We start from the raw sequence: 57,671 nt of genomic DNA, 5'->3' as shown, positions 1-57,671 counted from the left end.
GCAGGACGGACTCGCCGCGGAACAGGTCGGCGACCTCCTCCACCACGTCGCGCAGCCGGGCGATGACGTCGTGTCCCGTCTCCCCGAAGATGGTGCCGTCGAGGTCACCCTCGAGCCAGGCCGCGTAGACGTCGCCCGGCTCGTCCTTGTCGCACAGCGGGGGCGTCCAGCGCTCGTCGTTGATGAGCTCGCGCAGGCGGTCGTCGGACACGACCGGCAGGCCCAGGCGTTCGCTGACGACCGAGGCCGTCTGCTGGGCCCGCTCCATGGTGCTCGCCCACAGTGCGGCCACGCGCATCTCGAAGACCCGCTCCGCGAGCTGCTCGGACTGGTTGACGCCCGTCGGCGTGAGCAACCTCGGGCCACCGCCGTCCGGGGTGGCGGCGTCGCCGTGGCGGGCCAGGATGATCCGGGCAGGGCACTGCAGATCGGCCATGTCTCTCCTAACGCGTGACTCGCAGTATGCCGTGGGCGCCTCGCTCCGCGTCCACCATGATGTGCGAGACGAACGGGTAGTGGCCCGCCTCGGTGGCCTCGAGCTCGACGAACCCGCCCTGTGCGGGTTGCAGCGCGAGCGCCTGCGCACCCCCGATGCTGCCCCGTTGGCCACGCCTCAGGGCGTAGGCGCCCTCGCTGAACACGGTGTCGAACTGGCCTCCCACGACGTGGAAGGAGCTCGGGCGGTTCGGCCCGGCGTCGAACACCCACAAGCGCACCCGCTCGCCGACCCGCGCCGTGAGCTCGTCGTGGTCGTACTGGTTGGCAAAGCCGTTGAACACCACCGCATCCGGTCTCTCGGCAGCGACCTTGGCCGGGTCGGCGGTCTCGCCCTGGTCACCGAGGTACAGCTCGGACTGCACGATCAGGTACTCGCGCTCGACCTGCGGCAGGGCGGGTGGGTCGATCACCACGGCGCCGAACATCCCGTTGGCGATGTGCAGCGACATGGGCATCGAGCTGCAGTGGTACATCCAGATGCCGGCTCGCTCGGCCGTGAAGGCGAACGTGAGCGAGGTCCCGGGGAGGATGGTGCGCATCGGCTGGTCCGGGGCCAGTGCACCGGCGTGGAAGTCGATCGAGTGCCCGGTGCCCGCGTCGTTGCGCAGGGTCACCTCGAAGCGGTCGCCCACACGGCCACGCAGCACCGGCCCCGGTGCCGTGCCGTTGAACGTCCACAGCCGCTGCCGGACACCGACAGCCACGTCGCGCTCCACCTGCTGGGCGGAGAGTGTGACACGGTGAACCCGCTCCGCCGGCGGCGGGGCCAGGCGTGCGTCACGAGCGGTGAACCCTTCTCCCGGCTCGGCCATGAAGTCGGGGACCGCGGCCACCCCACCGGTCCTCGTCGGGCTCGGCGCCGCCCCGTGCTCGGCTGGCTCGGTGCCGCCCCCGTGCTGGGCGAGGTGCCCATCGGTCGCGCCGACCACGTTGACGGAGAACACCATTCCCATCTGCCGATGACCCGCGATGGTGCACCAGCCATCCAGGCCGCGCCCGACCACGGCGACCTCCACGCGTCCCGACTGGCCGGGGGAGAGCCGGCCACTGCGCTCCCCGGACTCGAGCGCGAGGTCGTGCACGTCGCTGCCGCGGTTGACCACCTCGATGACGAGCCGGTTGCCCGCGGGCACGACGACCGAGGCTGGGTGGAACCGCATCGACCTCGCCTCGACGCGCACGGTGGTCGTCTCGCCCGTGGCTGCGGCGGCCGCCGCTGCCGAGGCGCCCGTCCCCAGGGCTGCCGGGTCGGCCGCCACCCCCACCGCGACCGCGAGCAGGACGGCCGAGAGCCCCACCGCGGCAAGGCCGGTGTGACGCGCGCGCACCTGCTCCGGCGGCTCCGGCACGTGTCGAGCCGGTGTCGTCGGGGCCGCGTCGTCCGACCTGCCGGCACGAAGCGCCATGGGCAGCAGGACCAGGAACGAGGCGTGCGCTGCCAGGACGAGCACGGAGACGCACACCCGCACCAGGCTCGGGGCGGGCAGGAGCAGCAGCACCAGCCCGAGGTTGGCGACGACCACCCGCAGCGCGGCCCCGCGGTCGAGTGCCGCGCCCGTGGCGCGGACGACCGACGGTCCACCGCCGCGCACCACGGGGAGCAGGTGGCTCAGCGCCCCGAGCAGCACCTGCACCGCGAACCCGGCGGCCAGGGGCACGGCGACCTGGCTGACCGCCTCGTCGACAGCCGACCAGTCCCGGGCCCGCAGGAGCGAGACGGCGAGCCACGCCAGCGCCACGGTGAGCCAGGCCACCGCCGCGAGCACCGACCACGCGGCATACGAGCGGGGTGGCCGCGCTCGGGCGGCCTCGAACACGGGCCGCAGCGACCACAGGGCGGCGGCGAGGTAGGCGGCCACGGCGACGGCCGTCAGGGTCAGCGCGCCGGCCAGGGCACTGCACACGACCAGGACCAGTGCCGCGACGAGCAGCGGCAGGGCCTGACGCGAGCACCGCTCAGCACCAGGTGAGATCCTCGTGCGCAGGATCGTGGGCCACAGCGTCAGCAGCGTGCCGAGCACCGTGAGCCCGACCCAGCCGAGCACGTTGGCCGCGACGTGGGCCAGCACGAGCCGGCCGTGCAGCGCCTCCGCCGGGTGACCGGAGAGCACCGTGCCGAGGGCTGCGCCGACGGGCAGGCAGGCGGAGGCGGCGACGTAGTAGCGGACCGACGCCCCGAACCGGGAAGGCAGGGCAGCGCGGGCCTGCAGGGCGATCGCGACGCCGTGGGCAGCCACGGCGACGCCCACGGCCACCGCGCCCACGAGGGTCATCGCCCTGGTGGCGGTGAGGATCCCGGCCACCACGGAGGCGACGCCCGCGTTGAGCGCCGCCAGCCTGACCACCTCACCGCGGCGCGAGCCGGACGCGGTCCTGAGCAGCGCCCGGGCGAAGTGCGCGCTCCACACGAGGATCGCGTTGGTGACCGCTCCGAGGAGCAGCAGGTGGACGAGGAGCCATCGGGCAGCAGGCACGAGCTGGTGGGCGAAGGCGACCACCACCAGGGCGAGGAGCCACACGATCACGGGGGCGTTGGCGGCAAGGTGCCACCGCAGCCGGCCCGGGCCGGGCGTCGCGGCGGTCACCGGACCACCCCGACGGAGACCGCCTGCGGCGCCGTCGACGACGAGGCAGGACCTGCGGTCCACCGCCGCCGGGGAGCGGGTCGCACCGCGGACCAGACGAGGGTGCCGAGGAAGAGCAGCACCGCCACGGCGTTGAGGAGCCCACCGACCTCGGTGGCGGTCCGGAGCCCTCGGGCGTCGCCGACCAGGGTCCGCACCACGAGCGAGGTGTGCAGGAGCAGGACCGGCGCGTACATCGCCGGCCGGTAGGGCAGGCGGACCCGCAGCACGGCCGGGAGGATGACCGGCGCGTGGGCCATGATCATCGAGAGCGTGAACCCCAGAAAGACGGCGTGCACCACGGCGTCGTAGGCCGGGCCGTCGAGCACTGCCCCCGCAGCCAGCCACAGGGCGCCGGCGACGGCCAGCCACCCGTAGCCGGCCAGCAGGCACACGGCGATGAACCGGGGGAGCCCGTTCGCCCTCACGGTGCGACGCGCGACGTCGTGGGCAGCGAGCCATGCCACCAGGGCGAGCAGCGAGAGCCCGAGCAAGGTGAAGCCCGCCGCCGGCCAGAGCAGCGACCCGACGACCGACGCGGCCACCGCGGTGCTGGCGCCGAGCAGCGCTGCGGCGCCGCCCGATCCGAGCATCTCGAGGCGGGCGAGCTCCAGGCGCTCGCCCGCGATGGTGAGCACCACGAAGCCGGCGAGCCACGGCAGCAGGCGCGGCACCGGGACCCCACCGAGCCAGAGCACGGCGGCTCCGATGGCCAGCACCGCGCCGACCGCCTGCACGAGCACCGCGTCATCGCGCTGGCGGCGCCACAGGGCGACGTAGACGGCGACCAGGGCGGCGGTGCCGGCTGTCAGCACCGCCTGGCCGACCCGTGGCGACACGGGGGCCACCAGGAGCAGGGCGCCGCCCCCCAGCAGCAGCGGCGCTGCGAATCCGGGACGGCGGCGCAGCGCCACCGCCCGCTCGAGGGACACCAGGGTCCCCACGAAGCCCAGCACCAGCAGTGGCCCGTGGACCTCCGGCAGCCGCTCCGGGACTGGGGCGACCGGCACACCGAGGAGGGCCAGGCCGGCGTCGACCCCGAGCAGCAGGGCCAGCCCGGCCGGGACCAGGAACGGCAGGCGCCGCCAGGTCATCGCCCGGACCCGCCAGCCGGCTGCTCCGGGGTGCGGGTCGTGGCGCCGGTCAGGTGGAGCAGGCAGGCCCCGGGCTCCGCGAACGGCACCAGGCTCGTCCGGTCGCTGCGCGTGTGCCAGGTGTCCAGCGCCCCGCGCACGATGCCGAGGTGCACCGAGCAGACCACCGCTGGCTCCTGGCGCGCTGCCGCGATGAGCGGGCACTGGCGCAGCCGCACCGTCTGCGTGTTGCGGTCGGCCTGGGGGTCGAAGCCGAGCCCGGCGAGCAGGTCGACCACCTCCCGGCGTGCGCCGGAGGGGGAGGTGGGGGTCTTCCGCTGCGCTGCGAGCTGCTCTCCCCAGACCCGTCCCGCTTCGACCGCGTCCTCGCGGGGCTGAGAGCTCGTTCGGGCGAGCTGCATCGCGAGCGCCGTTGCCAGGCCGGCGTACTCGCGCACGACGGGCTGCTCGGCCGACGTGCCTGCGTAGAGCCAGGCCGGCCGCCCGCGACCGGTGGCGCTGGCACGCTGGCGGCTCGCGAGACCGGCCTCGACCAGCGCGTCGAGGTGCTCGCGGACGGTGTTGGGGTGCTGGCCGGACCTGCGCGCCAGCTCGGCAGCCGTGACGGGTGCCCCGTGGCCGACGAGCAGGTCGTGCACGGCGGCCGCGGCACGGCTCGGGGCGCCCTCCGCCGTCACCGCGGCGGAGGCGGCGCGGGGGCCCAGTCCGGGGGTGGCCAGCCGTTGCTCGACGCTGGTTGGAATATTCACGGAAAGAAGTGTATTAAATAGGTAGTCGCTCCGCCAGCCGGCGGGCACCACGCAGGAGGGTCACCGTGGACACCGTCGTCATCGCGTCAACCGAGCAGGACGCTGCGGCCGTCGAGGCCGTCAAGGGTCACCACGCAGAGATGGCGGGCACCCTGTCCCTGCTCGCCGGCCGGGTTGCCTCTGCGCCCGACACCGGGTCGTCGCTCGCCGCCCGGGACGAGCTCGTTCGCTGGGCGGAGGGCGACCTCGTGCCCCACGCGCTCGCCGAGGAGAAGGCGATGTACCCGCTGGCCCACGAGGACAGCCGCGCCCGGCTGCTCATCGACGCCATGCTGGCCGAGCACGCGCTCATCATGGACCTCGTCGCCCGGCTCGGGGGCGCGACGACCCAGGTCGAGGCGGCAGCCTGGGCCAAGGCGCTGTCCGTCACCTTCGAGAGCCACCTCGCGAAGGAGGACGACCAGGTCCTGCCCCTGCTGGCGCAGTCACCGGGGGTCTCCCTCGCCGGCGCCCTGACGGGCATGCACGAGCTGCTCGGCGGCCATGGGGAGGGCCACGACCACAGCGGTGACCACGCCGCCGCCGAGCCGGAGGTCGGTGGATGTGGCGGGGGCTGTGCCTGCGGTGAGAGCGACGGCCCTGACCTGCCCGAACTCGACGCGCGCGCCGTGCCCCACGCCATCCGACACGCGACGATCTTCGGCGCCCTGGATGCGCTGGGCCCGGGCGCCGGCATGGTGCTGCTCGCCCCGCACGACCCGCTGCCCCTGCTGAGGCAGGTCGAGGAGCGTGAGCCCGGGGCCTTCGCGATCGACTACCTCGAGCGCGGCCCCGAGACCTGGCGGCTCCGCTTCCTGCGCGCCTGACCAGGTGCCGGGCGGCGCCGGCACACCCCCGCCCGCGCCGCCCGGCACCGCCCACGCCGCCCGGCACCGCCCACGCCCCCTGGGCTGTGGACAACGCCAGGGGCTCACTCGCGCCCCTCCTAGCCTGACGGCATGCCTGAGATCGCGGTGAGCGCCGAGGACCTCGTCCGGCTGGCCGAGGAGCTCGACGAGGTCAGGGCCTTCCTCGCGGCGCTCGACCGCGTGAGCACCATCGAGCCGTGGGCGTTCGGCCCCGGAGAGACGCCGGGCGCCCTGCTCGCGGTGCTCGGCAACTGGCAGCGCTACCGGCTGCTGCTCGGGCGGCAGCTGGACGCCCTCGCGTTGGCGGCGCGGGCGGCGGGGGCCGGCTACGCCGAGGTCGAGGCCACGGTGACCAAGGGGTTCGAGGGCCTGCGAAGGTGAGCGGCTACCTCCCCATCCCCGGAAGCCCCGACGTGGTCGAGGCAGTCGCAGCCGCGCTGCGCGACGAGGCCCAGCGCATCGCCTCCACCCACGAGCGGCTGCTGGCCCTGCGCACCCACACCTCCTGGGACAGCCCCGCCGGCCGCGCCTTCGCCGCCGAGCTGGCGCTCCTGCCGCGGGTGCTCGACCTGGTGGCCCAGAGGTATGCCGGCGCGGCGGCCGCCCTGCGCGCGTTCGCCTCCGAGTTCCGCGAAGCCCAGCTCGAGTGCAACCTCGCGATCAGCCTGCGGGAACGGGGTGCCTGGCGTCGTAACCGCCACGCCGAGGCGCTGGCCCGGGCGGAGACCAGCGCCTCGCCGGCCGACCTCGCCCAGGTGCCCGGGCTGCACCGGCTGATGGTGGAGGGTGCCGCCGAGGTGCTCGACGCGGAAGGTCGTTACGGCGTGGCCTGCGAACGCTTCGACCAGGCCGACCGTCGCTGCCGGCGGGCCCTGGCGGCCCTCGACCACGACTCGCTCACCGACTCGCTCCAGTACGACACGATCAAGGGCGCCGGGGCGCTGGCCGACGACGTGACCCGGTCCGCCGGCTACGTCGCGCTGGTCCCGGTCTGGGCGCCGGCGGCGAAAGCGGTGGGTGCGACGTCCGCGGCTGCGGGCCTGCTGCTCGACGGCATGGTCAAGGTGGCCTTCGACGAGGGCGACTGGGGTCCGATGGTGGAGGAGTTCGGCCTCGGCGTGCTCGGGTTCGGTGCGGCCTCGCTGCGCACCGCGGGCCTGGCCAGGGGCCTGCCGAGTGCCGCCCACCGCGGACCGAGCGGGTTCGCCAGCTCCTCCCAGCGGCTGCGCGCGGGCGTCAAGGAGCAGGCGACGGCCAACGACCCATGGCGCGTCGGGCCGGCCCGGGTGAGGCCGCCGCAGCGGTCCCTCCCCGCGGCGGGGGCGCTGCCCCTGGGCGGCCGGGTGAAACGGGAGGTGCGCGGACGGGTCGACCGCACGGTCAAGGGCCTGCGGGGCGACTGGGGAGTGGCGACCCGCAACGGTGCCGACGCCCGCGCGATGCTGTTGACCGCGTGGGGCCTGAAGGCGGGCAGCACCACCTACACCGGGGCGAAAAAGGTCAACGCCGCCTACGAGCGGGTGATGATGGCCCGTGAGCGCTGGCTGGTGCGGGAGCGCCGTCCCGCGCAGGCTCCCTGAGCTGAGCCGGACCTCGACGGGCACGCGACGGGGGCCTCACGACGAGGGCCTCACGACGAGCGCAGGAGCGAGAGCGTGGCCCGGGCCCGACCGTTCTCGGTGCCGTCGTGCTCCACGCCGAGCTCCTGCAGCAGGCCGGTGACGTGGCTGTCGGCGGTCTTCGCCGACAGCAGCAGCGCCGAGGCGATCCCGGAGTTGGAGTGGCCCTGGGCCACGAGCGAGAGCACCTCGTGGTCGCGCGCGCTCAGCCGTGACAAGGGGGCCGCCTGCCCCCGCTCGAGGATCAGGGGCTTCACCACCTCGGGGGACAGGGCGAGCCCGCCGCCCGCGACCCGGCGCAGGGCGTCGAGCAGGCCGAGCACGTCCTGGACCGTGTCGCTGAGGAGGTAGCCCAGGCCGCTCTCAGCCCCGTCCACGAGGCGCTGCATGTCCTGCGGCTCGGGGTGGTTGGCGACGACGATCACCCCGACATCCGGGCGCTCGCCCTTGAGGGCGAGCGCCGCCTCCACGCCGGAGTCGAGCGCCCCGGGCGAGAGCCGGGCATCCACGATCGCGAGGTCCGGTGCCAGGCTGCGCACCGCGTCCCCGAGCGCTGACGGCTCCTGCACCGAGGCCACCACGTCGACCCCTCCCGCCTCGAGGAGCACCTGCAGCCCTTGGCGGAAGGCGGCGGAGCCACCGGCCAGCACCACCCGGAGGGCGGCGACGGGTTGGGCCCGGGAGCGGCGCCGGGTCATGACCGAGCGGGCCGCTCCGGGCCTCGGGACATGCCGGCGAGCGCGGTGGCCGCCCGGGCGACGACCGCGGCGGTCGGGCGGCTGGCGCGCATGGTGCCTCCGATCAGGGACCGGTGGTGGGTCACAGGCCTGCCCCCGACGCTAACGACGGCCACCGGGGGCGGGGTACAGCATCGCCACTAGCCCGCGGCAGCGCCCCAGTCGCCCAATTGGGTGACCGGGGAGGGTCCGTCGTGCGCCCGTATGCTGGGGCGCATGTCCACCCCGCGTCCCGGCGACTCCCCGTCCGGCCGCGGCAGCGAGGGAGCCCGCAGGGGTGTTGGTCGTGGGGGGAACAGCCCCGACTCGGTCGTGCGCTCGGCGCGCACGGGAGGCAGGTCCGCGCGGACCCGGGGCGATCGCCGCCGCGTCCCCCAGCGTCCGCCCCGCCAGGCCATCCCGGTGCCTGACCTCCACTACCCCGAGCACCTTCCCGTGGTGGAGCGCAAGGACGACATCGCCGACGCCATCCGCCACCACCAGGTCGTCATCGTGGCCGGAGAGACGGGCTCGGGGAAGACGACCCAGCTCCCGAAGATCTGCCTCGAGCTCGGGCGCGGGCGTGAGGGGCTGGTCGGCCACACCCAGCCACGCAGGATCGCCGCGAGGTCGGTGGCCGAGCGCATCGCCGAGGAGCTCGAGGTCGAGCTCGGCACGGCGATCGGCTACCAGGTGCGCTTCACCGACCTCAGCAGCGACAACACCCTCGTCAAGGTCATGACCGACGGCATCCTCCTGAACGAGATGCAGCACGACCGACTGCTCAGCAAGTACGACACGATCATCATCGACGAGGCCCACGAGCGGTCGCTCAACATCGACTTCATCCTCGGCTACCTCAAGCAGCTGCTGCCGCGTCGCCCCGACCTCAAGGTCGTCATCACGTCGGCGACGATCGACCCCGAGAAGTTCGCGAAGCACTTCGCCGGACCGGACGGCACACCGGCGCCCATCATCGAGGTGTCCGGTCGCACCTACCCCGTCGAGGTCCGCTACCGGCCCCTCGTCGACCCGGACCGCGAGGACGCCGAGGAGCGCGACCAGGTCACCGGCGTCTGCGACGCGGTCGAGGAGCTGTGGACCGAGCACCGCGAGGGCGACATCCTCGTGTTCCTCTCCGGCGAGCGCGAGATCCGTGACACCGCAGACGCGCTCGCGTCGATGGACCTGCCGCAGACCGAGGTCCTGCCGCTGTTCGCCCGCCTCTCCGCGGCCGAGCAGCACCGGGTCTTCGGCCGGCACAGCGGTCGCCGGGTGGTGCTCGCCACCAACGTCGCCGAGACCTCCCTGACGGTGCCCGGCATCCGCTACGTCGTCGACGCCGGCACCGCCCGCATCTCCCGCTACAGCCAGCGCACCAAGGTGCAGCGCCTGCCCATCGAGCCGGTCTCGCAGGCCAGCGCCAACCAGCGCGCCGGCCGGTGCGGCCGGGTCGCCGACGGCATCTGCATCCGGCTCTACTCCCAGGACGACTTCGACGGACGGCCGGAGTTCACCGAGCCCGAGATCCAGCGCACCAGCCTGGCCTCGGTCATCCTCCAGATGACCTCCCTCGGCCTCGGCGACATCGCCGCCTTCCCCTTCGTCGACGCCCCCGACTCACGCCAGGTCGCCGACGGCATCCGGCTCCTCGAGGAGCTCCAGGCCTTCGACAGCGGGTATGCCGCGGAGCCGGCCCCCACGGGCACCGCACCGCAGCGGGGCCGCGGCCGCGGGCGCCGGCTCACGGCATACGGCAGGACCTTGGCGCGGCTGCCGCTGGACCCGCGGCTCGGGCGCATGCTCATCGAGGCGGACCGGCTCGGGTGCACCCGCGAGGTGCTCGTCATCGTCGCGGCCCTGTCGATGCAGGACCCGCGTGAGCGCCCGGCCGACCAGCAGACCCAGGCCGACCAGTCCCACGCGCGGTTCCGCGACGAGCACTCCGACTTCATCTCACTGCTCAACCTGTGGCGTTACCTCAAGGACCAGCAGAAAGCGTTGAGCGGCAGCGCGTTTCGGCGCATGTGCAAGGCCGAGTTCCTGCACTACCTGAGGGTGCGGGAGTGGCAGGACCTGCACACCCAGCTCCGGCAGGCGTGCCGCCAGCAGGACATCGACCCCGACCGGGCGACCGCTGCGAAGGACGAGGACCCCAAGGCCGACGTCATCCACCAGGCCCTGCTGGCCGGCCTGCTGTCGCACATCGGCCTGCGCGACGAGGCCAAGCGCGACTACCTCGGCGCCCGCGGCGCGCGGTTCGCGATCTCGCCCGGCTCGACCCTGTTCCGCCGCCAGCCCACCTGGGTGATGTCGGCCGAGCTGGTCGAGACGAGCCGCCTGTGGGCCCGCACCAACGCCCGCATCGACCCGGTCTGGGCGGAGCGGCTGGCCGCCCACCTCGTCAAATGCACCTACAGCGAGCCGCGCTGGTCGAGGAAGCAGGGAGCCGCGCTGGCCACCGAGCGGGTCACCCTCTACGGCGTCCCGCTGGTGGCGGCTCGCACGGTGCAGTACGGGCGGATCAACCCCGAGGAGTCGCGCGACCTCTTCATCCGGCACGCGCTCGTCGAGGGCGACTGGGAGACCCACCACGAGTTCTTCCGTGCGAACCAGGCACTGCTGGGGCGGCTCGCGGAGCTCGAGGAGCGGGCCAGGCGGCGTGACCTCATCGTCGACGACGAGGCCCTTGTCGAGTTCTACGACCAGCGCATCCCGGCCGGCGTGGTCTCCGCACGCCACTTCGACAGCTGGTGGAAGGGGGCCCGCCGGGAGACGCCGGACCTGTTGACCTTCACCGAGGAGCTCCTCACCCGTGAGACGGCCGAGGAGGTCTCGGCCGGCGACTACCCCCGCACCTGGCGGCAGGGTGGTCTCGAGCTGCCCCTGACCTACCAGTTCGAGCCGGGCGCGGCGGCTGACGGCGTGACGATGCACATCCCGGTGCAGGTGCTCAACCAGGTGGAGGACGAGGGCTTCGACTGGCAGGTGCCCGGCCTCAGGGCCGACCTCGCCACGGCCCTGCTGAAGTCGCTGCCGAAGGCGACCCGTCGGCACTTCGTGCCCACGCCCGACCACGCGGCCGCGGCCCTGGCCGACGCCCAGCCGGGCGGCGGACGCCGGCTCGTCGACGAGATGGCACGGGTCCTGCAGGCCCGCACCGGTGTGCGGGTGCCGGCGCAGGAGTGGGACGTGGCCCGGGTGCCCGACCACCTGCGCATCACGTTCAGCGTCGACGACGACCGCGGTCGGTCGCTGGCCAGCGGCAAGGACCTCGAGCAGCTCAAGGCCCAGCTGGCCGGCCAGGTGCAGCGCCGGATGTCGCGGGCCGGGGCAGCGATCGAGCGGAAGGGCCTGCGGCAGTGGGACTTCGGCGCCCTGCCGGTGACCTTCGAGACGCGGTCCGGCGGGCAGGCCGTGCAGGGCTTCCCGGCGCTGGTCGACCGCGGCGACTCCGTCGACCTCGTGGTGCTGCCGGGGGAGCGGGAGGCCGAGGCGGCCACCCGGCTGGGGGTGCGTCGCCTGCTGCTGCTCAACACCTCCGCGCCCTGGAAGCGAGTGCTCGCCCGGCTCACCAACGCGCAGAAGCTGGCGCTGGGCAGCAACCCGCACGGCAGCGTGCCCGCCCTGCTCGACGACTGCCTCGCCTGCGCGGTCGACGCGATCGTGGCCGAGCGGCAGCCGGGGCCCGTGCGCGACCCGGAGGCCTTCGAGGAGGTCCTGGCGGCGGTGCGCACCCACGTCGTCACCCGGGTGCTCAACGTCGTCGACGAGGTCGAGCCGGTGCTCGGCCTGGCCCGCGAGGTGGAGCAGCGGCTCGCCTCCCTGCGCGCCCCTGCGGTCGCCTCGCTCGCGGCCGACCTGCAGGCGCAGCTGCGCAGCCTCGTCTACCCAGGCTTCGTCGCCGACACCGGCCTCGCCCGCCTGCCCCACCTGCGGCGCTACCTGCGGGGGATGCTCCTGCGCATCGAGAAGGCCCCCGGCGCCCTCGTACGCGACGCCCAGGGGCAGGAGGTCGTCGACCGGGTGGAGGAGGCCTACGCCGACCTGCTCGAGTCCCTCGCCCCGGTGGACCGCCGCTCCCAGCCCGTGCTCGACGTCGGGTGGATGATCGAGGAGCTGCGGGTGAGCCTCTTCGCCAACAGCCTGGGCACGGCCCAGCCCGTCTCGGAGAAGCGCATCCACAAGGCGATGGCGGCGCTCACCGCCTGAGGCCCCGTCACCGGATCGTGATGCCCCGCCCTGAGCGGCGGAGGAATCGGTTGGCACACTGATCTGTTGATCCTCGAGTAGGACCACGAGAGAGGAACACCGTGCAGAACCCGTCCGAGCTGTACCGCTTCGAGACCGACGCCGAGCCGCACGAGCTGCGCGCCTCGGTGATGATCGTCACGCTCGGGGGATTCGTCGACGCCGGCCAGACGCAGCGCCTGCTCACCGACCACCTGCTCGCGTCCTCGGACGGCTCGGTGGTCGCCTCCTTCGACGTCGACCAGCTCCTCGACTACCGCGGCCGGCGCCCCGGGATGGTCTTCGACACCAACCGCTGGGTGAGCTACGACGACCCCGCCCTCGCGCTGCACCGGCTGGTCGACCGTGACGGCACGCCGTTCCTGCTCCTGGCCGGGCCCGAGCCCGACTACCAGTGGGAGCGCGTGGTCGAGGCGATCCGCGAGCTCGTCGTCCTGCTGGGCGTCGACCTCGTGGTCACCGCGCACGGCATCCCCATGGCGGTGCCGCACACCCGGCCCATCGGCATGACCGCGCACGCCACCGATCCCCGCCTGGTCCCCGAGCAGCTCAACCCGTTCGGCCGGGTGCAGGTGCCGGGCAGCCTCTCCTCGCTGCTCGAGCTGCGGCTGGGGGAGTCGGGCCACGACGCCATGGGCTTCGCCATCCACGTGCCCCACTACCTGGCGCAGTCGGAGTTCGCCGACGGCGCCGTCACCGCGCTCAACGCGATCACCGGTGCGACGGCCCTCGACCTGCCGATCGACGACCTGGTCGCGGCGGCGGGCCTCAACCGTGCCGAGATCGCCGAGGAGCTTGCCGGCTCCGAGGAGGTGGCCCAGGTGGTCGCCGCCCTCGAGCGCCAGTACGACACCTTCGTCGAGGGGCTGCAGAAGCCGAGCCTGCTCGCCACCGACGTGAGCGAGCTGCCCTCGGCCGACGAGATCGGCGCCGAGTTCGAGCAGTTCCTGCGCGAGGTCGCCGAGGACGAGCGCGACGACTCCTGACGCCCGGGACGCGCGCCACCTGCCGGCGCGCCGGGCTCAGACTCGGGCGTGCCGCGCGCGGCTGAAGCTGTAGAGGCCGTAGGCGCCGATGCCGAGCGCGACGGCGGTCAGCAACCCCGGGCCGAAGGGCTGGTCCTTCAGGGTGCGCAGGGCGCCGTCGAGCCCCTTGGACTCCTCGGGGTTGGCGTGCATGGCCGCGAGGATGAACAGCACGCCCACCACGGCCAGGGCCACGCCCTTGGCGATGTAGCCCACGACGCCGGCGCGGACCGCCCAGGTGCCCGGGTCCTTCTCGAGGTCGCGCAGGAAGCCCTCGGTGGCGCCCTTCCAGACGTGGTAGGCGCCGACGCCGATCACGACGAGGCCGACCAGGGCCACCAGCCACTGCCCGCCCGGCTTGCTCATGAGCGAGGAGGTGAGGTCGACCGTCTGGCTCTCGCTGTCCGAGCTCTTGCCACGCGCGAAGTTGAACGTCGTCCAGCCCAGCGCGAGGTAGACCACGGCCTTGCTGAACGCCTTGATGCGCCCACCCCAGGCCTCCTTGTCGGAGCCGGGGTGTCCGAAGGCCGAGTCAGCCAGCTGCCACAGCCCGAGACCGAGGAAACCCAGCACGCCCACCCACAGGGCGAGCTTTCCGGCGCTGTTGCCCGCGAGCGACTGCAGTGCCCCGCTCTGGTCGGCGTCCTTGCCCGAGCCGCCCAGGCCCCACGCGACCTGCAGCGCGATCCACCCGATGAGCAGGTGGAGCAGGCCACTGACCGCGTAGCCCACCCGGGCCGCGGTCTCGAGGGCAGGGTGGTCGCTGGCCTGCCGCGCAGTGCTGATGACGTCGCTCATGGGCACAGCGTGGCACGTCGGGGGCCACACCTCACTCCTTGGCGTCCGACCAGCGCGTCACGATGCTCGCGTCCGCCACGAAACGGACCTCGGTCGAGCCCGTCCAGCGCCGCGCGCTGTCGTCCAGGGCGTGCACGACGCGGTGCAGGCACTCCTCGGCCCGGTCGCCCGGAACGTGCACGAGGAGCTCGTCGTGCAGGCACAGCACGATCTGCGCGCCGAGGTCGCGCGTCGTGGCCCGGACCGTCGCGGCCCAGGCCTTGAACAGCTCGGCGGCCGCCCCCTGGATGACGGCGTTGCGGGCGAACCGGCCGCGGGCCGCGTCCCGCGCCGGGTCCGTGCCGGGGGCGATGCCGTCGACGGAGGGCCCCATCGGGACGGTGCGCCCCCCGAAGGTGCGCACCGGCCGTCCCCGAGCGCCCGCGGCATACGCCTGGTCGAGGAACGCCATGGCCGTGGGGTAGGCGCGCTCGAGGCCCTTGAGGGCCTCGCCAGCCGCGCCGCTGCGCTGGCCGTACATGGCGGCGAGCACCGCGACCTTCGCCACGGGCCGCTCCACCCCGAGGGTCGCGGCCACGGGCGCGTAGAGGTCGTCGGCCCGGGTCGCCGCGGCGAAGGCACGGTCACCCGAGACCGCCGCCAGCACCCGGGGTTCGATCTGCCCGAGGTCCGCTCGCACGAACACGTGCCCCGGGTGGGCGGCCACCGCCGGACGCAGGGAGGCCGGCAGGTTGTGCAGCCCGTTCTGGGCCGTCATCCGCCCGGCGGCGCCGTCGCACGCGGTCCAGGCGCCCCGCAGGCGGTCGTCGGCGCCGACGTGGTCCTCGAGCCAGGCGTAGCCGTAGGTCGTCGCGATCCGCTCGGCCTTGCGCCACTCCAGCAGGGCCGCCACGAGGGGGTGGGTGTCCCGGAACGGCTCGAGCACCCACTTGCGCGTGTTGGGCACGTCGACGCCGACGCTGGCGAGCAGCTCGCGCACCTGCACCGGGTTGCGCAGGTCGGTCGACTCGCGGCCCGGCGCGAGCCGCAGCACGGCCATGTCCCGCTGGGCCCGCACCGCGCGGGCCTGGCGCTCGTCCTCCGGCCGGGGTCCCGCAGCCTCGGCGATCAGCTGCTCAGCGGTCGCGCGGTCCAGCGGCAGCCCGTCGCGCTCGAGCTCCACGCAGAGCAGCGAAGCCGCGGACTCGGAGTGCGCCGTGCCCACCCCGCGCGGACCTGCCTGGCTGAGCGCCTTCTCCTGTGCCGCAGCGCAATCCAGCGCAGCCCTGGCCCACGACACCAGGCGGCTGGGCGTCACCGCCCATCCCGCCGAACCGTCTGGCCCAGCCTCCGGCCGGAGGTACCCATCGGTGCGCACCGCGCTGTCGGGGTCGCCGGTGTCGGCCTCGGCGGCGCCGAAGTCGAAGAGGTCGCCGACGGCCGCTGCAGGCATGGTCGACGGGTCGAGGCCTTGCGAGTGGGCCCACGCCAGCTGCGGAGACGCCTCCCACCCACCGGCGAGCACGCGGTGCGCCTCGGCCACGTCCCAGCAGCGGGCGAGCGGGACCCGAGCGGCGACGATGGGGGCGGCGTCGTGGGCAGCCGACCACCAGGTCCAACGCGGGGAGCGCTCGCGCTCGAGGCGCTCCACGAGGCCCACCACCTGCTCGTCGGTGCCGCACTCCTCGACCCCCTCGCCGACCACGGCGACCAGCCGAGGCTGACCAGCGGTGCGAGGTGCGGCCACGAGGGCGACGCGGGTGCCGCGAGGGGAGCCGGCGGGAGGTCCCGTCACCACTGCCTGCCGCCGCCCACGACGAGCAGCCTAGGACACGGTGCTCACCGGGGGAGCAGGCGTCGGGCGGCCGCCGCCAGGTCCTCCGGGGTGGCCACGCAGGCTGCGAGATGGGCGTCAGGCCGCACCAGCCACATCTCGCGGCTGCCCTCCATGCGGAGGGCAGTGCGGAGTATGCCGTCGGCGTCGATCTCGTCGAGCGACACGACCCGGCGGGGCAGCTCCGGGGGAAGGACGTCGTCGAGGGCCGTGGCCGCCGCCTCTCGCCGGCCGGCGTCCCCGAGCAGAACCAGCAGCCCGGAGCGGCACAGCTGCCGAATGTGGGTGACGCCGGGGTTCTCGGCGTCCCGGACCGGGGCATCGGGGATGATCACGCCGGGGACCGGTGCCGGCGCCTGTCCGCGGGGCGGGCGCCCGGGCCAGGGGCGTGCGCTGTGGGGGGTCGTGAGCTCCGAGTCGACGTACCAGAACGGCTCGGCCAGTCGCCCCGAGTCGACGCGATCGTGCACGGTGGGGTCGGTGACGGCAGCCTCGAGGAGCTCGCGCCGACGCGCGGCTCCCTCCGGGGAGTGGGGGACCAGGAAGTCCATCGTGGCCGAGGTGACCTCGAGGTTCTCCACCGCCGCAGCCCGACGCTCCCTCTCGTACGAGTCCAGCAGGGCCTCGCCCGCCCACCCCCGCAGGACGAACGCGATCTTCCAGGCCGCGTTGTCCGCGTCTCCCACGCCGGAGTTGAGGCCGCGGGCGCCGAAGGGGGCGACGAGGTGGGCGAGGTCGCCGGCGAGCAGCACCCGCCCGACACGGAACCGGTCGGCGACGCGGGCGTGGAAGGTGTACAGCGACGTCCAGTCGATCTCGTAGGGCCGGTCGCCGACCACCTGCCGGATCCGCACGTCGAGGGAGCCGTCGGCGCGGGCGCGCTCGAGGTCGAACGAGGGGTCGACCTGCCAGTCGATGCGGTAGAGCCCGCCCGGGCACGGGTGGATCAGCACCTGCCGGCCGGGGTTCCAGGTGGGGTCGAAGTAGAACCGTCGCTCGTTCTCCCAGCCGGGCAGCTCGGCCCGGATGTCGCAGATCAGGAACGAGTCGGCAAAGCTGCGCCCCTCGAAGCCCACGCCCAGCAGGTCACGCAGCTGCCGCCCGCGCGCCCCGCCGCACGCCACGGCATACGCGGCCTCGACCTCGACCGGGCCGGCGCTGGTCTCGCAGCGCACGACCACGCGGTCGTCGTGCTCCTGTTCGAGCCCGACGACCTCGTGGCCCCACCGCTCCTCGATGAGCGGCTGGGCGGCGATGGCCTCGTCGAGGATCTCCTCCGTGCGCGCCTGCGAGATGTTCACGAAGGGCGGGAACGGCGAGCGGCCAGAGTCCTGCAGCTCGACGCAGAAGAGCTCGTGCTCACGGTAGAAGGTGCGCGCGCGGGACCACGTCAGGCCCTCCTGGGCGATGCGCTCGCCGCCGCAGGATGCCCACACGTCGAGCACGTCGCGCTGCTGGCAGATGGCCTTGCTGCCCACCGGGTCGCGGGCCGGCCGTCGGTCCAGGAGCACCACGGGCACACCCCACCCGGCCAGCAGCAGCGCCGTCGTCTGGCCGACCGGGCCGTTGCCGATGACCGCGACGCGACCGGCGGAGCGGGGGCCGGCGGGTCCCGCCCCGCTGCTCATGACTGGAGCTGGTCCCAGACCTCGCGGTCCCGCTCCGCCGTCCAGATGACCGGCCGCTCGATCCCGGACAGCTCGTCCCAGCAGCGCGAGACGTCGAAGGGCAGCGTGTGCTCGAAGATCGGCCACGAGCCGTACTGGTCGACCAGCGCCGCGTGACAGGCGTCGAACGCCTCCTTGAGGGTGCCGTCCCGGCCCTGGGCCTCGCGCACCTTCTCGATGATGACGGCGAGGAAGTGCCGGCTCTGCTCGATGGCGGCGTTGACCTCGTCCCCGCCGCGCACGACGCCGCCCCGACCGCCGACGAGCTGGTCTGCGCCGAACGACGCCACCGTGTCGAGCGTGGACGTGGACCACTCCTGGTGGAACGCGTCGCCGGTGTAGAGCGCTGCCCTGGCCTCGACCAGGTCACCGGCGAAGAGGATCCGGTCCTTGGGCAGCCAGGCGACGATGTCGCCCTCGGTGTGCCCACGGCCGCAGTACCTCAGCACGAGGTCCCCGCGGTCGCCACCGAGCGGGATCGTCAGCTCGTCGGTGAAGGTGCGGGTCGGGTGCGTGAGGCCGGGGATCGACTCCGGCTCCTTGAAAAGCCTTGGCATCCGGCCGAACTCGCTCTCCCAGTCCTGCTGACCGCGCTCCTCGATGAGGAACTTCGTGCGCTCGTGGGCGATGATCTCGTCGGCCTCGAACGCGGACGCGCCGAGGACCCGCACCGCGTGGTAGTGCGAGAGCACGAGGTGGCGGACCGGCTTGTCGGTGTGCTCGCGAAGCCGGTCGAGCCACTCGCGTGCCGCCACCGGGGTGGCGCGGGCCTCGAAGGCCACGAGGAAGTCCTCGCCCTCGATGGCGCCGACGTTCGGGTCGCCCTCGGCGGTCAGGGCGTAGACGCCGTCGGCCAGGACCTCGAGGGTCTCGGTCTTCTCGGTCAGGTCGGCCGACGAGGCGAAGGGCTTGCTCACTGGTCCTCCTGGGGAGTGGGGAGAGCGGGGGGAGCGGGGGAGCCGGGTGCGGGGGAGGCGGGCGACGGCGCCGAGGTGCTGCGGGCCGCCACCGACCCGGACGACGTGGAGCCGCCACCAAGGTAGGCCTTGCGCACCCGGTCGTCGCTGGACAGGTCGGCCGGGGTGCCCTGTGCCACAACGGTTCCGCGTTCCATCACGACCACCCGGTCGGCGACCGTGAACGCGGCCCGGATGTTCTGCTCGATGAGCAGGACCGCGAGCCGCTTGCTGTCGCGCAGGGCCCCGAGCGCGGCGATGATCTCGCCCACCACCTTGGGGGCCAGGCCCAGGCTGGGCTCGTCGAGCACGACCACCGACGGCTCAGCCATGAGGGCCCGGGCCATCGCCAGCATCTGCTGCTCGCCCCCGGAGAGCGCGCCGGCCGGCAGGGTGATCCGGTCGGCGAGCCGCGGGAACAGCTCCAGCGCCTCGGCCCGCCGCTGTGCGTGCCTGCCGTCGCCACGCCGGGTCCATCCTCCGAGCTCGAGGTTGTCGTCGACGGTGAGGGAGGGGAACACCAACCGGTTCTCGGGCACGTGGGCCATGCCGCGGGCGGCGATCTGCTCCGCGCCCATGGTGGTGACCTCCTCGCCGCCGAGGAGGACCGTCCCCCCGGTGGGGCGGATCAGGCCGGACACCGCCCGCAGGAGGGTGGTCTTGCCGGCGCCGTTGGAGCCGATGACGGCGACCAGCTCGGCGGGTGCCACGGAGACGTCGACACCGTGGAGGACCTCGAGCTTGTCGTAGGCCGCGGTGAGACCCGTGACCTCCAGCCCACCCCCGGGATGCGTGCCCTGCTGCCTGCTCATGCCTCGACCTCCGCCGCGGCTCCGCGGATCAGCGCCTCGTCGTCCTCACCGGTGCCGAGGTAGGCGGCGATGACTGCGGGGTTGCCTCGCACCTCGTCGGGGGAGCCGAGCGCGATGAGGCGCCCGTCGTCCAGGACGGCGACGCGGTCGGCGAGGGCCATGACGGCGTCGACGTCGTGCTCGACGAGCAGCACGGAGATGCCGGCCTCGCGCACGCGGCGCAGCAGCCACGCGAGCGAGTCGCGCTCCGGGCCGCTGAGCCCCGCCATGGGCTCGTCGAGCAGCAGCAGGGCGGGGGCGAGGGCGAGCGCCCTGGCGACCTCGACCTTGCGCTGCTGTCCGAACGACAGGTCGGTGATGGGACGGTCCGCGTCCGCCGTGAGGCCGAGCGCCTCGACCGCGGTGCGGGCGGACTCGTCGATCTCGCGCTCCTCGCGTCCCGACAGCCCGAGCATCCCGCGCACGATCCCGGAGCGGCTGCGCAGGTGGCGGGCCACCTTGACGTTGCCCAGCACCGTGGAGCTGCCGAAGACCTGCAGGTTCTGGAAGGTGCGGGTGGCGCCGAGCTTCGCGATGGCGTGTGGTCGACGACCCTGCACCTGCTGGCCCCGGAGCGTGACGGTGCCGGAGGTGGGCTCGAGGACGCCGGTGATGACGTTGAACGCCGTGGTCTTGCCGGCGCCGTTGGGGCCGATCAGGGCGAGGATCTCGCCGGCCCGGACCTCGAGGCCGAGGTCGTGGAGTGCCTTGACGCCGCCGTACCTCTTGGTCAGGCCGCTGACGGCCAGCAGCGTGGTCCCCGCCTCAGGGGTGTCCGCCTGGGCAAGCAGCTGCTCGAGGGCCTTGCGGCCGGTGTATGCCGCGGGCCCACCGCCCGCGTGCCCTCCGCCTTCGTGGTCGCGCGCCTCGTGCACAGCCGCGGGGGAGGCGGTCGAGATCTGCACGTCGGGCTCGACGTCGGAGCCGGCCAGGGCGCCGGCTGTGGCGGGGGAGCCGGTGCGCTTGGTCAGCTTGTTCCACAGCTGGGCCAGGCCGCCGGGGAGCAGGATGATCAGCAGGACGAGCACCACGCCGAAGCCGATGAGCTGCACCTCGCCGGAGGCGCCGGGGATCAGCTGGGGGATGATCGTGCGCGAGCCCTCGTCGATGGCCTCGACGGCGACGGCGCCGGTGATGGCACCCCACACGGTGCCGAGGCCGCCGAGCACGACCATGAGGAGCATCTGCACGCTGAGCTCGAAGCCGGCGGCCTCGGGGCTCACCACCGCGAGCCAGTGGGCGTAGAACACGCCGGCCAGGCCGGCATACGCCGCAGCGAGGACGAACACGCGCAGCCGCAGCGCAAAGGTGTCGACGCCGAGGCACTCCGCGGCGACCTCAGAGTCGTTGACGGCGCTGAGGGCCCGGCCCGAGCGGCTGTGCACGAGGGTGTGGGCCAGCAGGAGGCCGATGACCACGAAGGGGACCAGCAGCCAGAAGTACTCCTGGGGGCTGTCGTAGACCCGGCCGTTGAAGTCCGGCTTGGGGATCCCGAAGATCCCGGAGGTGCCGCCGGTGACCTCGAGCTCGCGGACGACCACGGAGACGATGATGCCGAGACCGAGGGTGGCCAGGGCCAGGAAGTGGCCGCGCAGCCGCAGGAGGGGAAGGCCGACGAGCAGGGCCAGCAGCATCGCCGCGGCCACCGCGACCACCGCGGCGAGGAGCCCGGGGACCTCCGTCCTCGTGACCAGGATCGCCTGCGTGTAGGCCCCCACCGCGAAGAAGGCGGCGTGCCCCAGGCTGACCTGGCCGGCGAGGCCCATCAGCAGGGACAGGCCGATGGCCGCGAGGGCGTAGATGAGGGCATAGACGCCGACGTTGACCAGGCTGGTCGAGAACAGGAGCGGGAAGAGGAGGAGAAAGACCGCGAAGACGACGAAGGGCAGGAGCCGCCGGGCGCGTGCCATCAGACCCGCACCCCCGACGCCTTCAGGGCCAGGCCCTGCGGGCGGACGAGCAGCACCAGCAGGAGCACGATGAAGGCGACCGCGTCGCGGTAGCCCGCCGCGCCGTAGCCGGCAACCAGGCTCTCGAGCACCCCGAGGAAGAGCCCGCCGAGCATGGCCACCCGGAACGACACGAGCCCGCCGAGGGTGGCGGCGACGAAGCCCTTGAGGCCCAGGGTCAGGCCGTGGTTCCAGGAGCTGAGGTAGATGGGGCTGCTGACCACGCCGGCCACGGCGCCCACGAGCCCCGCGATGGCGAAGGCGACCATCGTGGCGGTCCGGGGGGAGATGCCGACCAGCCGCGCGGCGATCGGCTGCTCGGCGCACGCCCGCAACGCCTTGCCCGCCGTGGTGTGCTCGTAGAACCACACCACGGCATACCCCACGACCGCCGCGGTGCCCAGGATCCACACCTCCTGCGAGCGGATGCTGACCCCGCCGACGACGAAGTCCCGGCCCGGGAAGTCGGGAAGGCGGTGGGCCTCCGGGCCCCACACCAGGAGCATGACGGCCTTGAGCACCGTCGAGATGCCCAGGGTGAGGATGATCGAGGTCAGCGGGGTCATCCGGCGCACCGGCCGGATCGCGACCCGCTCGATGACCACCGACACCAGCACCACGAGGGGCACGACGAGCACGACGGCCGGGAGGAGGGGGACGCCTGCGGTGACGGCGCTGATGGCGCTCAGGCCGGCGAGGGCGGCGTACTCGCCCTGCGCGATGTTGACGATCTCCCTGACGGAGAAGATCGCCACGAACCCGAGCGCTATCAGCCCGTAGACCGCTCCCAGCGCCAGCCCGGAGAAGACCAGCTGGAAGAGGTCGCTCATCAGCTTCCCTCGATGACCTTCCACTGGCCGGCGTCGACGGTGACCATCATGAGGGCCTCCTTGGTGAGACCGGAGTGGTCCTCGGGCGTCATGGTGAACACGCCGCTGATGCCCGGCCAGTCGGACGTCTGCTCGATCGCGTCACGGAGCTTGTTCGGGTCGGTGCCCGCCTTCTTCAGCGACTCGATGGCGATCATGAAGCCGTCGTAGGCGTGGCCGGCGAAGGTCGACGGGTTCTGGTTGTACTTGGCCTTGTAGTCGCTGATGAACTTCGTGACGACCTCCTTCTGCGGGTCGTCCGCCGGGAGCTGGTCGGCGACGAGCATGCGCCCGAGCGCCGCGCGGAGGCCGTCGGCCGAGCCCTTGGCGGTGTCGAGGAAGACCTGGTTGCCGATGCCGTGCGACTGGTAGACCGGCACCTTCGGGCCGATGCGCTCGTACGAGACCTGGGCCAGCGAGGCGGCCGGGGGGATGCCCCAGATGAGGGTGGCGTCGGGGTCGGCCTTGCGGATGTTCACCATCTGCGCGGTGAAGTCCGTGGCGTCGGGCGCGAACTTCTCGACGGCGACCACCTCGATGCCGGCCGGCTTGCCGATCTCGGCGAGCATCTCCGGGATGCCCTCGCCGAAGCCGGACGCGTCGCGGGCCACGGCGATCTTCTTCAGGCCCTGGCTCTTCATGTCGTCGACGAGGCGCTCGAGGACGACCCGGTCGTTCTGCGCGGTCTTGAACACCCAGGTCGACCCGTCGACGATCTTCTGGTTGGCGGCCAGGGAGATCATCGGCTTCTTGGCCTGCTCCGCGAGGGGGCGCATCGCCAGGCTGGGGCCGGTGCGCGAGGCGCCGAGCAGGATGTCGACCTTCTCGGTGCTGAGCAGCTTGCTGGCGGCCTTCGCGGCGCCGTCCTCGGTGGACTGGTTGTCCTCGATGAGCAGCTCGACCTTGCGGCCGTTGACGCCTCCGGCGGCGTTGACCTGCTCGGCCAGCATCATGAGCGTCTGCCGCTCGGGAACCCCGAGGCTCGCGCCCGCGCCGGTGATGTCGAGCACCGCGCCGATCTTGATCGGGCCGCTGGTGGTGGTCCCCCCTCCCGAGCTGCCGGTGTCCTCGGACTCTGCGCAGGCCGTCGAGACGAGCGCGAGGGCGCTGATCGCCACGGCGGAGGTGATGGAGCGGACGATGCGTGTCATGCCTGGTCTCCTGACGGCCGGTATGGCCCTACACGACGCTGTGTTCTATATTCGAACGACCGGTTCGAATATTGAACGAGATTAGAGGGCGGTTTCCCGGGGTGGCAAGAGATGGCGCGCAGGTTCCGGTGGCGGCGCCGGCCTCACAGACGCTCGACCGAGGCCTGACGATCCTGCGCGTGGTCGCCGACAGCGACGAGCCGCTGTCCATCGCCGAGATCACCTCGGCCGTGGGCCTGCACCGGTCGATCACCTACCGCATGCTGCGCACCCTCGAGGAACACGGTCTGGTGGCCCGCGACTCCGAGAACCGCTACCGGCCGGGCGTCGGGCTCGCCGGCCTCGCGCGTCGGGTGGCGCCCCACCTGCGCACCGCCGCCCTGCCCCACCTCTCGAGCCTGGCCGACGCAAGCCGCAAGACGGCCTTCCTCGTGGTTCCCGACGGCCCTGACGCGGTGACCATCGCCGTCGAGGAGCCCCGGTTCTCCGTGCTCCACGTGACCTACCGGCCGGGGGCGCGCCACGAGCTCACCCGCGGCGCCCCTGGGATCGCCATCCTCGCGGGTCGGCCGGAGCGGGAGTCGGACAGCGCGAGGGTCCGCGAGGCGAGGGCCCGGGGCTGGGCATGGTCGACCAGCGAGGTCATCGCCGGCTTCAGCGCGTGCGCGGCACCGGTTCACGACTCCACCGGCGAGTGCGTGGGCGCCCTCAGCGTGGTCTACGGCGGTGAGGCAGACCTCGACGTGCTGAGCGCGCAGGTCGTCTCGGCGGCCCAGGCCCTCGGCGCCGACCTGTGAGGAGCCGGCGTCCTCAGGCCCGGGTCTTCAGGGCGAGCTGGCGCTTGATGCGGCCCAGCATGCCCACCATGCCGCGCAGCCGCAGTGGCGAGACGGCCTCGGCCAGCGAGAAGCGGTAGGGCGCGTCCTCGGGCACCGCGAGGATCTCGTCGACCGTGAGCTGGTCGAGGCCCTGGTGCAGGATGCCGGCGAACCCGCGGGTGGTGGGTGCCTCGGCAGGTGCCGAGAAGAACAGCGAGACGACCCGCTTGCCGGGCTCGGGTGACGACTCCTCGTCGACCTCGACCGTCAGGAACAGCGGCGACTGGCACTCGTGCACCTGTTCCATCTTCTCGGGCGCACCGGCATACCGCTCGGGCAGCTCGGGCAGCTCCTCACTGAACTCGAGGAGCAGCTGGAGTCGTTCTGCCACAGGCAGATCGGCGAAGTCCTCCGCGATCTCCGCGAGGGCGGCCGGGAGGCCGGTGGTGTCAATAGCGGCGGTCACGGGCTCCTCACCTCTCCACCGGCACGCGCACGGCGTTGCCCCACTCGGTCCACGAGCCGTCGTAGTTGCGGACGTTGTCGAACCCGAGCAGGTGGGTCAGCACGAACCAGGTGTGCGAGGAGCGCTCACCGATGCGGCAGTAGGCGACGGTCGGCTCCTCGGGCTTGAGGCCCTGCTCCTGCAGGTAGATGGCCTCGAGCTCGGAGCGCGACTTGAAGGTGCCGTCCTCGTTGGCGGCACGCGCCCACGGCACCGACTTCGCGCCGGGGATGTGCCCGCCGCGCATGGCGCCCTCCTGCGGGTAGTCGGGCATGTGCAGCAGCTCGCCGGAGTACTCGCCGGGGGAGCGGACGTCGACCAGGGGCCCGCCGAGGTGGGCCAGCACGTCGTCCTTGAAGGCGCGGATGGGGGCGTCGTCGCGCTCGACCACAGGGTAGTCGGCGGGGGCTGGGGAGGGCACGTCCTTGGTCAGCTCGCGACCCTCGGCGATCCACTTCGCGCGGCCGCCGTCGAGCAGGCGCACGTCCTCGTGGCCGAAGAGGGTCATGACCCACAGGGCGTAGGCGGCCCACCAGTTGTTCTTGTCGCCGTAGATGACGACGGTCGTGTCGCGACCGATCCCGCGCGCCGACATCACCTTCGCGAACTGCTCGCCGTCGACGTAGTCACGGGTGAGCTGGTCGTTGAGGTCCTGGTGCCAGTCGAGCTTCAGCGCGCCGGGGATGTGCCCGGTGTCGTAGAGCAGCACGTCCTCGTCGGACTCCAGCACGACGACGCCGTCGGGGTTTCCGACCTCCATCCGGCTCGCCAGCCACTCGGTCGAGACGAGGCGCTCGGGGTGGGCGTACTCGGCGAAACGGGGCTCCGGGGTCTGCGTGTCGGCCATGCAGCCAACGATAGACCGGCGCTCGTGCGGTGCCCGTGGCAGGATGGGCGGACCGTCATCAGAGAGGGCGATCATGGGCATTCTGGGCATGGATAAGGACGACACCAAGACCGCCGCCAAGCGGGCCTCGGCGCTCGAGCAGGCCAGCGCGGGGCCCGAGGACCACGGCGCGTTCGGCAACAGCGTGGTGCGCCTCATCGAGTCCGTCCTCGACACGGGCATCGACGGCAAGGGCCCGTTCCACTCGGCCCAGCAGGTGGCCGACGTCGCGCTGTCCAACCACCCCGACAGCGAGCAGGCCATCGACGCGATCGTCTCCTCGCACCTCAAGCTCGCGGCCGCCGGTGGCTTCGCGACGGGACTCGGCGGGTTCGTCACGCTGCCGGTCGCGCTGCCGGCGAACGTCGTCGAGTTCTACCTCGTCGCCACCCGCATGGTGGCCGCGGTCGCCTCCGCGCGCGGCTACGACATCCGCCAGCCCGAGATCCGCGCCGCGGTGCTGCTCACCCTGGTCGGCGCCGACTCCGACGACCTGCTCAAGAAGGCAGGGGTCACTGCCACGGGCCGGCTGTCCAACCTGGCCGCCCAGCGGCTGCCCGGCCCGGCGCTGATGGTCGTCAACAAGGCGGTCGCCTTCCGCCTGCTCAGCCAGGTCGGCAAGAAGGCGCTGGTGCGGATGGGCAAGGCGCTGCCGGTGGTCGGCGGGGCTGTCGGCGCCGGGCTGGACGCCTACCTGCTCAAGCGGATCTCCGAGCAGGCCCGTCACGAGTTCCCGCGCCGCAGCCGGGGCCACTGACCGCCCGCGGGTCCGAGCTGGCCCGGTATGCCGTCGGCGCGCCGGGAATGCCCAGGGGTCCCCGCACGTTGGCACCGTGTCCGGCCGAATGTGCCCGGATGTAGGGAGAGATCGTCGATGGCCATGTCCCGCTGGGGAGTGCTTCGCACCCTCGCCACTGCCCTTCGCTCAGCCGTCCGGCCCGGTGGGCCGGGCCTCGGTGAGCGGCTGTCCGCCCTCCCTCGCCTCCTGCGCGCCACGCTGCGCGGCGAGTACCGGGGGACGACGACCGGCAAGCTGTTCCTCGTCGCCGCCGCCGCGGCCTACGTGCTCTCGCCGGTCGACCTCGTGCCGGAGGCCTTCCTGACCCTGTTCGGGCTCGCCGACGACGCCATGGTGGCCACCTGGATCGCCGCGACCGTGGTCAACGAGACGGACGCGTTCCTCGCGTGGGAACGCGCAGGCGCGTCCAGCGGGGACCACGGCCCTGCTGCCGGGGGCCGTCCCACGGGAGCCGGCTGGTCCGAGACGGTGCCCGGCGAGGTCATCCGCTGAGGCGCTGACCGGGCCGGTTGTGCACAGGGGGTGCCCGGCCCGCCACGTCGTGCACAGGCGCGCGGCGGGCTCTCCCTGAGGTGGCGGCGGGCCCGCCAGCGTTGGGTCCATGAACCCGATCCGGCTCCGCGGCCCCGCCGACATCCTCGCCGCCCTTCCCTTCCAGCTCGGCTACCACCCCGAGGAGGCGGTGGTCGTGGTCGCCCTCACGGGCCGGGCCATCGGACTCGTCCAGCGCATCGACCTGCCGCCGGAGCAGCACGTCGAGGCCGCCGTCACCTCCCTGCTCACGGCGCTCGCCCGCGAGGAACCCGACTCGGTGCTGCTCGTGGGCTACGAGTCCGCTGCCGGGGCAGCCATGCAGCTGCTCGACGGACTCGACGCGGCGTGTGGCGGGCTCGGCATCGCGGTGCTCGACCGGCTCGTCGTCCGGGACGGCCGGTGGTTCGCGCCGGACTGTGACACGGGGTGCTGCCCCGGCGAGGGGACGCCCCTGCCCGCGCCGGGTGAGATTCCTGCCGTCGCCGACTTCGTGGGCCTCGAGATGGCGCCTGTGCGCGACCGCGCTGCGCTGCGCAGCCAGCTCGCCCCAGACCCAGCCCGTTGCGCCGAGGTCGCCGAGGTGCTTCGCGGGATGGTCACGGCGGAGCAGGAACCGGGTCGCCACCTGCGGGTGCTGGGGACCCGCGAGGAGGCGGTCCGCCGGCTGCGTCAGCTCTCGCGCTGGGCGGTCGTGTGCGACGTGTCACCGGCCCGACCTCCACTGGAGGGACTCGCCGCCGAGGAGGTGGCCGACTGTGCCGTGGCCCTGCGCGACCTCGCACTGCGCGACGGGCTGATCGGGTGGCTGTGCCCGGGCACCCTGCCCCTCGACGCGCTCGACGACGACCTCGTCGACCAGCTGCGCAGCTGCCTCCAGCCGCCTACGTGGGCAGCTGCGTCGCCCAGCCCCGAGAGCGCAGTCGCGGGCCGGCGCCTGCAGGCACGCCTCGTGCAGCTGTGCCGGATGCTGCCGGACGAGCACGCAGCCCCCGCGCTGACCGTGCTGGCCAACCTCACCTGGTGGCTGGGTGACGGCGCGCTGACCCGCGTCGCCCTCGAGCGAGCCCTGGAGGTCGAGCCCGGCTACCGGCTGGCCCGACTTCTCGAGCGCATGGTGGACCTCGCCATCCGACCACGCGAGAGTGCCTGAGCCAGCCGTCCAGAGATCGGACAGGGGAGGGGGGCTGGGGGAGGGCGTCCTATGCTGTCGCCCAGGTCACGAGTTCCAGTGCCAAGCCCCGGCTCGCTGGACGGCAACCCTCCTCGCGGTGGGGTGCCCCGGGTGAGGACCGGGCCGTGGCTCGACGTCGCGGCAAGCGCGACTGCCACAGGAGTTCTTCGCAGATGACCACGACGTCCAGCCCCCGGCTCTCGATGGGCGCCTGGCGTGAGGGCGACCCGGTGGGGGACCGGTCCTTCGTCTCGGTCGGTGCCGTCGAGCTCGAGGCGGGCGGGTGGCTCCCCGAGGTCACCGTCGCCTACGAGACGTGGGGCACCCTCAACGAGTCCCGCGACAACGCGATCCTCGTCGAGCACGCCCTCACCGGCGACAGCCACGTGTCGGGTCGGCCCGGGCCCGGGCACGCCACGCCCGGCTGGTGGGACGGGCTCATCGGACCGGGGTGCCCGTTCGACACCGACACCCACTTCATCGTCGCCGCCAACGTCCTCGGGGGCTGCCAGGGCACCACCGGCCCGTCGTCGACGGCTCCCGACGGGCTGGCGTGGGGCAGCAGGTTCCCCTTCGTGACGATCCGCGACCAGGTGGCGGTGGAGGCGCGGCTCTCCGACCACCTCGGCGTGGAGCGCTGGAGCGCCGTCCTCGGCGGGTCGATGGGCGGGATGCGGGCCCTGGAGTGGGCGGTCACCCACCCCGACCGGGTCGCCACCGCCATCGTGCTGGCCTCCACGGCCTACGCCACCGCCGAGCAGATCGCCTGGTGCCAGCCGCAGCTGCTCGCCATCCGCAGCGACCCGGACTTCCACGGTGGCGACTACTACGGACAGGCGAAGGGCCCCGAGCACGGCCTGGGCATCGCCCGCCGGATCGCGCACGTGACGTACCGCAGCGAGCTCGAGCTGCACGAGCGGTTCGGCAGGCTTCCCCAAGGTGGCGAGCAGCCGCTCGGCGGCGGCGGTCGGTATGCCGTGGAGAGCTACCTCGACCACCACGCGGGCAAGATCGTGGGGCGCTTCGACGCCAACTCCTACCTGGTGCTGACCGAGGCGATGAACTCCCACGACGTCGGCCGCGACCGAGGCGGTGTCGTCGCCGCCCTGAGACGCATCACCGGCCGGCTCGTCGTGGCCAGCGTCGACTCGGACCGGCTCTACCCGCCACGGCTGTCCGATGAGCTCGCCGCCGCTGTGCCCGACGCGGAGCACTTCACCATCGCCTCCCCCCACGGCCACGACGGCTTCCTCATCGAGACCGAGCAGGTGGGCGCCATCCTGCGCAAGGCCGTCGGGCGACCGGCCGGGACCGGGGAAATCCGGTAGCGTCTGCGCACCGGGCGTTCCCCAAGCGCGCCGGACGTCGACCAAGGAGGTTTCAGTGGCCATCGTTGTGGGTTATGTGCCTACGAAGGAAGGTCGCGCAGCTCTTCGTCGCGCTGCCGACGAGTCCCTGCTCCGCAAGACGAAGCTGATCGTCATCAACTCCAACCGCGGAGGCAAGGACTACGACGGCAAGGAGGCAGAGCGCTTCGAGAAGGAGCTCCAGAACGTCCAGCGGGAGCTCGACGAGGTCAGTATCGAGCACGAGGTGCGCCAGCTGGTCCGCGGAAACGAGCCCGCGGAGGACCTCATCGCCGTCGCGGACGAGGTCTCGGCCGACTTCATCGTGATCGGCCTGCGTCGCCGCACCCCCGTCGGCAAGCTCATCCTCGGCTCGAACGCCCAGCGCATCCTGCTCGACGCGTCGTGCCCTGTCCTGGCCGTCAAGGCCGAGGCCTGAGCCGCACGCTCAACGCCGCCTGTGAAAGGCCCCCGGGGCCCCGCGAGGGGCTGATCCCAGGGGCCTTTTCGGGCTCCGGTGCCAGAGCAGGGCCTCCGATGGTTTTACAATGTCACCTACGCATACCGGCGAACAGGTCACCGCAGGGCACCACGAGCCGGTTGTCGTGAATACTTCCGCCCCCACTGTTGTTGTCAAGGTCGTGCGCTTCGGCCCTGATGGCGTGCGCTGCTCTGTCCGCGACGAAAGGTAGTCCGTGTCGCCTGTGTCCAAGAACGCCTCCGAGAGCCCGGCCCGTCCGCTCCCCAAGGAGTTCGCGCACCCCGCGCTGCAGAACCTCGTCCTCCTGGGCAGCACGAACGGGTCGGTGGACAGCGAGCAGCTGCGCACCGCCCTGGTCGACGCCGAGGTCGAGCCCAAGCGGATGAAGGCTGTTCTGCGCTCCCTCGAGGAGCAGGGGATCTCGATCACCCTGGACACCGCCACCGCGACGCGCGCCGTCGCGGCGACCTCGTCCGCACGGCGCACCGCCTCCGCCTCGACGAAGAAGGCCGCCGTGAAGAAGACGGCCGCCAAGAAGACCGCCTCCGCTGACGAGGCGAAGACCGCCACGAAGAAGGCCGCAGCCAAGACGGTCTCCAAGACCGCGACGGCCAAGACGGCCAGCGCCACCGCCGAGGCGCCTGCCGCCAAGAAGGCCGCGGCCAAGAAGGCCAGCACCACCGCCGAGGCCTCCGCCGCCGCGGCGGCTCCGGCCAAGAAGGCCGCGACGAAGAAGGCGGCCAGCAAGAAGGCCGCAGCCTCGAAGGCCGCGCCCGGCACCGAGAGCGCCGAGGCCGCCGAGCCCGGCGACGTCGAGGAGGACCTCGAGGCCGAGCCCACGGACGTCGTCGAGTCCGAGCTCGAGGAGGTCGTCATCGAGGACGACACCGAGGACGCGGAGGGTGGCGCCGCCACCGCCAAGACCGCGGAGGCCGAGGAGGAGGGCGGCTTCGTCCTGCGCGACGACGACGAGGACGACGCCCCGGTCCAGCAGGTCGTCACCGCCGGTGCCACCGCAGACCCGGTCAAGGACTACCTCAAGCAGATCGGCAAGGTCGCGCTCCTCAACGCCGAGCAGGAGGTCGAGCTCGCCAAGCGCATCGAGGCCGGCCTGTTCGCCGAGGAGAAGCTGAACTCGGGCGAGAAGATCGACATGAAGCTCAAGCGTGAGCTCTGGTGGATCGCCCAGGACGGCAAGAAGGCCAAGAACCACCTGCTCGAGGCCAACCTGCGCCTCGTGGTCTCCCTCGCCAAGCGCTACACCGGTCGCGGCATGCTCTTCCTCGACCTGATCCAGGAGGGCAACCTCGGCCTGATCCGCGCGGTCGAGAAGTTCGACTACACCAAGGGCTACAAGTTCTCGACCTACGCGACGTGGTGGATCCGCCAGGCCATCACCCGCGCGATGGCCGACCAGGCGCGCACCATCCGCATCCCGGTGCACATGGTCGAGGTCATCAACAAGCTCGCCCGCGTGCAGCGCCAGATGCTGCAGGACCTCGGTCGCGAGCCCACCCCGGAGGAGCTCGCCAAAGAGCTCGACATGACTCCCGAGAAGGTCGTCGAGGTCCAGAAGTACGGCCGCGAGCCGATCTCGCTGCACACGCCGCTCGGTGAGGACGGCGACTCCGAGTTCGGTGACCTCATCGAGGACTCCGAGGCGGTCGTGCCGGCCGACGCCGTGAGCTTCACGCTCCTGCAGGAGCAGCTGCACTCGGTGCTCGACACCCTGTCCGAGCGCGAGGCGGGTGTCGTCTCCATGCGCTTCGGCCTCACCGACGGCCAGCCCAAGACGCTCGACGAGATCGGCAAGGTCTACGGCGTCACGCGTGAGCGGATCCGCCAGATCGAGTCCAAGACCATGAGCAAGCTGCGCCACCCCAGCCGTTCACAGGTGCTGCGCGACTACCTGGACTGAGAAGTCCACCGGAGTCCGGTCCTCACACACAGGTCAGGTGCCCCAGCGGGCACCTGACCTGTGTGTGGCCTGCGAAGCGCGACAAGCCGGCGCGTGATTACTCCGGCTGTGGCCGGTCCGCCGCGGTGGCGAGGTCGGTCACGAAGTCCTCTGCGAACCGCCTGACGCCGTCCCACTCGGTGTAGACGTAGTCGCGCGAGGTGTCCGTCCCCAGCTGGCCGGGCTTGTCCTGGGCGATCTTCTTCATGAGGTGGCGCTTGACGAACCCGTAGTGGGTGTAGAGGAGCGCGCCACCGAAGAGAGCCACCCTGTCGGGGCGCCAGCCCGTCTCCTGCTCGAACTGCTCGACGTACCCCTCGGCCTCCGCGGTGTCCCCGTGGGCCGCCAGGCTCACCGAGAAGAACGCAGACGGCAGCCTGTCGAGGTCGTCGCGGTTCCTCTGCACGAACTCCACGACGTGCTTGTCGTGCTTGCCCATGTGGATGGAGGCGCCGATGACCACGCCGTCGCAGCCGTCGGGGATCACGCCTCGTGACGCCTTGACGTCCACCGCGTCCACCTCGATGCCGTGCGCGCGGATCACGTCGGCCACGACCTCGGCGATCGTGGCGGTCTGCCCTTCGGTGGTCCCGTAGGGGATGAAGATCCTGGTCATGGTCGTGGCCCTTCCCTGGGTGTGGTCGACAGGGCTGCGCGGATCGGCACGCAGGCCCCCACGGGCACTGTGCAGTGGCGCGAAGGGGCGGCGAAGGGGCGAAGGTCACCCAGAGCAGGTGCGGCTCTGCCGGGGGCGGCTCCCTGCGTGCCGTCCTGCATCTGACGCCAATTCGGACGTCGTGGGCTCTATGGTGGCCGGGAGATGAACTGAGCGTGAACTCCTCGTCCCACACGGAGGGTCAAGATCGTGACGCTGACGCCGACGTCGCAGAGCAGCTCCACCAAGGAGCGCACCGGCTACTGGGATGCCTACTACGGGCAGCAGCACAGCCACGCGCGCCCGCTTCCCTCGCAGTTCGCCACGTTCGTGGCGGGCGAGCTCGAGGGCCGTCAGCGGGTGGTCGAGTTCGGGTGTGGCAGCGGGAGGGACTCCATCTTCTTCGCCTCCTACGGCCACGACGTGACCGGTGTCGACGGGTCCGCCGCCGCGGTCGAGAACTGCCGCGCGCTGAGCGAGGCACTGGGGGTTCCGGCCACCTTCGTCAACGCGATGGTCGACGACGAGTCCCTCGCCAGTCGGCTGGGCTCCGGCAGCGGACCGCTCGCGATCTACGCCCGGTTCTTCGTGCACGCGATCACCGACGACGAGGAGGAGACCTTCCTCGACCTCGCCGCCGAGGTGACGTCACCGGGCGACATGCTGGCGGTCGAGTACCGCACCGTCCGCGACCAGAGCGGTGTGAAGGTGACGGGTGCCCACTTCCGCCGCTTCGTCACACCGGCGACCTTCCAGGCTCGGGCCCTGGGCCGTGGCTTCGAGGTGGCCTACGCGGTCGAGGGCTTCGGGTTCGCCAAGTACCGCCAGGACGACGCGTATGTTGCCCGCGAGATCTTCACGCGACGCTGAGGGGACGCGGCCCGCTGTGCAGCCGGAGGTGTTGCGCGGCCTCCTCGCCGCGGCTCGTCTGCACTTTCCCGACCTCGAGCTGACGGCGCCGTCGGGCGTTCTCAGCGTCGCAGCACCACCTGGGCCGATCGACCAGATCCGCATCGAGGCTGGCCCGGCCGGGGTGCTGCGGCTGCAGTCCGTCGGACTGGTGGCCGCGGATCGCTCGGACGTGTCCCGACGGGCGTCGGTCGAGGTCAGCGGTGCCGAGGTCGCCGGGGGACGCCGCGGCGATGCTCGTCAGCTGCTGGACTTCGACGACCCGACGGGTCCGGGCGTGCAGACCCCGCCGGACGAACAGGGCTGGTGCCAGGTCACGCTGCGACGACCGGCGGAGCTGACCCGGATCCTCGTGCGAAACGTCGCTGCGAGGACCGCAGCCCAGAACTGGGGTCTGCGCGTCCTCGCCCGCTCGGGTGGGGAGTGGACCGTGGTCTACGACCACGCCGCGAGGACGGCGGAGCTGGACCGCTTCGTGCGGCAGCTGCCACGGCACCGGGACCTCGACCCCGAGACCACGGCCGTCCTCCCGGTCCTGCCGCTGGTCGTCGCCGGCTCCTACGCACCGGCCCGTCAGGCCTTCGATGCCGCCGCGCTCTCGCCGGAGAGCCGCAGGATCTTCCGGTCCGTCGTGACGGAGGACCTCCTGGCGTCACGGAGCCTGGAGTGGACCGTGCACGGGCCCCAACGCTGTTTCCGCTTCTGGGCCGAGCAGGAGAAGCGTGACTACGTCCGGTTCGCCGCCGACGTCGCGCAGGCGCTCTCGGGCCTGACGCCCCACGTGTGCTTCGGCTTCGGCGCCGCACTGTGCGTGGTCCGTGACGGGGACCTCATCCCGCACGACGACGACCTCGACATCATCATCGGCTTCGACCCCGACGAGGCCGCCAACCTCCCGGCCGGCCTCAAGCGGGTGGAGGACCACCTGAGGCCGCTCGGCTACACGGTCTCCGGGAACTTCTCGGCGCACCGCCACGTGCGGCTCGGCTCCGGCAAGCACGTCGACGTCTTCGTGGGGCTGTTCGAGGGCGACACGATCTCGTGGTACCCCGGGACGCGGGGCGCGCTGGACCGGCAGACCATGTTCCCCGTGTCGGAGGGCTCGCTGCTCGGCGTGCCCTGTCGCCTGCCCCGGAGCCCGCTGCGCTACCTCGAGGTCCTCTACGGCCCGGGTTGGCGCATGCCGGACCCGGGCTTCCAGCACACCTGGGACCGCTCCGCCTACGCCGACCTGGTGAGCCGGGGCACCGTCCCGAAGGCGGTCAGCAGCACCTAGGCGTGCCCCGCCCGGAACCGCCCGGAACCGCCCGGCACCACCCGGCATCCCTGAGAACCCGGGACCGGCCCCATGTCGGAGCGGGCGGTCAGTCCCTGCCGACCCGGGCCTTGGCGGTGTCCCATGCGCGCTGCACCGGGCGGGCGGCAGCGACGCGGCGCTCCCGCCACTCGACGAGACCGTCCTGGGGCCAGAGGAGGGCCCGCACCCGGTCGCGTCGCCGGCGGACACCCGAGACCGCGTGGACGACGCGGTCGGTGTCAGCGCGGATGTCGGTCAGGGTTGCGCCGGGGCGGGCGTAGCGCGAGCGCTCCACCGTGTCGACCACCCGTCTCAGGGACTCGACCTCGGGTCCTTCGAGATAGGCCTCGCGCTGGTAGAAGCGGCCTGCCTGCCGTGGGGTGCTGCCCCGTGGAGCCACCACTCCTAGGTCGCCGATCCGCTCGACCATGCTCTGCCACTCGACCTCCACCCGGTGGGCGTCGTCGTCCGCCTCCCGCAGCCTGCGCCGGTGGCGGAGGCGGGCGGCCACCGGGACGGCCAGCGTCCCGGCGACCCCGACGACGAGCCCCAGCAGCAGCCAGCCCAGGAGGGTCAGGCGGCCGGAGGACCACCAGATCGAGAGCACGCCGGTGTCGGAGGCGTTCGCGGGGTCGAGCGGGTCCTGGGCGCCGGGGTCGTTGGCGCCGCTGTCGCGCCGGGGCGCGGAGGTGGCCGAGGTCGTGGGCGTGTCGGTCGGGTTCGCCTCGGGATCCTCGGTGGTCGCCTGCTCCAGCGAGTACCCCGGCGCCAAGCCGCTGCGCGCAGGGGGAGTGGGCTCGAAGCGCAGCCACCCCGCGCCCTCGAAGTACAGCTCCGGCCACGCGTGGGCGTCGGCAGCCCGCACCGTGAAGACGCCCTTGTCCAGCGTGCCGGGGAGGAACCCGATCGCCATCCGCGCAGGGATGCCGCTGGCCCTGGCGAGCATCACCATGCCGGTGGCGAACTGCACGCAGTAGCCGGTGCGGGTCGTGAGGAAGTGGGTGACCGGGTCCAGTGCCACCTCCCGGCCCGCGTCGTCGCGCACCGGGCCCGCGAGCTTGAGCGAGTAGGTGTAGGCGCTGCTGCGCAGGTGCTCCTGGATGGCCATGGCGGCCTCGATGCGGCTGGCGCCCCCCGGCACGACCTGCTGGGCGAGGGCTTGCACGGCGGGCGCGGACTCGCGGTCCAGCCGCAGCTCCTCCGAGTGGGACAGGTCGGTGAGCCGGTCGGTGGGCGGCTGCTCGAGCAGCGAGCGCGGGGGCTCGAGCTCGACGTACTCCATCGTGTAGGACTCGGCAGACCGGTTGGTCGTCGCCACCTGGGTCCGCCGGTCCAGGCCCCAGGCGACACCGTCGAGGTCGCCGGCCACCAGCGGGTAGGGCGTGGCGACCTGCGGGGCCTGCAGCCGCGAGCCGTCGACATTGAGCCGGAACCGCTTGCGGGGCACGTCGTCGCCGATCTCCGGGGGGAGGGTGACCTCGGGCCGCCGGCTGAGCTCGGCCTCGGGCCGTTCGGGCCGCCACTCGCCGTCGCGGTAGCTGGTCAGCACGCCGACGCGCAGGGGGGTCGGGCTCGGGGCCGTGGTCGTGTAGGACAGGACCGGCGACATTGACCGGTCCTCGAGGCTGCGGGTGAGGTCGAGGGTGCTGGTGATGCCGATCTGACCGTCGCTGAAGCCGGTGGCGTCCGTGGCGCGCCCGAGGCCGTCGACGAGGTAGCGCGTGGGCAGGTGGGGCGTGACGACGGGCAGGACGACGGCCGCCGCCAGCGCGGCCACGCCGAGGGTGCGGCCCAGCGCCGCGAAGCTCATGGACCCGTCCCGGTCGAGGGAACCGCGTCCCCGGCTCTGCAGCGGGGCCGTCGTGCCCCACCGCCGCAAGGACGCGACGCCCTGTCGGCCGACCATCACCAGCCACACGGTGGCGGCGATGAGGAAGTACACCGGGTGGAGCGAGCTGCCGGAGTTGGAGGCGGAGATGAGGAACGCGGTCAGCAGGGGCAGGCCGGCCAGTGCCGGGGAGCGGCGCATGACGGCGAGGTGGTCGACGAGGATCGCCACCAGGGCCATGGCCAGCCCGATGCCCAGAATGATGCCGCGGTTGGTGGGGGCCGGGGCGGCGTGGTTCTGGATGGTCTCGCGGGCCAGGACCAGCAGGTTGTTGAACGCCAGCACCATGTCCACGGTGGGCAGGCCGTGCCACAGGTGGCCACGCCCGTAGATCCAGCCGGACCCGACCACGACGGCAGCCAGCTGCAGCAGCACGACACCCGTCTTCGAGGTCGTGAGCCGACGGCCGAGCAGTCCGGCGCCGGCGACGAAGGCGACCATGAGGATGGTCGGGCGGACCCACGTGCTGGGCGTGAACAGGGTGGTCAGCGGCCAGCTGACCACGATCGTGGCCAGGGCCGCCAGGGCCGTCTCGGGAAGGCGCGTCCGGTTCATGCCGGCACCGGGCTCGAGGCCCCAGCCAGAGCCGTCCACACGGTGGCGAGCGCGTCGTCGGCGCGCACGACCGCCACGGTCCAGCCGGCGGTGCGCAGCACCGACACGCACGGCGGCGCGGGGGACGCTGCCTCCGGGCGACGCTGCGCGGCAAAGCTCGGCGCGTCCAGGACCATGGCGAGCCCGGTGCCTCCGGGCTGACGAAGCGCGGCGACCTGTCGGGCCAGGTCCTCGTCGAGCTCGGTGACGATCGCGATGACCAGGCCCCCGGACGAGGTGAGGGGGTGCGCGCTGTGGATCACCTCGGCGAACTGCTCGAGCTGTCCGGCGTGCGCCTCGGCCAGGACCTCCAGCGCGTGGTCGAGGTCGATCGCCGCCCCGGCTCGGCCGCTGTCGGCGGTCTCGTCGGTGACCAGGTGGACGGCATACGTCTGCTCGCACAGGTGGGCCGTGATCGAGGCAGCGGCGGTGACCGCCCACTCCAGCGAGCTCGAGCTCCCGCTGCCGCGGTGACCCGAGGCGCGCGAGTCGAGCACGACCACCGCGCGACGCCGGGCGGGGCGGTCCTCCTGGCGCACCATGAGGTCGCCGGTCTTCGCGGTCGCCGGCCAGTGGATGCGACGCAGGTCGTCACCGTCCCGGTAGGCGCGGATCGAGACGTCGTCCTCGCCGTGCAGCGCCACCATGTGCGGGATGGCCCCCTCGGCGCCGATGCCGCTGCCGGGCGGGCGGCTGGATCCCAGCTCGAGGACGCGGGGCAGCACGAGAATGTCGCCCGCGCCGCTGATGGCGGCGACCCGGGTGCTGAGGCCGAACGGGTCGCGCAGCCGCACCCCGAGCGGACCGAGCCGGTGACGGCCGCGCACGTGCGAGCGCACTGTGTAGTGCACGTCCTGCCGGTCGCCGCGGCGCAGCCGGGAGATCACGAAGCGGGGGCGGTCGCCGAGCGCGTAGTCGAGCTGCTCCTCGGCCATGATCAGGGGGCTGGTGCTGGGCCCGGCGTTCTCGATCGTGAGGGTGACCGTCGACGGCTCGTCGACCTGGACCCGCCCGGGACGAGCCGTGCGGTCGAGGGCGAAGCGCAGGTCGTGCCGCCGCATGAGCAGGGCGCTGAGAAGGGGCAGCGCGATGAGCAGCACCCCGATCCGGGTCAGGTCGGAGAACCCGAGGCCGACCCCGCACAGGCCCAGGGTGATGCCCGCCGAGACGAAGGCGCGACCGCGTGTGGTCAGCAGGTCACGGAGCCGGCGCACGACGTCCCACCCGCCTCTCAGCGGTTGGCCGAGGGGACCGGCACCCTGCGCATCAGGTCGTGCAGGACGTCGGCCGTGGTCTTGCGCGCGAGCTGCGTCTCGCCGGTGGGGATGATCCGGTGCGCGAGGACGGGCACCGCGATCGACTGAACGTCGTCGGGCAGCACGTGGTCGCGACCCTCGAGAGCCGCGTGGGCGCGAGAGGCCCGCAGCAGCTGGAGGGTGGCCCGCGGGGAGGCGCCGAGCCGCAGGGCGCTGCTCGAGCGGGTGGAGGCGGTGAGGTCGACGACGTACTGCTTGATCGACGGGCTGGTGTAGACCTCGCGCACCGCCCTGACCATCGACGACACCGTCTCCGCGTCGGTCACCGGGGTCAGGTCCTCGAGCGGGCTGGACTGGCCGTGGGTGTCGAGCATGGCGAGCTCGGCCCGGGTCGAGGGGTACCCGAGGGAGATCCGGGCCATGAAGCGGTCGCGCTGCGCCTCGGGCAGCGGGTAGGTGCCCTCCATCTCGATGGGGTTCTGCGTGGCCATGACGATGAACGGGCGGGGGAGGCCGTAGGTCTGGCCGTCGACCGTCACCTGGCCCTCCTCCATGCACTCCAGCAGCGCCGACTGCGTCTTGGGCGAGGCGCGGTTGATCTCGTCGCCGACGACCACGTTGGCGAAGATCGCGCCCGGCCGGAACTCGAAGTCGCGGACGTCCTGGTTGAACACGCTGACACCGGTGATGTCGCTGGGCAGCAGGTCCGGGGTGAACTGCACCCGGCGCACCGAGCAGTCGATGGACCGTGCGAGGGTCTTGGCGAGCATCGTCTTCCCGACGCCGGGCACGTCCTCGAGCAGCAGGTGACCCTCCGCCAGCAGCACGGTGATGGCGGTGCGCACCACGTCGGGCTTGCCCTCGATCACGGAGTTCATGGCCTGCGCGAGCTGTCCGGCCACCTTGGTCACCAGGTCGAGCGAGGCCACCTCGTGCCCGTGGCCGTGGGGGTGCCCGTCGTCGGCTGCGGCCATCTGGTCGTGCACGAGTCGTCCCTCCGTCGGCTCCGTGATCGCCACGTCCGCCGTCCCTTCGTTCGATGTCGATCGATCTTCCCCCACAACGCTCCACCGCGACAGAGGTATGCCGCGGAAGTGACGTCCGGGGAACGCGCTGCGGGGCGTCATCGTGCCCGTTTCGGCGGGTTTGCGGGTCGGGTTCGCGCCGATCCGCTCCAGATCGTCACCGGTCGGTTACCGGAACGGCGTCGTGGGCCCCCGTCGGGCCCTGTTTGTCGATCAGTCCCTCCACTTTGCACCACCGCTGCTGACCTGCGAAAACGTGAGACTCATATCGAAGAATCTGCCAGTTTGGGCAGCAAAGTGGATAACGGTGGAGTAAAGTGGGGTGCACAAGAGGTCGGTGGTGCGGCACAGACGCCAAGAGGGGAGGTGCGCGGCGTGTTTCTCGGGACCCACAACCCCAAGCTCGACGAGAAGGGCCGCCTGTTCCTCCCGGCCAAGTTCCGCGACCGCCTCGCCGAGGGCCTGGTCGTCACGCGGGGGCAGGAGCGCTGCCTCTACGTCTTCCCCATGGACGAGTTCGTGCGCCTCGCCAACCAGATGCAGCAGGCCCCCACGACCAGCAAGGCGGCCCGCGACTACATGCGCGTCTTCCTCTCGGGTGCCTCCGACGAGGTCCCCGACAAGCAGGGCCGCGTCACCATCCCCGCCGCACTGCGCGAGTACGCCGGCCTGGCCAAGGACTGCACGGTCATCGGCACCGGCGCCCGCGTCGAGGTCTGGGACACCGCCGCGTGGAACTCCTACCTCGAGAGCACCGAGCAGGCCTTCGCCGACCAGAGCGAGGAGGTGATCCCCGGACTCCTCTAGCCGGCGCGGTCCCTGGAGCCAGGTCTCCAGCCGCTTCGCCACCCGAGGCGACTTCCCCCGTCTCGGGCGACAAAGCGGATGGAGACCTGACCGCAGGGCCCACCACCCGCCGCACCCAGCCAGCCTGCAGACGCACCACCCCCGCACCGCCCCGCACCACGCGACAACCACGCACCACACCAGGAAGAGACGCGCATGAGCACCAGAGGACGAGCCGAGGACCGGCACATCCCTGTGCTGCGCGACCGCATCCTCGACCTGCTCGCCCCTGCCCTCACCGAGCCCGGTTCGGTCTACGTCGACGGCACGCTCGGCATGGGCGGGCACGCGCAGGCGGTGCTCGAGCGCTGCCCGAACGCCCGGCTCGTGGGCATCGACCGCGACCCGGAGGCGCTGGCGCTGGCGGGGGAGCGGCTCGCTCCCTGGGGCGATCGCGTGACGCTGGTGCACGCCGTCTACGACGAGGTCGCCGCGGTCGTGGCCGACCTCGGCGTCGACGCGGTGCAGGCAGCGCTCTTCGACCTCGGCGTCTCCTCCCTCCAACTCGACGAGGCCGACCGCGGGTTCGCCTACAGCCAGGACGCGCCGCTGGACATGCGCATGGACCAGAGCCGCGGGCTCACCGCGGCGGACGTCCTGAACACCTACGAGGCCGCCGAGCTCGAGCGGATCCTGCGCGAGTACGGCGAGGAGCGGTTCGCCCGCAAGATCGCCGCCGCCATCGTCCGCGAACGTCGGTCCGAGCCGTTCGTCACCTCGGGCCGCCTCGTGGAACTGCTCAAGAAGGTGGTGCCCGCGGCATCCCAGAAGAGCGGCGGCCACCCGGGCAAGCGCACCTTCCAGGCGTTGCGCATCGAGGTCAACGCCGAGCTCTCGGCCTGGGCGGCCGCGCTGCCCGCCGTCATCGACACCCTGGCCGTCGGAGGCCGGGTGGCGGTGCTCAGCTACCACTCGCTCGAGGACCGCATCACCAAGCGGGTCTTCGCCGCCGGCGCGCGCAGCAGCGCCCCGGAGGGCCTGCCGGTCGAGCTGCCGGAGCACCGCCCCTACCTGCGCCTGCTGACGCGCGGGGCCGAGGAGCCCAGCGCTGCCGAGAAGGCCGCCAACCCCAGATCTGCGTCGGCCCGGCTCCGGGTCGCCGAGAAGACCCGCACCACGAAGGGACAGCACCGATGAGCCAGATGACTGCGACGGCGAGGGTCGCATCACGGGCACCCCAGCGCCGCGCCGCGGCACCCCAGCCGCTCCGGGTGGTCCCGGGCAGGGCCGGCCACCCCGGCAGCGCGATGTTCGCCGCGCTCTGCATGCTCCTGCTCATCGGCGGCCTCATGGGCCTGCTCATGCTCAACACCTCGATGGCCGAGGGCTCCTTCACCCTGCACCGGCTCCAGGCGACCTCCGGGGAGCTCACCGACACCGAGCAGGCGCTGACGGCCGCCATCGACGCCCAGAAGGCACCGGCCAACCTCGCAGCGCGCGCGGCGGAGCTCGGCATGGTCCCGGCGGACTCCGCGGCGTTCCTCCGCCTCAGCGACGGCGCGGTGCTCGGCGTGGCGACGCCGGCCAAGAAGCGCCCCGGCTTTACCGTGGTGACGGCCCCGCAGGCCAAGCCGACGCGGGCGCAGGCCGGGGGGTCCCAGGGTCTGCCGGCCGAGCCGAGGACCACGATGACACGCAAGGGGGACGTGACGACGACGACCGTGGTGGTGACCAAGCCCGACGGATCCGTCGTGACCACCACCACGAGCGTCAACGCCCGCACGAAGTCGACGACGAGCACCACGGCCACGGCCCGCCCCAGCCAGGCACAGGCCGCCGAGCGGGGCCAGGGGGCCGCCGCGACCGGCCAGCAGAACCGCGGGGCCGCCCCGGCCCAGGCGCCGACCCCCTCCCGGTAGGACGCCCTTCCGCCCCGGACCAGCCGGTCCCGACACCACCCGACAGCAGCGACCAGAGGTATCGACGTGACGCAGCCCCGAGGCACTCGCCCGGGCCAGCCCGGCTCGGCGGGGAAGGCCGGCTCGGCCGGCGGCTCCCGGACGCGCGCGCCACGGCCCGCTGCGCCGACGTCGAGCGCGGCGCGCCGCGGCGCGCCGCGCGGTGACGGCACCTTGCACCCGAAGGCATCCTCGAAGGCGGGGCAGCCCCGTTCCACGGGTGGTCCGGGCCAGCGACGGGCCCCGGGGGCGCCGGCCCGTTCCCCGCGCGGCACGGCCACGGGCGCAGCCGGGGTGCCGCGGGCACCGCGGCCCCCGCAGCGAGCCACGCCGCCGCGACGTCCGGCCGGGCGCCCGCCGAAGGGCGTTCGCGTCGGCACCGCCAGCCCGCGGCGCAGGATGCGGGTGATGACCGTGGCGGTGCTGTTCGTGTTCAGCATCTTCGCCGCCCAGCTGCTGCGCCTGCAGGGGTTCGACGCCTCGGCCACCTCGCAGGACGCGCTCGACTCCCGCATGGCCACGGTGCCCATCCCGGCCATGAGGGGACGCATCCTGGACTCCCAGGGCACCGTCCTGGCGTCGAGCATCGAGCGCCGCACCGTGACCGTCGACCAGACGGCGGTGGTCGAGTACAAGAAGACCGTCGACGGCGTCTACACCGAGGTCGGCGTCGCCGGCGCGGCTGCCGACCTCTCGACGCTGCTCGGCGTGCCGGCCAAGGAGCTCGAGCCCGTGCTCACCGGCAAGGCCCGCTACCGCGTGGTGGCCAAGAACATCACGCCGCTGAACTGGCGCAAGATCGCCGCCCTCGGCATCCCGGGCATCTACAGCGAGCCCACGTCCGAGCGGAACTACCCCACCTCGACCGCCGCGGCGTCACTGGTCGGGTTCCTGCGGGACGACGGCAGCGCCGGCGCCGGTGTCGAGGTGCTCATGGACAAGGCCCTCTCCGGCCAGGCGGGGAAGACGGTCTACGAGCAGGCGCTGGACGGCCGGGTCATCCCCACCGGGCACCAGCAGACGACGCCGGCGATCCCCGGCCGCGACATCCGGCTGACCATCAACTCCGACATCCAGTGGTTCGCCCAGAACGCCCTGGCGCAGAAGGTGATCGAGACCAGAGCCCTGTCGGGCACCGTCGTCGTGCAGCACGCCCGCACCGGTGAGCTCCTGGCCGTCGCGTCCTACCCGACGTTCGACCCCAACACCCCGGGGCAGAGCCAGGGCAACTGGACCAACAAGGCCTTCAACGAGGTCTACGAGCCGGGCTCGACCGCGAAGGTCATCACGTCGGCGGCGGCCCTCGAGGAGGGGGTCGTCACGCCCCACACGGTCGTCGAGGTGCCCAACCGGATCTACCGCGCCGACGGCCGGGCGTTCATGGACAGCCACGACCACCCCACCGAGTACCTCACCTTCGCCGGCGTGCTGGCCCAGTCCAGCAACATCGGCACGGTGCTGGCCGGGGAGAAGATCCCGTCCTCGAAGATGCACGACTACTTCTACCGGTTCGGCCTGGGCCAGACCTCGGGGATGGGCTTCCCCGGCGAGGGCAAGGGCATCCTCGAGCCCGCCAAGGACTGGGACGGCTCGCAGAAGGTCACGGTCCTGTACGGCCAGGGCCTGTCGGTCAACGCCCTCCAGGCGACCGGGGTGTTCCAGACCATCGCCAACGACGGCGTGCGGGTCCCGCCGCGCCTCATCGCCTCGGTCGGCGACGGCAGGGGCGGCTTCTCCCCGGCCACGCCGGCCAAGCCGGTGCGGGTGGTCTCGCCCGAGATCGCCAAGCAGGTCCGCGACATGATGGAGGGTGTCGTCGGCAAGGAGGGCACCGCTCCCGAGGCGAAGATCGAGGGCTACCGCGTGGCCGGCAAGACCGGCACCGCCGACCGCTACGACGCCAAGGCGCGCGGCTACTCGGGCAAGACGGCGAGCTTCATCGGCTTCGCCCCCGCCGACGACCCCCAGCTGGTCGTGTCGGTCACCCTCCAGCGACCCATCAAGGGGTACTTCGGCGGTGTCGTCGCCGGGCCGGTGTTCCGTGACGTCATGACCTACGCCCTGCAGGAGCTCGAGATCCCGCCGACCGCCACGACGCCGCCCAAGGTCCGGGTCAAGGCGGAGGAGACACCCGCCAAGGGGGACCCCACCGTGCTCCGCGACACCAAGTCCGACGACGTCCGCCGCAGGTGAGGCCGGTAGTCTCCTCCTTCGTGTCCACCCCCCGCCCCGCGACCGTGCGAGCCACCCTGCTCGCGGACGTGGCAGCCCTGCTGGGGGTGCGGGCGCCCGACGCCGAGGCGGCGGTCACCGGCGTCACGCTCGACTCGCGGGCCGTGGTCCCGGGGGACCTGTATGCCGCCCTGCCGGGCGCGAACGCGCACGGCGCCGCCTTCGCGTCCGGGGCGGTGGAGCGCGGGGCGGTCGCGGTGCTGACCGACCCGGCCGGAGGGGCGCTGCTCGAGGACGGCGGCGTCGACGTCCCCCGCGTGGTCGTGGACGAACCCCGTGCGGTGCTGGGCTCGGTGTCCTCCCTCGTCTACGGCACGCAGCGTCTGCCGCTGCGCCTGTACGGCATCACCGGCACCAACGGGAAGACGACCACCGCCTACCTGGTGAGCTCCGCCCTCGGAGCCCTGGGGCAGACCACGGGGCTCATCGGCACCGTGGAGACGCGGATCGGCGACGAGCGCGTCAAGAGCGTGCGCACGACACCGGAGACCACCGACCTGCACGCCCTGCTGGCCGTCATGGCCGAGCGCGGCCTCGACGCCTGCGTCATGGAGGTCTCGAGCCACGCCCTCGACCTGCACCGCGTCGACGGCGTCGTCTACGACGTGGCCCTGTTCACCAACCTCTCGCAGGACCACCTCGACTTCCACGGCGGGATGCGCGAGTACTTCCTGGCCAAGGCGGCCCTGTTCACCCCGGAGCGCTCACGGCAGGGCGTCGTGTGCGTCGACGACGAGTGGGGCAGGGAGCTGGCGGGCCTGGCCACGGTGCCGGTCACCACGCTCTCCTCGCGACCCGACGTGGCCGCCGACTGGCAGCTGGTCGCCGACCACGCCGACCCCATGGCGTTCACCCTGGCCGACGGCACCACGACGCTGCGGCTGCGCTCGGCGCTGCCCGGCGACTTCAACCGGGTCAACACGGCCCTCGCGGCCCTGGCGCTGCTCGTGTCCGGCCACGGCCCGGCCGAGGTCGAGCGCGCCTGCGCCGCCGACCCCCACGTGCCGGGTCGCATGGAGCAGGTCACGGTCGAAGGCGGGGAGCACCTGCCGCGGGTCGTGGTCGACTACGCCCACACCCCCGAGGCGGTCGCCGCTGCCCTGCGGGCCCTGCGCCCCACGACGCCGGGCCGCCTCGTCGTCGTGCTCGGTGCGGGAGGAGACCGCGACCGGGGCAAGCGCTCGGCCATGGGCCGTGCCGCCGCCGAGCACGCCGACCTCGTCTTCGTCACCAACGACAACCCCCGCTCGGAGGACCCGGCCGCGATCCGCGCCGCCGTCCTCGCCGGGGCGCGGGAGGCCGGCACGGCTGCGGAGCTCCACGACGTGGAGCGCCGGTCGCTGGCCATCCCGCAGGCCGTCCACGCGGCATACCGGTCCGGTCCGGGCAGCACGGTCGCCGTCGTGGGCAAGGGCCACGAGACCGGCCAGGAGGTGGCCGGCACCATCCACCCGTTCGACGACCGTGAGGAAGTGCGCAAGGCCTTGCAGCAGCTCATCACCCTGGGGGCAGAGGCATGATCCCCCTGTCGCTGAGGGAGATCGCAGACCTGACCGGGGGACGGCTGCACGGCGTCGACGACGAGCGCGCGGCCGCCCTCGTCATCGACGGCCCGGTCGTCACCGACTCGCGCGAGGCGGGGCCCGGCGGGCTCTACGTCGCTCGCGTGGGCGAGGCCATGGACGGCCACCGGTTCGTCGGTGCAGCGGGGCAGGCAGGCGCGGTCGCCGCGCTGACCACCCGGGAGGTGGACGAGCTGCCGTGCGTGGTCGTCGAGGACGTGCAGGAGGGCTTCGCCGCGCTCGCCCGGGGGGTCCTGGCTGCGCACCCCGACGTCACGGTCATCGGCATCACCGGCTCGTCGGGCAAGACGAGCACCAAGGACCTGCTCGCGAGCGTGCTCTCGGCGGCTGACACCACGGTCGCACCGGTCGGCTCGCTCAACAGCGAGGTCGGCGTGCCGCTCACCGTCTGCCGCATCACGCCGGAGACCAGGTTCCTCGTCGTCGAGATGGGCGCCCGGGGCATCGGGCACATCGAGTACCTCACGGGCATCGCCGCCCCCGACATCGGCGTCGTGCTCAACGTCGGCAGCGCCCACGTGGGCGAGTTCGGCTCCCGCGAGGCGATCGGGCGAGCCAAGTCCGAGCTGGTCGCGGCGCTCCGGCCCGACGGGCTGGCCGTGCTCAACGCCGACGACCCCGTGGTCGCAGCCATGGCCGCCACGACGGACGCCCGCACGCTCCTCGTCGGCACCAGCCCCGAGGCCGGGCTGCGCGCCACCGACATCGAGCTCGACAGCGCCGGCCGCCCCTCGTTCACCGTCTCCGGCCACGGGCTCGACGCGCCGCTGCGGGTGACGCTGCCCCTGCACGGCGAGCACCACGTCGGCAACGCGCTGGCCGTGCTGGCGGTCGCCCTGGAGTGCGGCCTCGAGCCCGCCACCGCCACCGCGGCCCTGGCCACCGCCACGCCCGCCAGCCGCTGGCGGATGGAGGTCACCGACCGGCCCGACGGCGTGACCGTCGTCAACGACGCCTACAACGCCAACCCCGACTCCATGCGGGCGGCCCTGAAGGCCCTCGTCGCCATGGGGCACGGCCGGCGCACCTGGGCCGTGCTGGGCTCGATGCTCGAGCTGGGCGAGGAGTCCACCGCCGAGCACGATGCCATCGGCCGGCTCGCCGTGCGGCTCAACATCTCGCGCCTCGTGGTCGTGGGGGAGACGGCGCGCCCGATGGCGACCGGCGCCCAGCACGAGGGGTCGTGGGGCGACGAGGCCACCTGGGTGCCCGACGCGGACGCCGCCTACGACCTCCTGGAGCGAGAACTCGCCCCCGGCGACGTCGTGTTGCTCAAGTCCAGCCGTGACGCCGGGCTACGGTGGCTCGGAGACCGACTGGCCGACACGAAGGAAGGCAGCACGACGTGAAGGCTGTCCTGATCGCGGCCGTGGTCTCCCTGGTCGCAGCGCTCTTCGGCACGCCGATGTTCATCAAGTTCCTGGTGCGTCGCGGCTACGGCCAGTTCATCCGCGACGACGGCCCGACCTCGCACCACACCAAGCGCGGCACGCCGACCATGGGCGGGGCGGTCATCATCGCGGCGTCGCTGCTGGCCTACGGCGTCGCCCACCTGGTGACCCTGACACCGGTGACGATGAGCGGGCTTCTCGTGCTCTTCCTCATGGGCGGCCTCGGCCTCGTGGGCTTTCTCGACGACTACATCAAGATCAGCAAGCAGCGCAGCCTGGGGCTGCGCTCGGGGGAGAAGCTCGCCGGGCAGACCCTGGTGGCCGTGCTGTTCGCGGTTCTGGCGCTGCAGTTCCCCAACGAGAAGTCGCGCACCCCTGCCTCGACGCACATCTCGTTCGTCCGCGACACCAACCTCGACCTGGCCTTCGCCGGGACGATCCTGGGCCTGATCCTGTTCGTCATCTGGGCCAACCTCATGATCGCCGGCACCTCCAACGGCGTGAACCTCACCGACGGCCTCGACGGCCTGGCCACCGGGGCCTCGGTGATGGTCTTCGCCGCCTACGTCCTCATCGGCATCTGGCAGTTCAACCAGAACTGCCAGACCAACCCCGGCATCAAGTGCTACGAGGTGCGTGACGCCCACGACCTCGCCGTCGTGGCCGCCTGCGGGATGGGCGCCTGTTTCGGCTTCCTCTGGTGGAACGCCTCGCCGGCGAAGATCTTCATGGGCGACACCGGCTCGCTGGCGCTCGGCGGCGCGCTGGCGGGCCTGGCGATCACGACCCGCACCGAGCTGCTCGTCGTGATCCTGGGCGGCCTCTTCGTCGCCATCACCCTGTCGGTGATCATCCAGGTCGGGTCGTTCAAGCTGACAGGCAAGCGCGTGTTCCGGATGGCGCCCCTCCAGCACCACTTCGAGCTGGTGGGGTGGAACGAGGTCACCATCGTCATCAGGTTCTGGATCATCGCCGGGCTGTTCGTGGCCCTGGGCCTCGGGCTGTTCTATGCAGAGTGGGTAGTGGGAACAACGTGAGCAGTGCACCTCTCGGGGGACGACTGGACGGGCTGACCAGCGCCGGCGCCGACTGGAGCGGGCTGCGGGTGCTCGTCGCAGGCATCGGGCTGAGCGGCTTCGCGGCCGCCGACGCGCTGCAGGAACGCGGCGCCCGGGTCATCGCCGTCGACGGCGGCGACCCGGAGCAGAGCAAGGCTTTGCGCGAGCGCGCCAACATCCTCGACATCCTCGGCGTCGACGTCCGGCTCGGCGCCGAGCACGTGGCGCACCTGCCGTACGAGACGCCGCTCGACCTCGTCGTCACCTCACCAGGGTGGCGCCCGGACCAGCCGCTCCTCGCGCAGGCCGCGCAGGCCGGCATACCGGTGTGGGGCGAGGTGGAGCTGGCCTGGCGGATGCGTCCGGAGGTGGGCGCCGCCCCGTGGCTCACGGTCACCGGCACCAACGGCAAGACCACCACCGTCAACATGCTCGCCTCGATGCTGAGGGCGGCCGGCCTGCGGGCCACCAGCGCCGGCAACGTCGGGACGCCGATCCTCGAGGCGGTGCTGCACCCGGAGCCCTTCGACGTGATCGCGGTCGAGCTCTCGAGCTTCCAGCTGCACTGGTCGCAGTCGCTGGCCCCGCACGCGTCGGCCTGCCTCAACGTCGCCCCCGACCACGTCGACTGGCACGGCTCGTTCGAGGAGTACACCCGGGCCAAGGGCGGGGTCTACGAGAACACCAAGGTCGCCTGCGTCTACAACGTGCAGGACCCGGTCACCGAGCAGCTGGTCATGGACGCCGACGTGCAGGAGGGCTGCCGGGCGGTCGGCTTCACCCTCGGGGTGCCCGGGCTGTCGATGGTGGGCGTCGTCGAGGACGTCGTCGCCGACCGCGCCTTCGTCGAGCAGCGCCAGACGTCGGCCGCCGAGCTCGCCACCCTCAAGGACGTGCAGGGGAGCCAGGCCACGCTCGCGCCGCACTACCTTGCGAACGCGCTCGCCGCCGCCGCGCTGGCCAGGGCCTACGGCGTGCCGCCCGTGGCCGTCCGCGACGGGCTGCGCAGCTTCACGCCCGACCCGCACCGGATAGCCGACGCCGGCATCGTCGACGGGGTGCGCTACGTCGACGACTCCAAGGCCACCAACCCGCATGCCGCGGCGTCCTCGCTGCGGGCCTTCGAGCACGTGGTCTGGGTGGCCGGTGGACTGCTCAAGGGCGCCGATGTCGACGACCTCGTGCGCGACGCGGCGTCCCACCTGCGCGCGGTGGTGCTGATCGGCCGCGACCGGGCTCAGATCGCCGAGGCGCTGGCCCGACACGCGCCGGATGTGCCGGTGGTCGACGTCCCCACCACGGACACTGGGGTCATGGACCTCGTCGTGGCCCACGCGGCCGGCCTCGCCCAGCCGGGCGACGTCGTCCTGCTCGCGCCGGCGGCGGCCTCCATGGACATGTTCGAGAACTACGGCGCCCGTGGTGATGCCTTCGCCGAGGCCGTCGCCCGACGGGCGTCCCGCGCCGAGGGGGAGTAGCCGTGAGCAGTGCCACAGCCTCCGCGGGGAAGGCACGCCACACCGAGACCGGCCGCATGTCCGCGTGGCTGCAGCGCCTCGAGTCCCCGGTGACCTCTTACTACGTGCTGCTCAGCGTCACCGCGGTGCTGGTGGTCATCGGCCTGATCATGGTGCTGTCCGCCTCGGCCATCGTGTCGTACAAGAGCAGCGACTCCTCCTACACGATCGCGATGCGCCAGGCGCAGTTCGCGGTGGTCGGAGCCGTCCTCATGGCCGTCGCCTCGCGCATCCCCGTGTCCCGGTGGAAGCTGCTGGCCGTGCCTGCGCTCCTCGGGGCGATGGCGCTGCAGCTGCTCGTGTTCACCCCGCTCGGCAAGAGCGTCAACGGCAACACCAACTGGATCGGCGTCGGCTCGTTCACCCTCCAGCCGTCCGAGTTCGGCAAGCTCGGGCTCGTCCTGTTCGGCGCCGCGGTGCTGACCCGCAAGCGCAAGCTGCTCGGCAGCGTCAAGCACGTCGTGGTGCCCTACCTCTTCCCCTTCGCCGTCGTGGCGATCGGGCTCGTGCTGCTCGGGCACGACCTGGGCACCGTCATCGTCATGTGCGCGATCGTGGCGGCCGTGCTGTTCACCGCAGGCGTCTCCTGGAAGCTGTTCGCCAGTGGCATCGTCGCCTTCACGCTCATGGCCGGGGCCATGATCCTCACCAGCCCCAACCGGCTTGCCCGCTTCGACGTGTGGCTCGGCCGCGACACCGACCCGTTCGGCGCCGCCCGACAGCCACTCCACGGCCGGTACGCACTGGCCGACGGGGGCTGGTGGGGCGTCGGCCTCGGCGCCAGCCGCGAGAAGTGGCAGTGGCTCTCGGAGCCGCACAACGACTTCATCTACGCCATCATCGGCGAGGAGCTCGGCCTGCCCGGCACCCTCGTGGTGCTCGCGCTGTTCGCCGCGCTGGCGCTGGTCTGCTACCGCATCGTCCTGCGCACCGACGACTTCTTCATCCGCGTCGCGACCGGCGGCGTCATGGCGTGGATCGTCGTGCAGGCCATGGTCAACATCGGCGCGGTGATCGGCCTGCTGCCCGTCATCGGTGTCCCTCTGCCCCTCGTCTCCTCCGGTGGTTCATCGCTGGTGACGACGATGCTGGCCCTGGGGATGCTGCTGTCGTTCGCCCGCAGCGAGCCCGGCTGCGCCGAGGCCCTCGCCGCGCGGCCCTCGGTGGTGCGCCGCTCGCTCGCCGTGCTTCCCGCCCTGTCCGTCGGCCGAGCCCGGAAGGGGGACCGGTGACCGCTCTTCCCCCCTCGGTGCTGCTGGCTGGTGGGGGGTCAGCCGGCCACGTCTCACCCCTGCTCGCCCTCGCCGACTGCCTGCGCCGTCGTGAGCCGGACATCCGGGTCACCGCGCTGGGCACGGAGCAGGGCCTCGAGGCCCGGCTGGTCCCGGCGCGCGGCTACGAGCTGCGCACCATCCCGAAGGTGCCCCTGCCGCGCCGGCCCTCCGGTGACCTCGCCAGGCTTCCCCGCAACCTGCGGGCCGCGGTCGACGCCGCCGGCCGGGCCATCGACGAGACGGGTGCCGAGGTGGTGGTGGGCTTCGGCGGCTACGTCTCCACGCCGGCATACCTCGCCGCCCACCGGCGCCGCATCCCGATCGTCATCCACGAGCAGAACGCCCGGCCCGGCCTCGCGAACCGGCTCGGGGCCCGCTTCACCCGGCACGTCGCCACGACCTTCGCCTCCACCGCCCTGCGCGGAGCCACGGTGGTGGGCATGCCGCTGCGGCAGGAGATCGCGATGCTCGACCGGAGCGCCCGACGGGGGGAGGGACTCGACGCCTTCGGCCTCGACCCGCAGTGGCCCACGCTGCTCGTCACGGGCGGCTCGCTCGGTGCGCAGCGGCTCAACCACGCCTTCCAGGAGCGGGTCGACGCGTTGCGCTCGGCCGGCATCCAGGTGCTGCACGTCACCGGGCTGGGCAAGGAGTTCGAACCGGTCTCGGAGGTCTCCGGCCCGCCGTACGTCGTGGCGGCCTATGCCGACCACATGGAGCTGGCGTATGCCGCGGCCGACCTCGTCGTGGCCCGAGCCGGGGCCAACACCGTGTGCGAGCTGACCGCCGTGGGCCTGCCCGCGGTCTACGTGCCGCTGCCGATCGGCAACGGCGAGCAGCGGTTCAACGCCGCCGACGTGGTCGCCGCCGGCGGCGGCATCCTCGTCGACGACGCGGCCTTCACCCCTGAGTGGATCGACACCCACCTCATCCCGCTGGTGAGCGACGCCGACCGCCTGCACGCCATGGGCGAGGCAGCGGCAGGGGTGGGGGAGCGCGGGGCCGACGAGCTGCTCGCCGACATGGTGGCCCGTGCCTTCGCCGAGTCCCCGAGGAGCCGTCGATGAACGGCGCCAACTCCCGCTTCGACTTCCGGGTCCCGGTGCCCACCCTCGACGAGCTCGGGCGCGTGCACTTCATCGCCATCGGCGGTGCCGGGATGTCCGGGGTCGCGCGGGTCATGCTGGCCCGCGGCTGCGCGGTGAGCGGCTCGGACGCGAAGGACTCGCCCGTCATGGCCGCGCTGGCGGCCGAGGGTGCCGACGTGCACGTCGGCCACGACCCCGCGCATCTCGAGGGCGTCGACACGGTGGTCATCTCGTCAGCGATCCGCGAGGGCAACGTCGAGCTCGCCGCCGCCCGCGAGCGTGGGCTGCGGGTGCTGCACCGCTCGCAGGCGCTGGCCAGCACGATGGCGTCCTCGCGCCGCGTCGCCGTCGCCGGCGCCAACGGCAAGACCACGACCACGTCGATGCTCACGGTCGCGCTCCAGCACTGCGGCGCCGACCCGTCGTTCGCCGCGGGCGGTGAGCTGGCCAAGCACGGCACCAACGCCCACTGGGGCACCGGCGAGGTGTTCGTCGCCGAGGCCGACGAGAGCGACGGGTCGTTCCTCGTCTACCGCCCCGAGGTCGCAGTCGTCACCAACGTCCAGCCCGACCACCTCGACTTCTACGGCACCTTCGAGAACGTCAAGGCCGCGTATGCCGAGTTCGCCGGCTCCGTGCAGGCCGGCGGCCTGCTCGTGGCCTGCCACGACGACCCGGGCTCGCTCGCCCTCGCCGAGGGCGCGCGGGCGGCGGGTCTGCGGGTGCTCACCTACGGCTGGGCCCCCGGGGCGGACGTCGTCCTCGGCGAGCCGGTCACCCACGGGCTCATGGGGAAGGTGCCGCTGCGCGACGCCGGCGGCAGGTCCTGGGACCTGCGGGTCAACATCCCCGGTCGCCACAACCTGCTCAACGCGGCGGCGGCCTTCACCGCGGCGACGCAGGGCCTCGGCCAGGACCCGGCGAGCGTCCTCGAGGGGCTCTTCTCCTTCACCGGCACGCGCCGGCGGTTCGAGCCCAAGGGCACCGCCGCCGGGGTCAGCGTGGTCGACGACTACGCCCACAACCCGGGGAAGGTTGCCGCTGTCGTCGAGACGGCCGCCGAGCTGGTCGGCGACGGCCGGCTCATCGTGGTGTTCCAGCCCCACCTGTACTCGCGCACCCGCGACTTCGCCAAGGAGTTCGCCGCCGCCCTCGCCCCCGCCGACAGCGTGGTGCTCATGGAGGTCTACGGCGCCCGCGAGGACCCGATCCCCGGGGTCTCCTCGGAGCTGATCGCCGAGGAGCTGCGCGCGCTGCGACCCGGTGCCGACATCGAGGTGGTCTCGTCCTGGTCCGCAGTGGCAGGGGAGGCTGCCGGCCGCGCCCGCCCCGGCGACCTGGTCATGACCGTCGGCGCCGGTGACGTCACCATGCTCGGGCCCGAGATCCTGCGGTCCCTCCACGGCGCATGAGCGGCCGCGCAACCCTGCCCCAGCGGGGGCTGGCATCCTCGCGTGCCCGCTTCCAGCGCCGCGCCGACCAGGTCCGGCGCCGGCCGTGGCGGCTGACGGCATGGGCGGTGGGGACGGTCCTCGTGCTGGCCGGCCTGGTCTGGCTGGTGGCCTTCAGCCCGGTGCTCGCCGTGCGCGCGGTGGAGGTGGTGGGCGTCCCCTCGGCCGAGGTCGCACCCATCACCCGTCTGGCGGCGGTGCCCATGGGCACGCCCATGGTGCGGGTCGACGACGAGGCGATCGCCGACCGGGTGCGGCAGCGGGCGACGCTGGCCAACGTCTCGATCGAGCGCTCGTGGCCGAGCACCCTGGTGATCCACGCGAGCCCGCGGGTTCCGGTCCTCGTCGCAAAGAACCCTCAAGGTCAACTTCACGTTGTGGATTCGCGTGGGGTGGCGTACGCGCAGGTCCGCACCGCGCCCAAGGGCGTGCCGATGGTCGACGCGGCCTCCGACGACGCCCTCTCGAAGGACGCCCTGCTCGCGGCCGTCGACGTCATGGAGGTGCTGCCACCGGCGCTGCAGAAGCAGACCACCAAGGTGACCGTGAGCGGCGCCAACCTGGTGACCCTGCGCGTGCGGGGGACCACGGTCGTCTGGGGCGGCGTGGGACAGCCCGAGAAGAAGCTGACGGTGATGGTCGCGTTGCTCAAGACGCGTCCGAAGCTCATCGACGTGAGTGCACCCGACACCCCCGTGACCCGCTGACACGATGCGGGAGCCGGGCCCGGTCGCGGGGCCGGTTGCGGGGCCGGGGGAGCCTCGACGTAGAGTGACGGTAGAGGCTTGTGTGGCTGCTGTGACACGCCATCCGCAGTCGGGCAGGGGCCTGGCAAAAAGTCCGTCCACCAGTCTCGCGACACGCGGGGGCGGCGGTTGCTTGCCCCACCCCTTGCGCATAGCGTCTGCGACGGCAGGGTTGACATAATTCTAACCCTCTAGTGGACACTGAGACTTTGGCTCGGCGTTACCGCTCGGGGCTGCAAGTGCGATCGTGCCGGCACGAACCACCCAGAAACGCTTTCAGGAGAGGCCCACCGACGTGGCTGCACCACAGAACTACTTGGCCGTCATCAAGGTCGTCGGCATCGGCGGTGGTGGCGTCAATGCCATCAACCGCATGATCGAGGTTGGCCTGAAGGGCGTCGAGTTCATCGCCATCAACACCGACGCACAGGCGCTGCTCATGAGCGACGCCGACGTCAAGCTCGACGTGGGCCGCGAGCTCACGCGGGGCCTCGGCGCCGGCGCCGACCCCGAGGTCGGCAAGAAGGCCGCGGAGGACCACGCGGAGGAGATCGAGGAGGTCCTCAAGGGGGCCGACATGGTCTTCGTGACCGCCGGCGAGGGCGGCGGCACCGGCACCGGTGGCGCCCCCGTCGTCGCCAAGATCGCCAAGGGCCTCGGGGCGCTGACCATCGGTGTCGTCACCCGCCCGTTCACCTTCGAGGGCCGCCGTCGGGCCAACCAGGCGGAGTCGGGCATCCTCAACCTCCGCGAGGAGGTCGACACCCTCATCGTCATCCCGAACGACCGGCTCCTGTCGATCAGCGACCGGGCCGTCTCCATGCTCGACGCGTTCCGCAGCGCCGACCAGGTGCTGCTCTCGGGCGTCCAGGGCATCACCGACCTGATCACCACGCCCGGCCTGATCAACCTCGACTTCGCCGACGTGAAGTCGGTCATGCAGGGCGCCGGCTCGGCCCTCATGGGCATCGGGTCCTCCCGCGGCGACGACCGCGCCGTGCAGGCTGCCGAGCTCGCGATCTCCTCGCCGCTGCTCGAGGCCAGCATCGACGGCGCGCACGGGGTGCTGCTCTCGATCCAGGGCGGCAGCGACCTCGGCCTCTTCGAGATCAACGAGGCCGCGCGACTGGTGCAGGAGGCGGCTCACCCGGAGGCCAACATCATCTTCGGCGCGGTGATCGACGACGCGCTCGGCGACGAGGTCAGGGTGACCGTCATCGCCGCCGGCTTCGACGGCGGGGCGCCGATCAAGCGCAACGACGAGCGGGCCATCGGCCAGATCCAGGGAGCCACCCAGCGCACGCAGCAGCCGGCCCCCGTCCAGCAGCCGCAGCAGGTGCAGGCCCAGCAGCGCCCGCAGCAGCAGGTGCCGATGTTCCCGCCGGCCCAGCAGCAGCCGGCCCCGCGGCCCGCCCCGCAGCAGGTGCCCCAGCCGGTGCAGCACTCGAACGGCCAGGCGCAGCCGGTCCCGGGCAACGGCCAGGCCGGTCACCCTGCCCCCGCGGTGCAGCCGGCCCAGCAGGAGCAGGCGGCGCGGCCGCCGCGCACCGTCACGTTCGACGACGCCGACGAGCTCGACGTGCCCGACTTCCTCAAGTAGCACCCAGCGCGCCGTCGTCCGCGACGGTGGTGAGGCCGCCCGGAGTCATCCGGGCGGCCTCCTCGTTGTGGGGGGTGTGCGCGGGCCGCGCGTCACCCCCGGTGTCATACGGTGTCGCCTGTGTTCTTCTGGCGTGAGCGTTCCGTACCCGTCGAGTGGGCCTTCACCGACCGGGAGGGTGGCCGCAGCGGCGCACCCTTCGACTCGCTCAACCTCGGCGGCCACGTGGGCGACGAGCCCGAAGCCGTGGCGGCGAACCGCGAAGCCCTCGCCGGGGCTCTTGGCCGCGGGGCCGAGCAGGTGCTCTACCTCAACCAGTGCCACGGGGTCGAGGTCGTCGTGGCCGACGGTCCGTGGCCGGGCGGGCAGGCGCCGGTGGCGGATGGCGTGGTCACGGCCACCCCGGGCCTGGCCCTCGCCGTGCTCGTCGCCGACTGCACCCCGGTGCTGCTGGCCGACGCCGAGGCCGGGGTGGTGGGCGCGGTGCACGCCGGGCGCCCGGGCATGACCGGCGGCATCGTCGACCGGGCGGTGACGGTGATGCGTGAGGCCGGTGCGCGCACCATCACCGCTGCCGTCGGCCCGTCGGTGTGCGGGCGCTGCTACGAGGTGCCGGCGCAGATGCGCGACGCGGCGGCCGAGGTCTCGCCCGAGACCTGCGCCGTCTCGTGGACGGGCACGCCGGCCATCGACGTCGCCGCGGGGGTTGTGTCGCAGCTGCGCGCCAACAACGTTGCCGTGCAGTGGGTTCCGGGCTGCACCCGGGAGTCCGCGCGGCTGTACTCGTACCGGCGGGACCGCCAGACCGGCAGGTTCGCCGGCGTGGTGCAGCTGGTGGCGGCGTGACGCGGCGCGACGAGCTGGCGGCCGGACTGGCAGGGGTCCGCGGACGCATCGAGCGGGCCTGCGCCGCCGCGGACCGCAGCCCTGACGACGTCGAGCTCGTCGCGGTGACGAAGTTCTTCCCGGCCACTGATGCCGACCTGCTCGCCGAGCTCGGCGTGCGGCACGTGGGGGAGAACCGCCACCAGGAGGCGGTGGAGAAGGTGGCGCGGCTGCGGCACCGCGACCTGCTCACGGTGCACTTCATCGGTCAGCTCCAGACCAACAAGGCGGCGGCGGTCGCGGAGTATGCCGACGTCGTCCAGTCCGTGGACCGGCTGCGCCTCGTCGAGGCACTGCAGAGGGGAGCCCACCGCGCGGGCAGGCGCCTCGGCGTGCTGGTTCAGGTCTCGCTCGACGAGGGCGACCACGAGGGGCGCGCCGGCGCTCGGCCCGAGGACGCCCCGCTGGTGGCGGACGCGGTCGCGCAGGCGCCGGACCTCGAG

At 72.8% G+C, this 57,671-nt stretch carries 48 protein-coding genes and 1 riboswitch (2 of these 49 cut by a window edge); of the genes, 29 read left to right on the top strand and 19 right to left on the bottom strand.

What is annotated here, in order from left to right; translation table 11 throughout:
- The 4 genes in view from P0Y31_RS09195 to P0Y31_RS09180 are tightly spaced (at most 7 nt apart) and all read right to left on the bottom strand, a layout consistent with a single transcriptional unit that may run on beyond the window.
- Nucleotides 1-436: the 5' portion of a histidine phosphatase family protein gene (locus tag P0Y31_RS09195; protein ID WP_275868512.1), read on the bottom strand. It extends 176 nt beyond the left edge of the window; 436 of the gene's 612 nt are visible here — the first part of the coding sequence; its start codon is at nucleotides 434-436; its stop codon lies beyond the left edge, outside the window.
- Nucleotides 437-443: 7 nt separating this feature from the next.
- A complete protein-coding gene (locus P0Y31_RS09190) occupies nucleotides 444-3,083 on the bottom strand; it encodes a multicopper oxidase domain-containing protein (protein WP_275868511.1) in 2,640 nt (879 codons plus the stop codon).
- Nucleotides 3,080-4,216, bottom strand: a complete 1,137-nt coding sequence (locus tag P0Y31_RS09185; protein ID WP_275868510.1) for a hypothetical protein — start codon at nucleotides 4,214-4,216, stop codon at nucleotides 3,080-3,082. The genes P0Y31_RS09190 and P0Y31_RS09185 overlap by 4 nt, the downstream gene beginning before the upstream one ends.
- Nucleotides 4,213-4,965 carry a helix-turn-helix domain-containing protein gene (locus tag P0Y31_RS09180; RefSeq protein ID WP_275868509.1) on the bottom strand — a complete coding sequence of 251 codons (753 nt, stop codon included), beginning with the start codon at nucleotides 4,963-4,965 and terminating at the stop codon, nucleotides 4,213-4,215. Before P0Y31_RS09180 ends, P0Y31_RS09185 begins: the two co-directional genes overlap by 4 nt.
- Nucleotides 4,966-5,030: 65 nt before the next feature.
- Between P0Y31_RS09180 and P0Y31_RS18590 the strand changes: the two genes are divergently transcribed.
- From P0Y31_RS18590 to P0Y31_RS09160, 3 genes are all read left to right on the top strand, one after another.
- Nucleotides 5,031-5,831: a DUF2249 domain-containing protein gene (locus P0Y31_RS18590; protein WP_345803624.1), complete on the top strand. Its 801-nt coding sequence runs from the start codon at nucleotides 5,031-5,033 to the stop codon at nucleotides 5,829-5,831.
- Between the two features lie 132 nt (nucleotides 5,832-5,963).
- A complete protein-coding gene (locus tag P0Y31_RS09165) occupies nucleotides 5,964-6,254 on the top strand; it encodes a hypothetical protein (RefSeq protein ID WP_275868508.1) in 291 nt (96 codons plus the stop codon).
- Nucleotides 6,251-7,453 (top strand): hypothetical protein, encoded by a 1,203-nt coding sequence (locus tag P0Y31_RS09160; protein WP_275868507.1) that lies wholly within the window; start codon nucleotides 6,251-6,253, stop codon nucleotides 7,451-7,453. Before P0Y31_RS09165 ends, P0Y31_RS09160 begins: the two co-directional genes overlap by 4 nt.
- Before the next feature lie 50 nt (nucleotides 7,454-7,503).
- Here P0Y31_RS09160 and P0Y31_RS09155 read toward each other — a convergent pair whose 3' ends face one another.
- A complete protein-coding gene (locus tag P0Y31_RS09155; protein WP_275868506.1) occupies nucleotides 7,504-8,190 on the bottom strand; it encodes a response regulator transcription factor in 687 nt (228 codons plus the stop codon).
- Nucleotides 8,191-8,631: 441 nt separating this feature from the next.
- Here P0Y31_RS09155 and hrpA point away from each other — a divergent pair, with 441 nt between their 5' ends.
- Together hrpA and P0Y31_RS09145 are read left to right on the top strand one after the other, a co-directional pair.
- Nucleotides 8,632-12,420, top strand: coding sequence for an ATP-dependent RNA helicase HrpA (gene hrpA / locus P0Y31_RS09150; RefSeq protein WP_275868504.1), 3,789 nt, complete (start codon nucleotides 8,632-8,634; stop codon nucleotides 12,418-12,420).
- A gap of 101 nt (nucleotides 12,421-12,521) precedes the next feature.
- A complete protein-coding gene (locus tag P0Y31_RS09145) occupies nucleotides 12,522-13,445 on the top strand; it encodes a PAC2 family protein (RefSeq protein WP_275868502.1) in 924 nt (307 codons plus the stop codon).
- A 36-nt stretch (nucleotides 13,446-13,481) separates the two neighbouring features.
- On the opposite strand, the gene P0Y31_RS09140 is transcribed toward P0Y31_RS09145, so the two are convergent.
- The 8 genes from P0Y31_RS09140 to P0Y31_RS09105 are packed head-to-tail and all read right to left on the bottom strand — an operon-like array spanning nucleotide 13,482 to nucleotide 23,538.
- Complete coding sequence (locus tag P0Y31_RS09140; RefSeq protein ID WP_275868500.1) at nucleotides 13,482-14,282, bottom strand: DUF1206 domain-containing protein; 801 nt, start codon at nucleotides 14,280-14,282, stop codon at nucleotides 13,482-13,484.
- A 31-nt stretch (nucleotides 14,283-14,313) separates the two neighbouring features.
- Complete coding sequence (locus P0Y31_RS09135) at nucleotides 14,314-16,056, bottom strand: DNA polymerase (protein WP_275868498.1); 1,743 nt, start codon at nucleotides 16,054-16,056, stop codon at nucleotides 14,314-14,316.
- A gap of 44 nt (nucleotides 16,057-16,100) precedes the next feature.
- Nucleotides 16,101-17,723: an FAD-dependent monooxygenase gene (locus P0Y31_RS09130; protein ID WP_275868496.1), complete on the bottom strand. Its 1,623-nt coding sequence runs from the start codon at nucleotides 17,721-17,723 to the stop codon at nucleotides 16,101-16,103.
- Entirely contained in the window at nucleotides 17,720-18,679 is a 960-nt protein-coding gene (locus P0Y31_RS09125) for an MBL fold metallo-hydrolase (RefSeq protein ID WP_275868494.1), read from the bottom strand. The genes P0Y31_RS09130 and P0Y31_RS09125 overlap by 4 nt, the downstream gene beginning before the upstream one ends.
- On the bottom strand, nucleotides 18,676-19,530 hold the full coding sequence (locus P0Y31_RS09120; protein WP_275868491.1) for an ABC transporter ATP-binding protein: 855 nt from the start codon (nucleotides 19,528-19,530) through the stop codon (nucleotides 18,676-18,678). The genes P0Y31_RS09125 and P0Y31_RS09120 overlap by 4 nt, the downstream gene beginning before the upstream one ends.
- Entirely contained in the window at nucleotides 19,527-21,479 is a 1,953-nt protein-coding gene (locus P0Y31_RS09115; RefSeq protein WP_275868489.1) for a branched-chain amino acid ABC transporter ATP-binding protein/permease, read from the bottom strand. The genes P0Y31_RS09120 and P0Y31_RS09115 overlap by 4 nt, the downstream gene beginning before the upstream one ends.
- Entirely contained in the window at nucleotides 21,479-22,348 is an 870-nt protein-coding gene (locus P0Y31_RS09110) for a branched-chain amino acid ABC transporter permease (RefSeq protein WP_275868487.1), read from the bottom strand. The genes P0Y31_RS09115 and P0Y31_RS09110 overlap by 1 nt, the downstream gene beginning before the upstream one ends.
- Nucleotides 22,348-23,538, bottom strand: a complete 1,191-nt coding sequence (locus P0Y31_RS09105; protein WP_275868485.1) for an ABC transporter substrate-binding protein — start codon at nucleotides 23,536-23,538, stop codon at nucleotides 22,348-22,350. Before P0Y31_RS09105 ends, P0Y31_RS09110 begins: the two co-directional genes overlap by 1 nt.
- Nucleotides 23,539-23,639: 101 nt before the next feature.
- On the opposite strand from P0Y31_RS09105, the gene P0Y31_RS09100 reads away from it, so the two are divergent.
- Entirely contained in the window at nucleotides 23,640-24,335 is a 696-nt protein-coding gene (locus P0Y31_RS09100; RefSeq protein ID WP_345803623.1) for an IclR family transcriptional regulator, read from the top strand.
- A gap of 13 nt (nucleotides 24,336-24,348) precedes the next feature.
- Here the strand turns inward: P0Y31_RS09100 and P0Y31_RS09095 are convergent, their stop codons facing one another.
- Together P0Y31_RS09095 and P0Y31_RS09090 are read right to left on the bottom strand one after the other, a co-directional pair.
- The gene (locus P0Y31_RS09095) at nucleotides 24,349-24,822 is read right to left on the bottom strand and encodes a SufE family protein (protein WP_275868481.1); all 474 of its coding nucleotides are present in this window, start codon (nucleotides 24,820-24,822) and stop codon (nucleotides 24,349-24,351) included.
- A gap of 7 nt (nucleotides 24,823-24,829) precedes the next feature.
- Nucleotides 24,830-25,708: a sulfurtransferase gene (locus P0Y31_RS09090; RefSeq protein ID WP_275868479.1), complete on the bottom strand. Its 879-nt coding sequence runs from the start codon at nucleotides 25,706-25,708 to the stop codon at nucleotides 24,830-24,832.
- A gap of 73 nt (nucleotides 25,709-25,781) precedes the next feature.
- Between P0Y31_RS09090 and P0Y31_RS09085 the strand changes: the two genes are divergently transcribed.
- From P0Y31_RS09085 to P0Y31_RS09060, 6 genes are all read left to right on the top strand, one after another.
- The gene (locus P0Y31_RS09085; protein ID WP_275868478.1) at nucleotides 25,782-26,504 is read left to right on the top strand and encodes an EcsC family protein; all 723 of its coding nucleotides are present in this window, start codon (nucleotides 25,782-25,784) and stop codon (nucleotides 26,502-26,504) included.
- Between the two features lie 123 nt (nucleotides 26,505-26,627).
- Complete coding sequence (locus P0Y31_RS09080; protein ID WP_275868476.1) at nucleotides 26,628-27,038, top strand: YkvA family protein; 411 nt, start codon at nucleotides 26,628-26,630, stop codon at nucleotides 27,036-27,038.
- Between the two features lie 109 nt (nucleotides 27,039-27,147).
- A complete protein-coding gene (locus P0Y31_RS09075; protein ID WP_275868474.1) occupies nucleotides 27,148-28,230 on the top strand; it encodes a DUF4192 domain-containing protein in 1,083 nt (360 codons plus the stop codon).
- A 64-nt stretch (nucleotides 28,231-28,294) separates the two neighbouring features.
- Nucleotides 28,295-28,405, top strand: a riboswitch (SAM riboswitch).
- 19 nt (nucleotides 28,406-28,424) lie between these two features.
- Nucleotides 28,425-29,579 carry a homoserine O-acetyltransferase gene (locus tag P0Y31_RS09070; protein WP_275868472.1) on the top strand — a complete coding sequence of 385 codons (1,155 nt, stop codon included), beginning with the start codon at nucleotides 28,425-28,427 and terminating at the stop codon, nucleotides 29,577-29,579.
- 55 nt (nucleotides 29,580-29,634) lie between these two features.
- Nucleotides 29,635-30,036, top strand: a complete 402-nt coding sequence (locus P0Y31_RS09065; protein WP_275868470.1) for a universal stress protein — start codon at nucleotides 29,635-29,637, stop codon at nucleotides 30,034-30,036.
- 265 nt (nucleotides 30,037-30,301) lie between these two features.
- A complete protein-coding gene (locus tag P0Y31_RS09060) occupies nucleotides 30,302-31,996 on the top strand; it encodes an RNA polymerase sigma factor (protein ID WP_275868940.1) in 1,695 nt (564 codons plus the stop codon).
- Nucleotides 31,997-32,093: 97 nt separating this feature from the next.
- On the opposite strand, the gene P0Y31_RS09055 is transcribed toward P0Y31_RS09060, so the two are convergent.
- A complete protein-coding gene (locus P0Y31_RS09055; RefSeq protein ID WP_275868467.1) occupies nucleotides 32,094-32,651 on the bottom strand; it encodes a flavodoxin domain-containing protein in 558 nt (185 codons plus the stop codon).
- Between the two features lie 249 nt (nucleotides 32,652-32,900).
- On the opposite strand from P0Y31_RS09055, the gene P0Y31_RS09050 reads away from it, so the two are divergent.
- Entirely contained in the window at nucleotides 32,901-33,560 is a 660-nt protein-coding gene (locus P0Y31_RS09050; protein ID WP_275868465.1) for a class I SAM-dependent methyltransferase, read from the top strand.
- 16 nt (nucleotides 33,561-33,576) lie between these two features.
- Nucleotides 33,577-34,875, top strand: coding sequence for a hypothetical protein (locus P0Y31_RS09045; protein ID WP_275868464.1), 1,299 nt, complete (start codon nucleotides 33,577-33,579; stop codon nucleotides 34,873-34,875).
- An 88-nt stretch (nucleotides 34,876-34,963) separates the two neighbouring features.
- Here P0Y31_RS09045 and P0Y31_RS09040 read toward each other — a convergent pair whose 3' ends face one another.
- The 3 genes from P0Y31_RS09040 to P0Y31_RS09030 are packed head-to-tail and all read right to left on the bottom strand — an operon-like array spanning nucleotide 34,964 to nucleotide 39,608.
- Nucleotides 34,964-37,339, bottom strand: a complete 2,376-nt coding sequence (locus P0Y31_RS09040; protein ID WP_275868462.1) for a DUF3488 and transglutaminase-like domain-containing protein — start codon at nucleotides 37,337-37,339, stop codon at nucleotides 34,964-34,966.
- Nucleotides 37,336-38,592: a DUF58 domain-containing protein gene (locus P0Y31_RS09035; RefSeq protein WP_275868460.1), complete on the bottom strand. Its 1,257-nt coding sequence runs from the start codon at nucleotides 38,590-38,592 to the stop codon at nucleotides 37,336-37,338. The genes P0Y31_RS09040 and P0Y31_RS09035 overlap by 4 nt, the downstream gene beginning before the upstream one ends.
- 17 nt (nucleotides 38,593-38,609) lie before the next feature.
- Complete coding sequence (locus P0Y31_RS09030; protein ID WP_275868938.1) at nucleotides 38,610-39,608, bottom strand: MoxR family ATPase; 999 nt, start codon at nucleotides 39,606-39,608, stop codon at nucleotides 38,610-38,612.
- A 426-nt stretch (nucleotides 39,609-40,034) separates the two neighbouring features.
- Between P0Y31_RS09030 and mraZ the strand changes: the two genes are divergently transcribed.
- From mraZ to P0Y31_RS08955, 15 genes are all read left to right on the top strand, one after another.
- Nucleotides 40,035-40,466, top strand: coding sequence for a division/cell wall cluster transcriptional repressor MraZ (mraZ, locus tag P0Y31_RS09025; RefSeq protein ID WP_275803637.1), 432 nt, complete (start codon nucleotides 40,035-40,037; stop codon nucleotides 40,464-40,466).
- Between the two features lie 195 nt (nucleotides 40,467-40,661).
- Nucleotides 40,662-41,642 (top strand): 16S rRNA (cytosine(1402)-N(4))-methyltransferase RsmH, encoded by a 981-nt coding sequence (rsmH, locus tag P0Y31_RS09020; RefSeq protein WP_275868458.1) that lies wholly within the window; start codon nucleotides 40,662-40,664, stop codon nucleotides 41,640-41,642.
- Nucleotides 41,639-42,364 (top strand): hypothetical protein, encoded by a 726-nt coding sequence (locus tag P0Y31_RS09015; protein WP_275868457.1) that lies wholly within the window; start codon nucleotides 41,639-41,641, stop codon nucleotides 42,362-42,364. The genes rsmH and P0Y31_RS09015 overlap by 4 nt, the downstream gene beginning before the upstream one ends.
- 447 nt (nucleotides 42,365-42,811) lie before the next feature.
- Nucleotides 42,812-44,596 carry a penicillin-binding protein 2 gene (locus tag P0Y31_RS09010; protein ID WP_275868456.1) on the top strand — a complete coding sequence of 595 codons (1,785 nt, stop codon included), beginning with the start codon at nucleotides 42,812-42,814 and terminating at the stop codon, nucleotides 44,594-44,596.
- A gap of 20 nt (nucleotides 44,597-44,616) precedes the next feature.
- On the top strand, nucleotides 44,617-46,155 hold the full coding sequence (locus P0Y31_RS09005; RefSeq protein ID WP_275868455.1) for a UDP-N-acetylmuramoyl-L-alanyl-D-glutamate--2,6-diaminopimelate ligase: 1,539 nt from the start codon (nucleotides 44,617-44,619) through the stop codon (nucleotides 46,153-46,155).
- A complete protein-coding gene (gene murF, locus P0Y31_RS09000; RefSeq protein ID WP_275868454.1) occupies nucleotides 46,152-47,567 on the top strand; it encodes a UDP-N-acetylmuramoyl-tripeptide--D-alanyl-D-alanine ligase in 1,416 nt (471 codons plus the stop codon). Before P0Y31_RS09005 ends, murF begins: the two co-directional genes overlap by 4 nt.
- Complete coding sequence (gene mraY, locus P0Y31_RS08995) at nucleotides 47,564-48,646, top strand: phospho-N-acetylmuramoyl-pentapeptide-transferase (protein WP_275803628.1); 1,083 nt, start codon at nucleotides 47,564-47,566, stop codon at nucleotides 48,644-48,646. Before murF ends, mraY begins: the two co-directional genes overlap by 4 nt.
- The gene (murD, locus tag P0Y31_RS08990) at nucleotides 48,643-50,145 is read left to right on the top strand and encodes a UDP-N-acetylmuramoyl-L-alanine--D-glutamate ligase (RefSeq protein WP_275868453.1); all 1,503 of its coding nucleotides are present in this window, start codon (nucleotides 48,643-48,645) and stop codon (nucleotides 50,143-50,145) included. Before mraY ends, murD begins: the two co-directional genes overlap by 4 nt.
- A gap of 2 nt (nucleotides 50,146-50,147) precedes the next feature.
- The gene (ftsW, locus tag P0Y31_RS08985) at nucleotides 50,148-51,416 is read left to right on the top strand and encodes a putative lipid II flippase FtsW (protein WP_275868452.1); all 1,269 of its coding nucleotides are present in this window, start codon (nucleotides 50,148-50,150) and stop codon (nucleotides 51,414-51,416) included.
- On the top strand, nucleotides 51,413-52,525 hold the full coding sequence (gene murG / locus P0Y31_RS08980; protein WP_275868451.1) for an undecaprenyldiphospho-muramoylpentapeptide beta-N-acetylglucosaminyltransferase: 1,113 nt from the start codon (nucleotides 51,413-51,415) through the stop codon (nucleotides 52,523-52,525). Before ftsW ends, murG begins: the two co-directional genes overlap by 4 nt.
- A complete protein-coding gene (murC, locus tag P0Y31_RS08975) occupies nucleotides 52,522-53,958 on the top strand; it encodes a UDP-N-acetylmuramate--L-alanine ligase (protein ID WP_275868450.1) in 1,437 nt (478 codons plus the stop codon). Before murG ends, murC begins: the two co-directional genes overlap by 4 nt.
- Nucleotides 53,955-54,704: an FtsQ-type POTRA domain-containing protein gene (locus P0Y31_RS08970; protein WP_275868449.1), complete on the top strand. Its 750-nt coding sequence runs from the start codon at nucleotides 53,955-53,957 to the stop codon at nucleotides 54,702-54,704. Before murC ends, P0Y31_RS08970 begins: the two co-directional genes overlap by 4 nt.
- A 334-nt stretch (nucleotides 54,705-55,038) precedes the next feature.
- Nucleotides 55,039-56,343 (top strand): cell division protein FtsZ, encoded by a 1,305-nt coding sequence (gene ftsZ, locus P0Y31_RS08965; protein WP_275868448.1) that lies wholly within the window; start codon nucleotides 55,039-55,041, stop codon nucleotides 56,341-56,343.
- A gap of 120 nt (nucleotides 56,344-56,463) precedes the next feature.
- Nucleotides 56,464-57,189 carry a peptidoglycan editing factor PgeF gene (gene pgeF / locus P0Y31_RS08960; RefSeq protein ID WP_275868446.1) on the top strand — a complete coding sequence of 242 codons (726 nt, stop codon included), beginning with the start codon at nucleotides 56,464-56,466 and terminating at the stop codon, nucleotides 57,187-57,189.
- Nucleotides 57,186-57,671: the 5' portion of a YggS family pyridoxal phosphate-dependent enzyme gene (locus P0Y31_RS08955; protein WP_275868444.1), read on the top strand. It continues 216 nt past the right edge of the window; the window shows 486 of its 702 coding nt (coding positions 1-486); its start codon is at nucleotides 57,186-57,188; its stop codon lies off the right edge, out of view. Before pgeF ends, P0Y31_RS08955 begins: the two co-directional genes overlap by 4 nt.

The sequence above is a fragment of the Knoellia sp. 3-2P3 genome (assembly GCF_029223115.1).
GTDB lineage: Bacteria > Actinomycetota > Actinomycetes > Actinomycetales > Dermatophilaceae > Pedococcus_A.
The sequence above is the reverse complement of the archived record's forward strand: the minus strand, read 5'-3'. Positions and strand labels throughout refer to the sequence as shown.

What these genes read in the sequence shown, in the direction of transcription:
- P0Y31_RS09185 (WP_275868510.1), bottom strand. Translation starts at nt 4,216, where the DNA reads ATGACCTGGCGGCGCCTGCCGTTCCTGGTCCCGGCCGGGCTGGCCCTG.
- P0Y31_RS09165 (WP_275868508.1), top strand. Translation starts at nt 5,964, where the DNA reads ATGCCTGAGATCGCGGTGAGCGCCGAGGACCTCGTCCGGCTGGCCGAG.
- P0Y31_RS09155 (WP_275868506.1), bottom strand. Translation starts at nt 8,190, where the DNA reads ATGACCCGGCGCCGCTCCCGGGCCCAACCCGTCGCCGCCCTCCGGGTG.
- P0Y31_RS09140 (WP_275868500.1), bottom strand. Translation starts at nt 14,282, where the DNA reads ATGAGCGACGTCATCAGCACTGCGCGGCAGGCCAGCGACCACCCTGCC.
- P0Y31_RS09130 (WP_275868496.1), bottom strand. Translation starts at nt 17,723, where the DNA reads ATGAGCAGCGGGGCGGGACCCGCCGGCCCCCGCTCCGCCGGTCGCGTC.
- P0Y31_RS09120 (WP_275868491.1), bottom strand. Translation starts at nt 19,530, where the DNA reads ATGAGCAGGCAGCAGGGCACGCATCCCGGGGGTGGGCTGGAGGTCACG.
- P0Y31_RS09115 (WP_275868489.1), bottom strand. Translation starts at nt 21,479, where the DNA reads ATGGCACGCGCCCGGCGGCTCCTGCCCTTCGTCGTCTTCGCGGTCTTT.
- P0Y31_RS09110 (WP_275868487.1), bottom strand. Translation starts at nt 22,348, where the DNA reads ATGAGCGACCTCTTCCAGCTGGTCTTCTCCGGGCTGGCGCTGGGAGCG.
- P0Y31_RS09105 (WP_275868485.1), bottom strand. Translation starts at nt 23,538, where the DNA reads ATGACACGCATCGTCCGCTCCATCACCTCCGCCGTGGCGATCAGCGCC.
- P0Y31_RS09090 (WP_275868479.1), bottom strand. Translation starts at nt 25,708, where the DNA reads ATGGCCGACACGCAGACCCCGGAGCCCCGTTTCGCCGAGTACGCCCAC.
- P0Y31_RS09085 (WP_275868478.1), top strand. Translation starts at nt 25,782, where the DNA reads ATGGGCATTCTGGGCATGGATAAGGACGACACCAAGACCGCCGCCAAG.
- P0Y31_RS09080 (WP_275868476.1), top strand. Translation starts at nt 26,628, where the DNA reads ATGTCCCGCTGGGGAGTGCTTCGCACCCTCGCCACTGCCCTTCGCTCA.
- P0Y31_RS09075 (WP_275868474.1), top strand. Translation starts at nt 27,148, where the DNA reads ATGAACCCGATCCGGCTCCGCGGCCCCGCCGACATCCTCGCCGCCCTT.
- P0Y31_RS09070 (WP_275868472.1), top strand. Translation starts at nt 28,425, where the DNA reads ATGACCACGACGTCCAGCCCCCGGCTCTCGATGGGCGCCTGGCGTGAG.
- P0Y31_RS09055 (WP_275868467.1), bottom strand. Translation starts at nt 32,651, where the DNA reads ATGACCAGGATCTTCATCCCCTACGGGACCACCGAAGGGCAGACCGCC.
- P0Y31_RS09040 (WP_275868462.1), bottom strand. Translation starts at nt 37,339, where the DNA reads ATGAACCGGACGCGCCTTCCCGAGACGGCCCTGGCGGCCCTGGCCACG.
- P0Y31_RS09030 (WP_275868938.1), bottom strand. Translation starts at nt 39,608, where the DNA reads ATGGCCGCAGCCGACGACGGGCACCCCCACGGCCACGGGCACGAGGTG.
- rsmH (WP_275868458.1), top strand. Translation starts at nt 40,662, where the DNA reads ATGAGCACCAGAGGACGAGCCGAGGACCGGCACATCCCTGTGCTGCGC.
- P0Y31_RS09015 (WP_275868457.1), top strand. Translation starts at nt 41,639, where the DNA reads ATGAGCCAGATGACTGCGACGGCGAGGGTCGCATCACGGGCACCCCAG.
- P0Y31_RS09010 (WP_275868456.1), top strand. Translation starts at nt 42,812, where the DNA reads ATGACCGTGGCGGTGCTGTTCGTGTTCAGCATCTTCGCCGCCCAGCTG.
- murF (WP_275868454.1), top strand. Translation starts at nt 46,152, where the DNA reads ATGATCCCCCTGTCGCTGAGGGAGATCGCAGACCTGACCGGGGGACGG.
- murC (WP_275868450.1), top strand. Translation starts at nt 52,522, where the DNA reads ATGAACGGCGCCAACTCCCGCTTCGACTTCCGGGTCCCGGTGCCCACC.
- P0Y31_RS08970 (WP_275868449.1), top strand. Translation starts at nt 53,955, where the DNA reads ATGAGCGGCCGCGCAACCCTGCCCCAGCGGGGGCTGGCATCCTCGCGT.